This window comes from Winogradskyella undariae, assembly GCF_013285155.1.
GTDB lineage: Bacteria > Bacteroidota > Bacteroidia > Flavobacteriales > Flavobacteriaceae > Winogradskyella > Winogradskyella undariae.
On record NZ_JABTEL010000002.1, the window covers coordinates 401,094 to 458,764 of the forward strand.

Here is a 57,671-nt window from a genome sequence, read left to right on the forward strand (position 1 = left end):
TCTACCTATGCAGGCGAAAAAGAACCTTTGCCGTTAGAAGTTAATTTTGGGATGTCTCAAACTTTAGAAAATGTACCAATACGTTGGCATCTTACTTTAGAGAATTTACAAAAATGGCCAATAGCAGTTTCAAATCCAGCAAGAGCTACAACAGATTTAGAAGGTAATCAAACCCAAGAGAAAGTTAGTTTTATTAGTGAAGGATTACGACATCTTATTTTAGGAGCAGAATTATTTCCTGAAGGAGGTTTTAATGTTAGATTAGGCTATAACTTTAGACGTGCAGAAGAATTACGAATTGTAGACCAAAGAAACTTCTCAGGTCTTTCAGTTGGTATAGGAATTAAATTAAACAAAATGCGATTTAGTTATACGCATGCGAGATATAGTGGCGCTTCAAATACAAGTTTCTTTGGGCTTCAAATAGATTTAGATAGTCGAAGACGATAAATTAAATGATACAATAATGAGTAAAATTATCATTGCTATAGATGGTTTTTCATCTACAGGAAAAAGTACAGTAGCTAAACAATTAGCAAAAAAACTGAACTATATTTATGTAGATACAGGTGCGATGTATAGAGCGGTAGCATATTTTGCTTTAGAAAACGAATATATCGGTGAAGGTTTCTTTAAAGAGGAAGCTTTAATAGGGAGTTTAGAACAGATAAATATTACTTTTAAGTTTAATGAAACCTTAGGCTTTGCTGAAGTTTATTTAAACGGAAAGAATATTGAATCAGATATTAGAACACTTAAAGTTTCAAAATATGTAAGTCCAGTAGCTACATTATCTGAAGTGAGAAGTAAGTTGGTAGAGCAACAACAAATCATGGGAAAAGATAAAGGTATTGTAATGGATGGTCGTGATATTGGAACTGTTGTTTTTCCTGAAGCCGAATTAAAAATATTTATGACTGCATCAGCAGAAACCAGAGCAACACGTCGTTATAAAGAATTATTAGAGCGTGGTCATGATTTAAGTTATGAAGATGTGCTTGAAAATGTAACAACAAGAGATCATATAGATTCTACAAGAGAAGATTCTCCTTTGGTAAAAGCGGAAGATGCTATTGAAATTGATAATTCATATTTAACAATAGAAGAACAATTAGCTTCTATTAGTGAAATGGCTAATCAATTAATTTTAAAATAAAAAAAAGCAACTTATCTCATTACATTTAGTAATTGATAAGTCGCTTTTCTTTTTAGAATGCTTTATTCCTATTATAAATTAGGAATAATTAATTCTTGACCAGGATGAATTACATCAGGATTCTTTAAAATATCAGTATTTGCCTCAAATATTTTTTGATATTTAGCTGGCTGACCATAATATTGCTTAGCAATTTTCCCTAAAGTTTCACCAGAAGTTACAGTATGTCTTGCGAAAACTGATTCATCTTCAACTTTAATATCTGCTACGATATCTGCTGGGTTATCACCACCAATTTCTTTAATCTTATCCCAAATTAAGTTTTTGTCATAAGGCGTTGCTGCTGTTCCCCAAACTTTTAATTTTCCGTCAGCTTCTTCAACTTTACCTTCTTTAATGTTTAATTTTTCTCCTAAGTCAAGAACATCTTGATATTTTGCTTTTACCATAATAGTATGTAGTTTAAATTGTTATAATGTTTATATGTAAATATACCAATTATTAATGAATTAAAATTTAGAACTATAAGTCATAAACAGGTATCTTATTAATTAAGACACACTAATTAAAATAAAGTCACATAATTTAGTGTTTGGTTTTCAGAATAATAAGTAGTACTTTTGCACTCCTTTTTAGCGAATACAAGAAAGTAAGGAAAGGGATAAAACAAATTTAATAATAACTTCTGTAAATTTTTCGCAAATCTTTCAAAAGATACAGAATACAAATTTTTATTCAGAACAAATGTCTGAAAAAGAAACAAACCAAGCTGAAGTTGAAGCAACTGAAGCAGCAGCTCCAGTAATCTCTGAAGCACAAGCAAACCCAGAAAAATTCTTAAAAGAATTCGATTGGCACAATTACGAAGAAGGAATTGAGCAAGTAGCGGATACTAAATTAGAAGAATTTGAAAAATTAGTATCAGAAAATTTCGTTGACACTTTAGATGACGAAGTAGTAGAAGGTACTGTAATTACTATCACTGACCGTGATGCTATTATTGATATTAACGCAAAATCTGAAGGTGTAATTTCACTTAACGAATTCCGTTACAATCCTAACTTAGCTGTAGGTGATAAAGTAGAAGTATTAATTGATGTGCGTGAAGATGCAACTGGTCAATTAGTATTATCGCACAGAAAAGCGCGTGTTATTAAAGCATGGGAACGTGTAAATAACGCACATGATACTGGCGAAATCGTAAACGGTTTTGTGAAATGCAGAACTAAAGGTGGTATGATCGTTGACGTATTTGGTATTGAAGCATTCTTACCAGGTTCTCAAATTGATGTGAAGCCTATTAGAGATTACGATCAGTATGTAAACAAAACTATGGAATTTAAAGTTGTGAAAATCAACCACGAATTCAAGAATATAGTTGTTTCTCATAAAGCGTTAATCGAAGCTGATATCGAAGAACAAAAGAAAGAAATCATTGGTCAACTAGAAAAAGGACAAGTATTAGAAGGTATTGTAAAAAATATTACTTCTTATGGTGTGTTTATCGATCTTGGTGGTGTAGATGGTTTAGTTCACATTACAGATTTATCTTGGTCTCGTATCAACCATCCAAATGAGATTGTTGAGTTAGATCAGAAATTAAATGTTGTAATCCTTGATTTTGATGAAAACAAATCAAGAATCCAATTAGGTCTTAAACAATTATCTAAACATCCTTGGGAAGCTTTAGGAGAAACTGTAAAAGTTGGAGATAAAGTAAAAGGTAAAGTTGTTGTAATCGCTGATTACGGTGCTTTTGTTGAAGTAGAAGAAGGTGTAGAAGGATTAGTTCACGTAAGTGAAATGTCTTGGTCAACGCATTTACGTTCAGCTCAAGATTTCGTATCTGTAGGAGATGAAATCGATGCTGTTATCTTAACTTTAGATAGAGAAGACAGAAAAATGTCTCTTGGTATTAAGCAATTAACACCAGATCCATGGACTGATATCACTACTAAGTATCCTGTAGGTTCTAAGCATTCAGGTATTGTACGTAACTTTACAAACTTTGGTGTTTTTGTTGAATTAGAAGAAGGAATTGACGGGTTAATTTATATCTCTGATTTATCTTGGACTAAGAAAATTAAGCATCCATCAGAATTCTGTAATGTAGGTGATACTTTAGATGTTGTTGTATTAGAATTAGATGTTGAAGGTCGTAAATTATCTTTAGGTCATAAACAAACTGAGGAAAACCCTTGGGATAAATATGAAACTGAATATGCTTTAGGTACAACTCACAAAGCTGCGATCACTGAGATGGTAGATAAAGGAGCAACAATTGATTTTAACGAAGATATCGTTGCATTTGTACCAGCACGTCATTTAGAGAAAGAAGACGGTTCTAAACTTGTTAAAGGTGAAGAAACTGAATTCAAGATCATTGAATTTAATAAAGAATTCAAACGTGTTGTAGCATCTCATACTGCTCTATTTAGAGAAGAAGAAGCTAAGATTGTTAAGCAAGCTGTAAGAAAAGCAGAAGCTCAAGCAGCTGAATCTAAACCAACTTTAGGTGATGCAAATGATGCTTTACAAGCTCTTAAAGATAAAATGGACGGGAAAAAATAATCCCAAATTCTTATAACATAAGAATTTCATTAATCTATTATATTAAGCCTCTCGATTTTCGAGAGGCTTTTTTTTGTTTAAATTCTAACTTTTCAAATAATTCTTTGTGAATCTTTCAGTACATCTTTGTTACTCAGGGTAACAGTAATAAACAACGAAACACATTAAAATAACTATTGTAAATAATTTTTTTTAGCTTAACTTTGTTAACCAACAATGCTTGGAAATTATATGAGTCAGAAAGTACTACTTAACTCTAAAGAAGTCAATATTACCCTTCACAGATTGGCTTGTCAACTCATTGAAAATCATGATGATTTTTCTGAAACAGTATTAATTGGTATTCAACCAAGAGGGAAGTTTTTAGCCGATCGTTTAGCAAAAATGCTAACCGAAGAGTACAAGATTAAGAATATTCAACTTGGACATTTAGATATTACATTTTTTAGAGACGACTTTAGAAGAGGGGATAAACCTTTAGAAGCTAATACCACTATCATTAATTTTATAGTAGAAGATAAAAATGTAGTCTTTATTGATGATGTTTTATATACCGGTAGAAGTATAAGGTCTGCACTGACAGCCATTCAGTCTTTTGGAAGACCTAAGGATATTGAGTTATTAACTCTTATAGATAGACGTTTTAGTAGACATTTACCTATTCAACCTAATTATAAAGGACAACAAGTAGATGCCATTGATAATCAGAAAGTGATTGTTAAATGGGCAGAAAACGAAGGAGAAGATGCTGTTTATTTAGTAGATAAATAGATCACATTGAACTCGAAAATAAAAATATAAACAATTAGGTAGTGATTTCAGGGTGAATACTGAATACTGCCAACTGAAGACTTAAAAAGATGAGCGAATTAAGTGTGAATCACTTATTAGGAATTAAATATCTTAAGAAACAAGATATCGACCTTATTTTTGAAACTGCAGATCAGTTTAAAGAAGTGATTAATAGACCTATTAAAAAGGTACCTTCACTTAGAGATATAACGATTGCAAATCTGTTTTTTGAAAATTCTACACGTACAAAGTTATCATTTGAACTTGCTGAAAAAAGATTATCAGCAGATGTTATTAATTTTTCGGCATCTCAATCTTCAGTTAAAAAAGGTGAAACTTTAATCGATACTGTAAATAATATTTTATCAATGAAGGTAGATATGGTTGTGATGCGTCACCCAAATCCTGGTGCAGGAGTCTTTCTTTCAAAACATGTAAATGCAAGTATTATTAATGCCGGTGATGGAGCACATGAACATCCTACACAAGCCTTGTTAGATTCTTACTCAATAAGAGAAACATTAGGAAGTGTTAAAGGTAAAAATGTAGTAATTGTCGGAGATATATTACATAGTAGAGTTGCGCTTTCAAATATATATGCATTGCAATTACAAGGTGCTAATGTTATGGTTTGTGGACCAAAAACGTTAATTCCTAAGTACATTAAAGATTTAGGTGTTAAGGTAGAAACCAATCTAAGAAAAGCTTTACAGTGGTGCGATGTTGCTAATATGCTTAGAGTTCAGAACGAGCGAATGGATATTAGTTATTTTCCTTCTACTAGAGAATATACACAACAATTTGGCGTTAATAAACAGCTATTAGATAGTTTAGATAAAGAGATTGTGATTATGCACCCAGGACCCATAAATAGAGGTGTAGAAATAACAAGTGATGTAGCAGATTCTAAGCAAGCCATTATTTTAAATCAAGTAGAAAATGGAGTAGCGGTTAGGATGGCAGCTATTTATCTTTTAGCATCTAAAATAAAACAATAGAATATGATTATAGGAAGAGACGGAAATACAACAATAATTACTCAAGAAATAACATCAGTAAAGGCTTTAGTTAATAAGATTGAAGGTATTTATGATGCACATAAAAATTACCACCTTATTATTAAACTTTCTAGTTTAGAAAAAATACCAAAAGAAGATATATTAGAATTTTTACGTTTAAGCAACAATCATAGGGCATCTAAAAAGAGCTTTGTTATTGTATCTGAGAAAGTTGATTTAGATCAAGTCCCAGATGAACTCGCTGTTGTTCCAACCCTGCAAGAAGCTTATGATCTTATTGAAATGGAAGATATAGAGCGCGATTTAGGATTCTAAAAGTAGCTTTGAGTTTGTTTTTAAGTTTATAAACTCTAAACATAAACGCATAAACTATTTAATGAAATTAACTATTCTAGGTTGTCATAGTGCAACACCTCGTACCAATACCAACCCTACGTCACAGGTTTTAGAAATTAAAAACCATATATTTCTTATTGATTGTGGAGAAGGTACTCAGGTAGAGTTAAGACGCAATAAGGTTAAGTTTTCTAGAATTAAGCACATTTTTATTTCACATTTACACGGTGATCATTATTTTGGATTGATTGGTTTAGTTAATACGTTTAGTCTTTTAACTAGAGAAACAGAACTTCATATTTATGCACCAAAAGGTTTAAAAGAACTTATTACACTTCAAATGAAGTTGTCTGGTAGTTGGACAAATTATCCTTTAATTTTTCATGAATTAGAATCTAAATCTTCAGAATTAATTTACGAAGATGATAAAGTTGAAGTACACACAATTCCTTTAAAACATCGTATTTATACTAATGGATTTTTTTTTAAAGAAAAAGAGAATGAACGTAAATTAGATATTAATTTAGTTAATGAAGCTAATATTGATATGGCTTATTACAGAAAATTAAAACAAGGGTTTGATGTTGTTAATGAAGACGGAGTTTTAATTAGCAATGAAAAAGTTACAAAAGATGCAATACCAGCAAAGAGTTATGCCTTTTGTAGTGATACTGCTTATCATGAAGAAATAATTCCAATAATTAAGAATTGTACAGTATTATATCATGAATCTACATTTTTAGAGAAGAATGAAAACCTTTGCAAGCCAACAAGGCACAGTACGGCAAAACAAGCAGCTACAATCGCTAAAAAAGCAAATGTTGGCACATTAGTACTCGGACATTATTCTACGCGTTATAATGACTATAATGAGTTTAAAACAGAAGCTCAAACTGTTTTTAACAATGTAGATTTAGCAAAAGATGGTAAAGCGTTTAATTTTGATTAAGTTCTTCTAAACTCATTACCCATTCTATAGCTTCATCTAAACTTTTACAACGCTTGAGACTTTTATTAAAAAATTGTTTTTCTAAAGAAGCGTTGAGATAACTGAAATCTGTATAGGTTACAATAGCAGACGCAATAAAAGTATCATATTCATTATTAAACTCAGCCCAAATTTGTGGTTTAATAGAATAAGAATTGATACGATTTGAGATATAACAAATCTTAATTCCTTTGTCTATATAGTCACTAAACCTTGAAACTATTTGTCCGGCAATATCATAATCTACATGTATACCTTCATTTAATTCAGATAATAAAAAATATTTAGTGGCATAAAAAATACCAAAAGAAAATTCGACTTTTTCATAAGCTACATGCTTAGAATATTTACTGTATTCAAACTTCATTTATATATTTTAATCCTTAAATTTATCATGAATAAAGCAATTGTAGAAATTATTTCAGTAGAAAATCATAAAATAAAATGTAATGAATACAGACCTAGGTAATTATAGAAAGTCTTACGAAAAGCAAGAACTACTAGAAGAGAACATTAATGATAATCCAATGGAGTTATTTCAAAAATGGTTTTATGAAGTAGATAATAATTTTGATGTTGAAGAAGCTAATGCAATGACGGTATCAACAATAGGTTTAGATGGATATCCAAAGAGTAGAGTAGTGCTACTTAAAAAATATACTTATGAAGGTTTCATCTTTTATACCAATTATAATAGTGAAAAAGGAAAGGCTATTATAGAAAACCCTAATGTTTGTTTATCATTTTTTTGGCCATCTGCAGAACGACAAATTATTATAAAAGGTAAAGCCGAAAAGATTTCAGAGAATTTAAGTGATGGTTATTTTGAATCACGACCTAGAGGAAGTCAAATAGGAGCCATTGTTTCTAATCAAAGTGATGTCGTAAAAGATAGAGCTGAATTAGAAAATAAGCTTAAAGTTTTAGAGACAAAGTTTAAAGGTCAAGAAATTGAACGTCCTAAGCATTGGGGTGGATTTATTATTAAACCTGTTGAAATTGAATTTTGGCAAGGAAGACCAAACAGGCTTCACGATAGAATTCGATACCAATTACAAGAAGATTTTAATTGGAAAATTGAACGTTTAGCACCTTGATTATAACTAAAACGAGATGTTTTATATTTTTTTATTAAAATTTTCTACAATTTTAAAATGTGAAATAGTTTCAATTTGTCTAATCTTTATGAATAGTTTCTCTGTAGAATATAATTATCTAAAACCGATGAAATACTTTTTTTTACGCTGTAATTCATGTTTTTGTTTATAAAAAAGGTATTTCATCGATTATTCGCATTAAAAATCGATGAAATACATGTTGTTTGTCGATTTTAACATTTTATTAACAGTTTACCACAGTTATGAGGTTAATTTAGCAGTCCCAAACCTAATTAACCTAACATTATGAAAATTACTAAACTACTACCTATACTGGTTGTTTTAGCCCTACTTAGTATTACATCATGCGCAACAGATAGCATGGATGAAGATGTTGTTAACTCTATAGAAATTCCGACGCCACCTGATGCAAAAGAAATTGAAATAGAAATAATGGAACTTATTAATGCCTATAGAATTAATGAAGGCTTAAGTTTGTTAGAGCAACACACAACGGTTAAAGCTGTAGCTTCTACACATACGGATTATATGATTGAAGTAAATAATGTGTCTCATGATAATTTCTTTTTGAGAAAACAGAGTTTAGAAGAGAATGCAAGTGCAAATCACGTTTCAGAAAATGTAGCTTATGGTTTTAATTCTGCAGAATCAGTTGTAAATGCTTGGATAGCTAGTCCTAGTCATTTAGAAAATATTGTTGGTGATTTTACTCATTTTGATGTGTCAGCAGAACAAAACAGTAATGGAAAATGGTATTTTACAAATATGTTTATCAATAAATAAATTTCTGTTTACTTTATTCTTAATTTGATTAATCTTTGTCTTTTCCTACACTACTTTGATCTCAATAAAAGTAACAGCGTACAACTTTTTTTAAAAACAGATTTTCGTGTTTTCTTGTTCCAATTATTAGAACGATAACGTGAATATTCTAAATTTTGTTTTGAATGCGTATAAAGAATATTTGGAGTTGTTAGATACATTGATGTCTCTAGTTTAACACTATTTGGCTTTACTGTCTCAATGCCTATAAATATTCCTTTTTCTGTAAAAGGAATTGTTTTATCTTCAAAATTTAGTTTGTGATTTCTTGTATTTATATCTGGTTTTATAATGATATTTTCATAATATAAAATCTCTCCAGGATATCCATTATCTTTTATAGCATAAAAAGCTAATCTGTAATAGGTTTGATATGTCTTATAATCTTCATTACTTATATAATTCAATTTTAAATGAAGTTCAGTTAATTTTCCTTTTTTATGTTTTGGGTTTTTAATTAATGTTGCTGTTTCTGAACCATCCGTTACTGAAGCAGGAAATGTTTGTTTTCTTGTTCCAGTTGAAAGATTTACTTTTTTATTTTCATATTTCTTTTTTTTATTAAAAATCAAAACTTCATCTAAAGCTTCTGTCATAGGTTCAAGTTCTATGTTATATATCGAATCTACTATATTAATAAAGCTTTTTAAGCTTCGTTTTATTGTTTGGTAAGATAAGTGATATTACTAGTGTTTCTTTAATAAATGCTTTAGAAACAGAAATATCATGCTTACCATTTTCATTACTATAAGTGCCTATATTCTTATCTTTAATAACAAAATTAGCATAGGTTAGGTGTTCTTTAGTTTCTTTGTATAAAATGCTTCCTTTTAAGTTTTGAGAATGAATATTTAGATTTATGAAAAGCAAGATTAATAATAATATATGTTTCATCATTTTAATTGCTTTTACTTTTTTTAATACCAAACTCAGATTGCCCTTTATTAATATCTGTTTTTTTGATATTAAAATTGTAACAAATAAAAAAAGCAAGCCTATATAGGCTTGCTTTTTTTATTGTATTAAAGTTTTGTGATTTTATTCTTGAACACTATCAATAATATAAAAATAAGAACGTCTATTTAATTGATGTTCTTCTTTAGTACATTTAGAACCATTTCCACAGTCATTAAGAAGTTGTGTTTCACCATAACCTATAGCGCTTTCAATTCTATCAGAACTAATATCTCTAGATAAAATATAATCTCTAGTTGATTTTGCACGTCTATCAGATAATTTTAAGTTGTATTTATCACGACCTCTACTATCTGTATGAGATTCAATTTTAATAATCATTTCTGGGTGTTTACGAAGTACATCTACTATGTTTTCTAATTCGTATTCAGCATCCGTTCTTATATCTGATTTATCAAAGTCAAAGAATATAGGATTAATAACAATTTGATTTTCCATTATTAATGGTCTCAATGATAAATCTAAAGTGTTTACTTTTTCATTTTCATTACCTGTAGTAATAGAAGCTTTATCATCCGCATAATCAGATTTTGTACCTAATAGCGTATATGATTTGTCACATTCAACATCAAATGTATAAGCTCCATCTTCTGTTGTAATAACTTCTTCAATAATTTTACCAGTTTCGTCAATAAGTTGAATAGTAACACCACTTAAAATAATATCTGTTCTTTGTTCTCTTGCAACACCTGTTATTTGTTGGTTACATTCAGTTATAGAATAACTATAGATATCATCACTTCCTTTACCTTCTGGTCTATTAGAAGAGAAGTAACCTTTTTGAGTTTCACTATCTATAAAATATGCGAAATCATCATAACCACTATTAAAAGGTGCTCCAATATTTACAGGGCTTGAAGGTATTTCAACTTGTAATATATCAGACTTAAAAATGTCTAATAATCCTAAGTTTAGATGTCCATCAGAAGAAAAGTAAAATGTGTTATCATCACTTACAAAAGGAAACATTTCTCTTCCTTCAGTATTAACATCTTCTCCTAGATTTGTAGGTTCTCCATAAGTCCCATCCTCATTAATTGTAACGGAATATATATCTGTTTGACCAAAACCACCTTCACGATCAGAAACAAAAAATAATGTTTTGTTATCAGTACTTAAAGCTGGGTGACCTGTAGAATATAAATCATTGTTAAAAGGAAGTTCTTCTACATTAGACCATTGTTCATCAACTAACGTTGCTTTAAAAATCTTAAGGTGAGTCGTTCCTTCCTTATCGTATTTTAAGCGATTTCTTTTACTAGTATTATCTCTAGTAAAATACATAGTTTGACCATCATTTGTAATCGCTATAGAAGCTTCATGATAATCTGTATTTATTCCTTTTGCATTAATTTCGCTAGAAGTACCATAAGTTTGAGTTCCATCTTCTTCGATAGTAACTTCAGTTTGAAATATATCTAAGAAAGGTTCCTTATTCCAATTATATACTTTTTTATCATTACTATTTGCAGAAGCAAAGTAAAGAGTGTTATTAAACATATAAGGTCCAAAATCAGAATTTTCAGTATTGAAATCTAAATTTTCAATTTCTACTACAACATCATTATTCTTAGATGTTAATTTATCAAAGATATCAACTTCATCAGGGTTATAACCTGTAAGTCTACTGTCTCCATGTTGTGCTTCGCTAAGTTTTTTAAACCATACATCTGCTTCTTTGTAGTTTCCTACACTTCTAAGCGATTGTATATATTTATAAATATACTCAGTTTCAATATCGTCATGTTCTTCTAATGCTTTCTGATACCAGTAAACGGCTTTTTCAGAATTAGAATTATTGTAATATGCATCACCCAAACGTGTTAATACGTGGGCACTATTACTTCCTTTTTCAACTGCTTTTTCGTATAATTCTATGGCCTTTACATAACCATAGTTCTCAAAAAATTTATCTGCCAATTTTGTTTGGGCAAAAGAGAAAGAACTACTTAAAACTATAACGAGCGCTAATATTTTGGTCTTCATAATTGGGGTCTTTTTAGAAATATCTAGGCGATTTAATACGTTTACTTTTAAAGACTTCAAACATTAGTAATACTTCATGTGTACCACTAGTGTATGGTCTTAAATCTGATATTGGGTATTCATATGCATAACCAATTCTTAATTGTTTTGATATTTGAAAATCTGCAATACCACCAAAAGCAGCTGCATTTTCATTAACTCTATAGGCACCGCCTAACCAAAGTTTATCATTGAACAGAAAGTTTGCTGAAATATCAAAAGATAAAGGAGCTCCGTTTGTAGCTTTTAACAATGCTGAAGGTTTTAGCTTTACGTTTTTACTTAAATCAAAAACATAACCACCAGTAAAGTAATAACTATTACGTTCTGTAGCAACATAATCAACAGAACCATTTTCTCCTTTATTGTAATCTGTGCTTAGTATTCTTGGAGAAGAAAGTCCAAGGTACCAACGCGATGAATGCAAATACAAACCTGCACCAAAATTTGGACTCCAACGATTAGATACATCATTGAAAAATTGGTCATTTACTACAGATGGATCAGTTAACAACTCTTCGTCTAAACTGTAATGTGTTAGACCTCCTTTTACTCCAAATGCTAATTTTACATTTTCACTAGCTTTAATGGTGTATGAATAATCTGCATATAGGTATGAAAAATTTTCATAACCTAGTTTATCATTGATAAAGGATAAACCTACACCCATGTTTTCATTTCTTAAAGGAGAATGAACTGATAATGTTTGTGTTTCGGGGCCGCCTTCTAAACCGACCCATTGGCTTCTATGTAAACCTACAACACTTAGCGTTTCTCTACTTCCTGCATATGCCGGATTTATAGAAATAGTGTTAAACATATACTGCGTAAATTGAGGTAACTGCTGAGCAAAGGCAGTAGAAACACTCAAAAATAGTATCGCAATACTTATAATTTTTGATAACTTCATTGGTTAAGTTTTTTATTAATTTGTAGCTACGTAAATTGGACCAGCAAAAGGTTTCAATCCACTATTTTTTAGGTTAATAATATAATAATAAGTACCAGTTGGAACTTTTCCAGAACTTCCAATAGAAGAACTATGAGATTGTCCATTCCAATCGTTTAAGTAATTGTTTGATTTATATATTTCGGCACCCCAACGATTAAATATTTGAAGTTCAATTACAAATCCACAATCTTCTACTCCTGTAACAGTGAAGAATTCATTATGAACATCTCCGTTAGCTGTAACTGTTTTAGATATTACTAAGTCGTCTTCACCACATGCTAATACAACACAATCATCATCTAATGTTACATTAACTTCAATATCTGCAGGACAAACATCGTCAGTAATAGAGTACATAAAAGTATACTCACCAACTACTGCTGTAGAAGGATCAAATAAACTTCCATCTATAGTAGCATCGCCAGAAACAACACTCCAAGTTCCGCTCATGTCAAAGTCACCAGATAATAAATCGAATAAATCAAATTCAGAATCAAGAATACAACGACTAGCGTCTGTAGTTTGAATTGTATTTGTTAGTTCAACATTAATATTCTGCGTAAATAAAGCTTGATTTCCACAATCGTCTGTAACAGTCCATGTTCTAGTAATTGTATAGTTTTCAGCATTATTAGTTTGAGTTGATTCTTCATTAAAACTAATATCTACATTATCAGAACAAGAATCTTCAAATTCTAAAGCTGGTACATCAGGAATATCATTACATAATACATTGATGTTTTCTTCAAAATCAGTTATAGCTGTTGGAGCCGTGTTATCTTGAACATTAATAATCTGTGTATGTATAGCTTCATTACCACAACTATCTGTTGCAGTCCATGTACGTTCAATAATATAATCTCCTATACATGAGCCATCAGTTATTTCTTCAACAAAAGTAACATCTGCTGTTCCACAGTTATCAGTAGCAGTTAATGTTTCTGCTGTTGGTACAGTATCACACTCAGCAACTAAATCAGCTGGTAAAGTTTCATTAAAAGCAGGTGCTGTTGTATCTTGAACAGTAATTGTTTGAACAAACATTGTAGTATTGTCACAGTTGTCAGTTAAAGACCAAGTTCTAGTGATAATAGAAGCACTAGGACAAGTCCCTTCTTCAACGCTATCCGTATAAGTAGCTTCAAGACCTGTTGTACAGTTATCATTTTCATCAGTAACATCACCTGTAAGTGTTAAGTCAGTTACATCAATATCACATTCTATCGTGATATCTGCAGGAACTGAGAAAGTTGGTGCTGTTGTATCTTGAACAGTGATTGTTTGTACAAACTCTGTTGTATTTTCACAGCTATCAGTTAATGACCATGTTCTTGAAATAATTGATAAGCTAGGACAATCTCCTTCTTCAACGCTATCTGTATAAGTAGCCTCAAGATCTGTTGTACAGTTATCATTTTCATCAGTAACATCACCAATAAGTGTTAAGTCAGTTACATCAACATCACACTCTATTGTGATATCTGCTGGCACTGTGAAAGTTGGTGCTATATTATCGTTTACAATAATTGATTGTAAACATTCTTGGCTATTTAAAACTGTCGTTTCATCTTCGTCACGTACACCGTTAGCATTTGTATCTTCATAAGATGTAACAGTATAAGTACGTGTAATAGTCTGTTCGCATGTTCCTTGATCACTGCTATTTTGAGCAGTAATTTCAATAATTCCACAAGCATTATTTCCTACAATACCATCTCCATTACCTAAAGCTTCAAACGCTTCAATAGTATATGATGTTTCTGTTGGTATATCTCCGTAACAAGCTACAGTTGTTTCTTCAAATGTTGGGCAAGTCACTTCAAATTCACAGCATATTGCTGCTTCACCAGATAAGGTAATAATGTTACATGAATTAGCATCTTGTATTTCAACATTATAAGGCTGATCACCAGAAATTGCTTCAGATGTCCAAGTATATGTATCATTATCATTTGTAACCCAAGTTCCAGGTTGTCCAACTCCATTTGCTGTAAAAGGAGCAGTTCCGGTAAATGTAGCAACTACAGTGTAAGTAGTACCATCTTCAGAACATTCTAATTCTTCTGTTGCTACTAAAGTAATATCATCTGTAAAGTTAACTGTAACCGCTAATCTTTCTAAACTCTCACATCCTTGTAATGTCGTTTGAGTTCCATAATAAGTTTCTTCATCTATTAAAGCTTCAGAAGAATCAATAGGTGTTGTATCTGTTTCACTTGCGTACCATTGAATGTTTTCTCCGGTTGCATTTAAGTCAGCTATAGTAGGCTCACTAGATTCACAAAACTCCTGAACATCTTCTCCTGTAGGTGTAGCTGTTTCATTTAAACTCACCGTAATAGTTGCAGGCGATGATATGGATCCAATGATATCTGCAATTGTATATTCTACAGAAGCTCCTGTAAAGCTTGGTAAAACTTCAAAGACTACAATGCCGTTGCTACCTACTGTAAATGTTCCTTGTCCAGAAATAGTTACTGTATTAGTCGCTGTTAATGTAATTGGATCTATAAGTAGAACAGAGTTAGGATCTATACTGTAAGTACCTTCAGTGTCATTTTCTAAAACATTGATTTCAATTTCTGTATTTTCTTCAATAAAGCAAATAGAATCATCATCAGCCATCGGAGTTACTATCTGAGAAGGGCATCGAGCACCATCTCCAGGTTGTACATCAATTAGACTACTAAATAGTGTTGCAGCCAAATTTCCTGTGTGTGGTGTAGCAATCCTATAAATATTTCCAGAACTGTTGTTTGCAATAAACATGTTTCCAAGAATATCCATGTAAGCGGTTCCAAAAGAATTATTAGTTTCTGAACTTAAACCAGTTACTAAACCAAGGTCGTCTACTGTATTAGTATTGGTATTAAAACGCAATAACTTTCTGTTAGTTGTACTTGTAACCATGTAGAAATTACCATCTACAGGATTGTGCGTTAAATCATTTATATTTACTGTGTAGTTTAATAATGTTGTAGCTGTTAAGTAATTAGGGCTTGACGGGTTTAAGTCAATAGAAACAAATTTGTTTTCTCCATATAAAACCAAGATTCCATTATCGTCTATATCTCCAGAACTGTAATCACCGATAGTAAATGAACCAGTAATAGGAAGAAGCTCAACATTAGCAGAGGCATCAATTTTTACAACATTATTGGTTGATTGTTGTAAACCATAAATATTATTATCTAAAGTGTTGTAACCTATACCGTTAACAAATTGAGATACTGAGGTGTCTTCAATTAATGGCGCTTTTATTAAGGTTTGAGTATGTGTTGCTAAATCATAAGAATATAATCCTGAAACATAATTATTTTGACTGTCTCTTTCATTAACAATAATATAAGCAAAACCATCGTCACAATCAAAAGGTGTATTTAAACATTCAGAAGGTGATGAACCTGTTAAATCAAGTGATCCACATTCATCAGATATAGTAACATTATAAGTTTCAACAGTACTTTCAATTTCACTAGAAATCCAAGTTGTTGTTCCATCATTGTTATCTGTAAAAGTACCTGGTTGCCCATCTCCAGAAGCTGTAAATGGTGCAGTTCCGTTAAATGTAGCTTCAATAGTATAAATAGTTCCTAAATATGTAACACAACTTGTTTCTACAGTACCAACTAAAGAAATTTCATCGTTATAATTAACTGTAACAGCTAATCTTTCTATACTTTCACATCCTGCAGTACTAGTTTGAGAAGCGTAATAAGTAGCTCCTTCACTTATAGTGGTATCAGAACTTAAAGGATTATCACTATCTGCATTAGCATACCAAATTATATCGTTTCCGGAAGCTTGTAAATCAGCTACAGTAGGATTTTGGCTTTCACAAAATTCTTGAGTAGCTAAACCTGTTGGTGCTTCAGTATCGTTTAAGTTGATAGTAATAACTCCTGGTGTAGAAGTAAACCCTATAACATCTAGAATTGTATATTCAATAGAAGTCCCTGTAAAACTAGCTAAAGGTTGAAATGTAACCTCTCCATTTGAACCTAAAGTAAATGTACCTTGGCCAGAAATTGTTACAGAGCTAGAAGGTAGCGAAGTAATAGGATCTATAAGTTGTACAGAGTTTGCATCAATTGCGTAAGTTCCTTCAGAATCATTGTTAACGACATTAATGGTAACCTCTGTAGTCTCAGAAGTTATACAAACATCATCAGCAATAGCCATTGGTTTAGTAGGTTGCGAAGGGCAACGTGCACCATCACCAGGGCTAACACCTGGTAAATTACTGTAATAAGTCGCTGATAAACCACCTAAATGAGGTGTTGCTATTTTATAAGTATTACCCGATACGTTATTTGCAACATACATATTACCTAGACCATCCATGTAAGCTGTACCAAATGAATTAGACAACGTCTCAGATTCTAAACCAGATACAATACCTAAGTTAACAATTGTATTAGTTACAGGGTCAAATTCATATAAGAACCTTGTTGTAGAACTCGTTAACATATACAATTTATTATTAACGGGGTTAAATGCTACATCATTAACGCTAATAGAATTTTGTAATTGTAATACTGTGTTGGCAATTAGGTAGTTTGAACTAGAAGGGTTTAAGTCAATAGAGACAAATTTGTTGCCTCCGAATAAATAAAGGATACCGTTTTCATCGATGTCTCCAGCGGCATAAGTATTGCCATTGTAATTCGTTAAACCTGTAACTTGTAATAATTCTAGATCTCCGTTACTATCAATTTTAACAACCTTATCAGTTTGTTGTAATAAACCATATAAATAATTATCCACAACATTGTAACCAATTGCGTTTACAAACTGAGAGGTTGTAGTATTCGGGATAAGTGGATCTTTAATTAAACTAAGTGTGTTTGAAGATAAATCAAATGCATATAAACCCGTAACGTACACATTAGAAGTTATTACGTTTGTTAGAATATATCCAGAACCATCTGTACAACTAAAAGGAACATTTGCTTCTCCGCTTAAGGTTTGTTTTAAATCATCGTAGTTAGATTCAGGAAAGTCTCTATAAAATAAGGAAGTTTCATTCATGTCCTCTAAGGGGACTTGGTTTAGTATGGAAGAGTTTTGATTCATTGGATTCAAAACTTGACCAAAAGAGTTAAAACTTATCATAACTAATGTCATGACAAACACTAAAGACATCAGAGGTCTTGAGAGTGTTTTTGATTTGGGTTTGTATAAGTGTTTCATTTTAAGCTTTTTAGATTAATCGGGCTATGATTGCTTTAAAAATTGTTTATATATTAAAAATTAGGATAATATTTGATTAAAGTAAGTATATGGTTTAGATGGGGTAATAACTTTATTAGGTCTTATATCTGTATAATCTATATTATTTGTTTTCAAATAGTGAAGATTATATACATGTTTTTTTTGATCTTTAAAAATTTTAAACAAAAGATTAAAAGTCTTAAAAGCTTGCTTATGTAGCTCAATGTTTTTTTCTAATTCCATTACATTTATATTAAAATTAATATGTCGCTATTTTGTTGTTAGGTTATTAGAGTGTCTAATTTTAAAATTTATCATTTCATTTTTAAACAGATCTATGACCTAATTTGCGTAACTATAATATTTTAGAGGGAGGGAGTTTGATATTTTTTATCCTAAATACCAAAAATGGATTTATTAATATATTTTTTGTTTTGAGGTCTTTTACATTAATTTTACAATACAAAATAACTTATATCTAAAAGGATACACAAATATTTGTGTTGAAGTGACAATATACTCGTCAAAACGGATATACGCAACCTTTTGTCGAAAAAAAAAGCACTTAATCGATACATTATGAAGTCAATTATACTTGTTAGGCATGGTAAATCATCTTGGGAATTTGATGTTATAGATCATGATAGGCCATTAAAACAGAGGGGTGAGAGCGATTCTGAATTGGTTGCAAAAGCCTTAAAACTAAAAGATTGCACACCTGATGTTTGGTTGTCTAGTCCAGCAAAAAGAGCATTAAGTACATGTGAAATTTTTGAAAAAACCTTGAATTTTACTAAAAATCAAACAATTGTTGATGAAGAATTGTATGATTTTGATGGAGAAAGTGTAATTCGCTATATAAAAAGGTTATCAAATGAATTAAATGAGGTCATGATTTTTGGTCATAATCATTCTTTCACGTCAATTTCTAATATATTTGGAGATGTATTAATAGACAATCTTCCTACAAGTGGTTTAGTGAAAATTAATTTTGATATTGAAGATTGGAAAGATTTAAAAAAGGGGGCTACAGAATTTATTATAATTCCAAAGGATTTAAAATAATGACAAAAGATAAAAATATTTATATTAATAGAGAGTTAAGTTGGTTAAAATTTAATGAACGTGTTTTACAAGAAGCAGCAGATAAAGATGTGCCGCTTATTGAGCGTTTACGTTTTTTAGGTATTTTTTCTAATAATTTAGATGAATTTTTTAAGGTACGTTATGCGACTGTAAAACGTATTTATGAAGCGGGTAAAGGTGGTAAATCTGAATTAGGTGGTATCAGAGCAGGTGATCTTTTAGAAGAAATAACCCAAATTGTTATTGAGCAACAAACCTATAGTTTAGAGATTTTAGATGAGATTGATTTAGAACTTCAGAAAGAAAATATCTATGTTATAAATGAAACAGAAATAAGCGAGAGTCAACATGAATTTATCAAAAATTATTTCTACCAAGAGCTAAGTCCGGCTTTAGTTGTTATAATGTTAAATGAGGATATTGCTTTGCCAGAACTCATGGATATTTCAGCTTATTTAACAGTTAAAATGTCTAGAGAGGGTGTTAAAGATCAAGTTGCTTTAATTGAAATTTCATCAGCGATGGATCGTTTTGTCGTTTTGCCTAGTGATGGTGATGCTGACTATATTATTATGGTAGATGATATTCTAAGATATTGCTTAGACGATATTTTTAATATTTTTGAATACGATAGTATAAGTGCTCACATGATAAAGATTACAAGAGATGGTGAGCTCGATTTTGATAGTGATTTAAGTAAGAGTTTTATAGATAAGCTTTCAGAAAGTGTTAAAGATAGACAAAGCGGAGCTCCTGTACGTTTTATCTATGATATGAGTATTGACCAGCGCACTTTAGATTTTCTATTAAAGCACATGGCTATTGATGAAAAAGAAAGTATTATTCCTGGTGGACGCTATCATAATCGTAGAGATTACATGAGTTTTCCAAGTTTAGGTAGAACAGACTTGCTCTACGATAAAATTAAGCCACTTCCGGTAAAAGGGCTTAGTTTAGAAGAAAGTATATTTAAAACGATTGCGACTAAAGATTATATGGTTTATACGCCTTATCATACTTTTTCTTATATCGTTAAGTTTCTAAGAGAAGCTGCTTTAGATCCAAAAGTAAAAACGATAAAAATAACTATATATAGGTTAGCTCAGATATCGCATGTGGCCAGTTCTTTAATTAATGCTGCTAAAAATGGAAAAAAAGTAACTGTTTCTATTGAGCTTAGAGCACGTTTTGATGAAGAAGCAAATATTAATTATGCTGAGCAAATGCAAGATGAAGGTATAAAGATGCTTTTTGGTGTGCCAGGATTAAAGGTGCACAGTAAAATGTGTGTTATAGAGCGTGAGGAGAATGAAAAATTAGTGAGATATGGATTTATAAGTACCGGTAACTTTAACGAGTCTACAGCTAAAATCTATACAGACTTTACATTAATGACTTCAGATGCAAAGATTTTAAAAGATGTAAATAAAGTATTCAATTTCTTTGAGGTCAATTATATTGTTAATCGATATAAGCACATCATCGCATCACCTCATTATACAAAAACTAAGATATTTTCTTTAATAGATAAAGAAATAGAATGTGCTAAAAAAGGAAAACCAGCTTATATAAAACTAAAATTGAATAGCATTAGTAGCTATAAAATGATAGATAAATTATATGAAGCGAGTAGAGCAGGTGTAAAAATTCAGATGATAGTTAGAGGTATTTGTTGTTTAGTGCCAGGTGTAAAAGGCATGAGTGAAAATATCGAAATCATAAGTATTATCGATAAATTTTTAGAACATACTAGATTGTATATCTTTTCTAATCATAATGACCCTAAAATTTATATTTCTTCAGCAGATTGGATGACAAGAAATATTGATAATAGAGTAGAGGTTAGCTGTCCTATATACGATGAAGATATAAAGCAAGAACTTCTAGATTTATATAAAATTTGCTGGAATGATAATGTTAAAGCAAGAATAATTGACGAAACCCAAAATAATACTTATCTTAGAAACGACAACCCAAAAATAAGGGCTCAATTTGAAACATATAAGTATTATTTAAATAAATTAGAAGTGTAAGAGGATGTTGAAAATACAAAAATATGCAGCTATCGATATAGGTTCTAATGCTGTACGATTATTAATATCAAACATAATAGAACAAGGTGACGCCCCAGTAGTATTTAAGAAAAATTCATTAGTTCGTGTTCCTATTAGATTAGGAGCAGATGTATTTCTAAAAGGTGAAATATCAGAATATAACCAAGAAAGAATGTTAGATACCATGAAAGCGTTTAGTCTATTAATAAAATCACATGGTGTTGTGCGTTATAAAGCATGTGCAACTTCTGCAATGAGAGAAGCAAATAACAGTTCTCCATTAATTGAAAAAATATTAAAGACATCTGGTATTAGTATTGATGTTATTGAAGGAGAGGAAGAAGCTGCTATAATTGCTGCAACAGATTTGCAATCTTTTATAGACCCAGATAAAACGTATCTTTATGTAGATGTTGGTGGTGGTAGTACAGAATTTTCGGTGATACATAATGGAGATAAAAAAATATCTAGATCATTTAAAATAGGAACTGTAAGACTCTTAAATGATATTGTTAAAAATGAAACATGGCAAGAATTAGAAAGATGGATTAAAGGAAACACCGGTCAGTATGATAAAATAGAATTAATTGGTTCTGGTGGTAACATTAATAAAATCTTTAAAATTTCAGGAAAAGCGATAGGTAAACCATTGACCTATTTTTATTTAACGAGCTATTATAAAATGCTTCAAAATTATTCTTATGAAGAACGTATAACTGAGCTAAACTTAAATCAAGATAGAGCAGATGTTATTATTCCGGCGACAAGAATTTATTTGTCAGCCATGAAATGGAGTGGAGCAAAAGATATATATGTTCCAAAAATTGGACTTTCAGATGGGATAATAAAAAGTATGTATTTTGAAACAGTTTCTAGTGTTACAGTCTAATTTTTAGCACAAAACGTTCCATTTACCCGATTTTTTTAATTGTATATCTATTAATTAATTAAGAGGCTCATTATTTATATATATTAGTCCTCTCAAATTGAAAATTATGAAAAAATATTTTATTGCCTTGTTATTTGTGTCTGTGACTTCTTTCGGAATGTCTCAAGAGATTTTTTATGGAGTTAGAGGTGCTTTAAATGTGTCGAATCTAGATTTTGACCCTGATGCTAGTTTTGAAAACCAACACCGTAACGGTTTTGCTTTTGCTGGTTTTGTTGATTTTGGAATTACAGAAAATGTATCTTTATTAACAGAGTTACAATGGTCTGCAGAAGGAGGAAAGGATTCTGAATTAAGAGCAGATTATCTTAAGTTACCTATTCAATTAAGATTTTCACTTTCAGATAATCTTAAGGTTGGATTTGGTCCTCAGATAGCTTTAAAGACTTGGGAATATGAAGATAGTTTTTCTACATTCGTTTTTTCTGGTGTTGCCGGAGCAGAATATATGATTACTGATGAGTTATTCTTAGATGTTAGATATTATTACGGAATTACTAATATTTTAGATGAAGACTTAACGAGTGTTGAAGCTAAAAATCATGTTTTACAATTTGGTTTTGGTATCAAAATTTAAAACTCTACTAAACACTATAAAAAAAAAGCCTTAACTTTTAAAGTTAAGGCTTTTTTTTATGTTGTAAAATGATAGACTATAATATTGGTTTTATCCATGTATAGTTTCCTTATTACCTAAATTTTTCATTATTTCAGCTTCAAAATCTAGTAAGTCCTCCCATTTTTGATCAACTTCAGCTCTATCACCGTATTTACGAGCAAAATTTAAAAACATTGTATAATGTCCGGCTTCGCTAATCATTAATTTTCTATAAAATTTAGCTAGTTTTTTGTCTTCTAATGCTTCCGATAGTAATCTGAAACGTTCGCAACTGCGAGCTTCTATTAATGCTGCATACAATAGTCTATGTACTAACTGGGTTGTTCTACTGCCTCCTTTAGGAAAGAATTGAATTAAAGCAATAACATAATCGTCTTTACGATCTCTACCAAGTGTCCAACCGTTTTCTAATATAAGATCATGCACCATTTTAAAATGGCTCATTTCTTCATTGACCAATTCTATCATTTCTTGTACGAGTTCTGTATATTCAGGGAAACCTACAATTAATGAAATAGCTGTACTCGCAGCTTTTTGCTCGCAATAGGCATGATCGATTAAAATATCTTCGATGTTTTTTTCAACAATATTAACCCATCTTGGATCCGTTGGTAATTTTAGTCCTAGCATAATCATTTTACTTCAATTTGAACAATATTTGACTTTCCTTTACTATTTATAAATAGAGTGTGAGAGGCCGACTTATCTGACTCAGGAATAGCATATAAAATATCTATAACGACCATGTTTTTATAAGTGGGATCATCATTAACCTGAATAAATTTTAAAATAGCTAATTTATCAAAATTATATAAATCTGATCCCTCAACTAAATTAGGGTTATAGTTAAAGGCTTTATTTACTTTTTCTTTATTAAAATTCTCTTGGTAAATTACCTTTTCATTTTTGGAGACGGTAATATCAAATTTGAAATTTCTATAGTATGTTTGGTAGTTAATAGTGTCTTTTATTTTAGAGAATAAAACGCTATTAGACATATCTGTATAGGTTTTGATTTTTACGCGGTAACCGTTGCTTATTAAGGTATCTACTTCGTGTTCAAAATAAGTATCAGGGATAAAGACGTTAGTTTCTAGATTAACGGTTTTTTTAAATTCTTTTACACTTTCAGATAAAGCTTGAGATTTAGATTTTCTGTTTTCACAACTTGTAAAACCAATAACTATAATTATTAAGAAGATTAAATAGTTTTTCATAGTATTAAATGTCTAACCCAAATGTCTGTCTCAATATCTCAATATTTGGATTTTTTTCTTTTAGTTTTTCATACTTTTCCTGAGGTGTGTATGCGAATTTTTTTGCAATTTCCTCATTAACTGTAATGTCTAATTTAAGATCGTAGTTAAGTAGTTTTTTCTTTATAAAAGACATTAAAGGAGATTCAGCTCGTTCTAATTCAATCTTATTTGTAGTATTAGAATACGTTAAATGAATGGTAGTGCCTTCTAATTTTGGATGATCCATTTGTAAAATGGATGCCATAATTTTTTCGCCTTTTTTATCCAATTGGTCCGTGTACTCTTTCCAAGCTACTGATAAGGCTTCTTGTGTTACGGGTTCTTTTGGTAAGTTATCTTCATCAATAACCACATCCATTTGACGTAGTTGGTGTTCTTTTTTTTCTCTTATACTTTTTAAAGAAAAACCTGAAGTACGTTTACTCGGTTGATCTAGTGATATTTTAGGCGTAGGAGTTGGTGTAGCAACCGTTTCTTTTTTTTTAGCTGAAACTGCTGGTATCGTTTTTTGAGATTCAGAATGTTTAACTTCTGTAGGTTTTGGTTTTGAAACAGAAATAGGTGTAATACCCTTTGCTCTGAAATACGAAGGTGGAATTATGAAATGCTTAGAATTTTTTTTTTCTCCATCAAAAGTGATAGAGGCAAGTTGCATAAGTGTTAACTCAACGAGTAAGCGTTGATTTTTACTGGTCTTATATTTGAGATCGCAGTCATTGGCGAGCCGTATACCTTCCATTAAAAACTCATGTGATGTTTTCTGAGATTGTTCCTGATATTTAAGACTGGTGTCTTCTCCAACTTCAAGTAAAGGAATCGTCACTGGGTTTTTGCAGACCATTAAGTCTCTAAAATGAGAAGCTAAACCAGCAATGTAATGATGCCCGTCAAATCCTTTAGAAAGAATAGTGTTGAATTGCACTAGTAATTCAGGAATCTTATTCTCTAAAATAAAATCCGTACTTGTAAAGTATGTTTCGTAATCTAATACGTTTAAGTTTTCTGTAACAGCTTGTCTGGTTAAATGTTTACCAGAGAAACTTACAACACGATCAAAAATAGATAAAGCATCACGCATGGCACCATCTGCTTTTTGAGCAATAATATGCAATGCATCATCTTCAGCTTCAATACCTTGTTCTTTTGCTATATATTTAAGATATTCTTTAGCGTCAGAAACCGTAATACGTTTAAAATCAAAAATCTGACAACGCGATAATATTGTTGGAATGATTTTATGCTTTTCCGTTGTTGCTAAAATAAAAATACAATGTTTAGGAGGCTCTTCTAATGTCTTTAAAAAAGCATTAAAAGCTGCTTGAGACAACATGTGTACCTCATCAATAATATAAACTTTATATTTTCCTACTTGTGGAGGAATACGAACTTGGTCGGTTAAGCTTCTAATATCATCTACAGAGTTATTAGAGGCGGCATCGAGTTCAAATATATTAAAAGCAAAATCTTCATCTTCACTTGTATTGCCATCACTATTTATCATTTTAGACAAAATACGAGCACATGTTGTTTTACCAACTCCTCTTGGTCCTGTAAATAATAAAGCTTGTGCTAAGTGATTGTTTTCAATAGCATTCAGTAAAGTATTAGTAATAGCTTGTTGGCCTACAACATCCTTAAAGGTTTGTGGTCTGTATTTACGAGCCGATACTACAAAGTGTTCCAATGCTTACTGAACTTATTTTACACCTTTCGGTGCTGTGAGATTAATTATTTTTGAATACTGAATTACAAATTTAAGAATAAGGAATTAAATGGTCTTTATAAGTCGTGAAATTTAATATGAGTTATTAACAATTTATGTATTTTTGCAGGCTAGTAGATCGCCTTATCGATTCTAAATTTATTTAGGGTAGGAAAGTCCGAACACCATAGTGCAATCATAGTGGCTAACAGCCATCCATCGAAAGGTGAGGAAAAGTGCAGCAGAAAGTATGTACAGGTAATGCTGTAGTGAAACCAGGTAAACTCTATGTGGTGCAATGTCATGTATACTAACGTTTGAGCGTACACGCGCGATTGTTAGAGGGTGGGCAGCTAAAGTTTGCTGGTAACAGTAAGCGTAGATAAATGATAAGGGCTTTTTTTTATTTTGAAATTTATTTCTTAAAAAGAAAAAGTACAGAATTCGGCTTATAGATTTACTTAAACAAACAAGCTTCATGTTTTTTTACATGAAGCTTTGTTTTTTATATGTTATAAAGGTTAAGATTTATATTCAAAAAAACTGAACATATTACCACCGTAACTTTTTGAATAAGCATAATTTTCTAAATGACTTATGTCGGTATGTTTAGAATGTTCTACAACTAATATACCCTCGTCTTCTAGTAATTCATTTTTGAACACTAATTCTGGAATCTTAGAAAAAGCTTCAACATCAAAATCATAAGGAGGATCTGCAAATATAATGGTATGCTTTAGTTTCGATTTTTCAAGAAACTTAAAGACATCACTTTTTATAGTGGTGATATTCATTTCAAAATCTTCTGCAGTTTCGTTAATAAATTTAATACAACCAAAATGAGCATCAACAGCTGTGACTGTTTCTGTACCTCTTGAAGCAAACTCGTAACTAATATTACCAGTACCAGAGAAAAGATCTAAAACAGAAATGTCATCAAAATAATATTGATTATTTAGAATATTAAATAAGGCTTCTTTCGCCATATCTGTAGTTGGTCTTACAGGTAATTTTTTAGGAGCCGATATACGTCTGCCTTTAAATAATCCAGAAATTATTCGCATTCAAAGGAATTTAAAATTAAAAAATATTGATATAAGTTGTTTTTGTCTATGCTGTCTGCTATTGAAAACGGATACTCTTTATTAATGAAGTTAACATATCTTACATAGTTATATAGTAAGTTATAAAGTTCATCTTCTAATTCTATATTACCAGATAATTCAATAGGTGTTGTCTCTGTATCTAGTTTTAATTGTTCAAAAACAAATAAGATATAATAAAGAAAATCTTCTTTACTATGATATTCAAAAACATTAAAGAGTTGAAGTTTATTGTTTTCTACAACAAGTAATTCAACTGTAGTTTTATTAATGTTAATGAAAACTATCGGTGTTTCTTCAGCTTTTACATTTTGTAAAATAGAATCTATTAGTATGCTTGAAGAATGTTTGTATTCAAATTCTCCAAAGGTGTCAAAAATATAATTATTGATATTTACGTAAGGTACATAAACATTTACGCTTTTATTAAAAGGAATTTCGTCTTCTGTAATAAAATCGTTTCGTAATATTTTTGAATTAAATTTTAAATAATCGGCTTTATGGCTAGCGTCGTATAATTCTTCAGGAACTAATGTAGATAATTCATTTTGATGTATAACATATACAGCATTGAAGTCGTCTGAAAAAACAATGTTACTACTTAGTTCTGTTTTTAAATGACAGAGAACCTCGTCTGGAGTCTGTTTTTGCTCAAACGGAATCATTTTGAGAAACTCAATAGTATTTTGAGTTTTGTTTAGTATACAAAAAGAAAGCCCATTCAAATTAATTTGAATGGACAGCTCTTTAATATTATTTATTTTCAAACTTATTCTTTATTTGTGTAACTTTTTGGCCAGTTTCCTTTAGTGAATACTTCATCCATAGAACCTACTTTTAAAGAAGTTCCGTTAACACCATCTACAGATATTACTTGATTTTCTTTTTCTATTAAGTATGATTCTTGGCCATCTAAGATAACCGATTTTTCTATACTTGCTTCAAAAACAGGGAATTCATCAATTTTGCCTGCTTTTAATGTAAATTTAGCACCTTCTTTACCAATACCAACATTCATCATTTTTTTGTAACGATCACTTCCCTTAAATAAAGAATCTTTAACAGAGTAGTAACTTAAGGTATCAATAAGTGTAAGTGTCTTCATTGTTTCAACACCTCCAAAAGCAGCAGTACGCTCTTCATCTAATACTAAAGTATCACGTCTTTGTGTAATTGGAACTTTACCAGTTTCAACAAATTTAATTAGAGTATCAAAGTTATCAGTGTAAGTTCCTTTAACATCTTTATATGCTAATTCAGAATCTCTAATATCAATAAGACGATCAATAACTACAGCAAAACGCTTTTCTTTCAATTGGTTAAATGCAATTTCTCTGTAAACAGACATGTAGGTGATATAACCTAGAAAAATAATTAAACACCATAATAATATGTTTAATACAGGTTTTATTTTCTTAGGAACAAATTTGTCAATTAACCATACAATTCCTACGGTTAAAATTATAATAACTACAATTGCTATAATTACTTTCATACTAGTTTTATTTATTAGGTCTATCGCAAATCTACAATTTTTTTTTGGTGCTAAAAACTATCTAAAAAAAAAAAAATAATAATTTTGAACTTAATTGATTTTGAGCTTAAAAAATAGAGAATAATATTACCTTGCTCTCTATATATATTATCTATGATTTCTAATGCCTCAGCATTCTATTCTTTATTAAAATCTAAATTCCCATTTACGCCAACATCTAAGCAAGATATGGTGTTAATGCAATTATCTCAGTTTATTTTTGATACTAATAAAAGCTCTATATATTTATTAAAAGGTTATGCCGGTACAGGTAAAACAAGTATAATTGGTACTGTGGTTTCTAATCTATGGCAAGCTAAAAAAAGTGCTGTATTATTAGCACCAACTGGTCGTGCTGCCAAGGTGATTTCTAACTACTCTAAGAAAGAGGCATTTACCATTCATAAGAAAATATATTTCCCTAAAAAAGATAAAGGTGGTGGTGTCAATTTTGTCATTCAACCTAATAAACATGTTAATACTATTTTCATTGTAGATGAAGCTTCAATGATTCCAGATACACCTTCAGATTCACAATCATTTGATAGTAATTCGTTACTAGATGATTTAATGTCTTATGTATATTCTGGTCAAAACTGTAAATTACTTTTAATAGGTGATAAAGCACAGTTACCACCTGTAAAATCTGATTTAAGTCCTGCATTAGATGAAAATAAACTTAGTTTAAATTATAATAAGGATGTTATAGGTCTTGAGCTAGACGAAGTGGTAAGACAAGAGCAAGGTTCTGGTATTTTGAGTAATGCAACAGAATTAAGGGCTGTTTTAGATTCTAATTTCTACGAAAGTTTTAAATTTGACTTAAATGGTTTCACAGATAGTGTGCGTTTAATTGATGGTTACGAAATCATGGACGCCATTAATGATGCTTATAGTGAAGATGGTTACGAAGAAACCGCCATTATTGTTAGAAGTAACAAACGTGCAAATATGTACAACCAGCAAATTCGCCAGCGTATTTTGTTTAATGAAACAGAACTTTCTTCGGGCGATTATTTAATGGTCGTTAAGAATAACTATTTTTGGATTAAACCAAATACGGAAGCAGGGTTTATTGCCAACGGTGATATTATTGAAGTTCTTGAAATATTCAGTATCAAAGAATTATATGGGTTTCGATTTGCTGAAGTAAAAATAAGAATGGTAGATTACCCTAATATGAAACCTTTTGAAACTGTATTGATTTTAGATACTATTGAAGTTGAAAGTGCTTCATTAAGTTATGAGGAATCTAATAGGTTATATCAAGAAGTTTCAAAGGATTATGAAGATGAAACAAAATATAAACGCTTCTTAGGCGTAAAGAATAATAAGTTCTTTAATGCTTTGCAGGTTAAGTTTTCATATGCTATAACCTGTCATAAATCACAAGGTGGGCAGTGGAATACCATTTTTGTAGAACAACCGTATTTACCAAATGGAATGGATAGAGATTATATTCGTTGGTTGTATACCGCAATTACAAGAGCAAAAGGAAAACTTTATTTAATTGGTTTTAAGGATGAAATGTTTGTAGAAAAAGAAGAATATTAGAAACATCTCTTTTTGCATTTATGAGCTGATTATAAAAATAAGAAATCATGATAGAAACAATTTTAAGTATCTTTTTGGGTATCGGACTTTCGGCTTCAGTAGGTTTTAGAGTGTTTTTACCTTTATTTGCTTTGAGTTTAGCCGCCTATTTTAATATTTGGGAGTTAAATGAATCTTGGATGTGGATTGGTAGTACAACTGCTGTAATCACACTCGGAATTGCCACTATAGTAGAAATTGTGGCTTATTATATACCTGTAGTAGATAATTTATTAGATACCATTGCTATTCCCTTAGCTACAGTTGCGGGGACAGCAATTATGGTTTCTACAGTTGCAGATTTAAGTCCTGTAATAACTTGGGCTTTAGCTATTATTGCCGGTGGAGGAACTGCTGCTGCCGTAAAAAGTTCTGCAAGTGCTACACGATTGGGTTCTACCGTATCGACAGCTGGTTTTGGTAATCCTATTGTTTCAACCCTAGAAACAGGATCCTCCGTCGTAATGTCTATTGTGTCAATCTTTTTACCAATTTTAGCGATTATTTTAGTTGTCTTTTTATTTTATATCGTTCATAGACTCTATAAAAAGATACGGAGAAATTGAATGATATTAGCTTTAAAATCTTACTTTTGAAGTTGAATACTTTCATGACACAAATTACATAGATGAAAATTATATCCATGATTCCTGCACGTTATAGTGCGTCGCGTTTTCCAGGTAAATTAATGCAAAACCTAGCTGGGAAATCTGTTATCCTTAGAACTTATGAAGCTACCGTAGCCACTAAATTATTTAGTGAAGTCTATGTTGTTACAGATAGTGATATTATTTATAATGAGATTGTAAATAACGGAGGAAAAGCTATTATGAGTAAAACAGAGCATGAGTCCGGCAGTGATAGAATAGCAGAAGCTGTAGCAGATGTAGATTGTGATATTGTAGTTAATGTACAAGGTGATGAACCTTTTACGGAAGGCGAAAGCTTAGCTAAAGTACTCGATGTTTTTAGAGACGATGAAAAGAAGGAAATTGATTTAGCTTCTTTAATGGTAGAAATAAAAGATTGGGACGAAATTAATAATCCTAACTCCGTAAAGGTAATTGTAGATCAAGAGAATTTTGCTTTATATTTTTCACGTAGTCCAATTCCATATCCTAGAGATAAAGAAGTAGGAGCACGTTATTTTAAACATAAAGGAATTTATGCTTTTAGAAAAGAAGCTTTATTAGATTTTACTGTTTTACCTATGAAGTTTCTTGAGGCTTCAGAAAAAATTGAATGTATACGTTATTTAGAATATGGTAAACGCATTAAAATGGTTGAAACCGAGATTCAAGGTGTAGAAATTGATACACCAGAAGATTTGGAAAAAGCAAAGCGTTTGTGGAAGTAGATTATAAAAACATAAAAGTTATAGGTTTCGATGCCGATGATACGCTTTGGGTTAATGAAACCTATTTTAGAGAAGCTGAAGAGGAAGTTGGTGCCTTGTTATCTCATTTTGAAACACCCAATAAAATAGATCAAGAACTTTTTAAAATTGAAATTAAAAACCTACCAACTTACGGTTACGGTGTAAAAGGTTTTATACTTTCAATGATTGAATTAGCTCTAGAATTATCTAATAATACGGTTTCTAACGGCATTATTGGCAAAATTTTAGAGATAGGAAAAAGTATGATTAATAAGCCTATTGAATTACTTGAAGGTGTAGAAGAAGTTCTTATTGAGCTTTCTAAAGATTACAAGTTAATCGTGGTTACAAAAGGAGATTTATTAGATCAAGAACGAAAGTTAGAGAAATCTGGACTTTTAAAACATTTCCACCATATTGAGGTGTTAAGTGAAAAACACGATACCAATTACAGACAATTATTAAAACGTTTAGATATAGAACCCAAATCATTTTTAATGATAGGGAATTCATTAAAATCAGATGTTTTACCATTAGTAAAAGTAGGAGCACAGGCAATTCATATGCCGTTTCATACCACATGGCAACATGAAAAAGTTACAAAAAAAGAAGCTAATGGTTCAGAGTATACAACCGTTGAGAAGTTAACTGAAATTTTAGATTTATTTAATTAAGATTTGAAAATAATCAATAAGCATACCTGGAATAGACGTCCTCATTTTGAGTTTTTTAACACATTTGTAGATCCTTTTTTTAGTGTCAGTTTTAAGGTAGACGTAACTAAAGCTTATCAGTTTTCAAAGGTTAATAATGTGTCTTTTTTTGTTACATATTTACATGCAACCATGAAAGCTATAAACGAAGTTGAAAATTTTAGATATAGAATAAATGAGGCTAATGATGTTGTTGTATTTGATACAATTCATGCGGCTCCAACAATATTAAGGCCTAATAAAACATTTGGATTTTCGTTTGTTAATTATGAAGAAGATATTTTTAAGTTTCAAGCTAATTTTTTAAAAGAGAAAGAAAGAGTATTTAATACAAATGGTTTGTTTTCAACCGTGAACTCTATGGATTGTGTGCACTGTTCATCTTTACCATGGATAGATTTCACTGGACATAAAGAACCGTTTAAGGGAGATAAAGATTCCATACCTAAATTAGCCTTTAGTAAAATGAAAAATTTAAGCTCAAAAAAAGAAATACAAGTAGCTATCAGTGTTAACCATGCATTGGTAGATGGCTACCATGTTGGACTTTTTAATGAAAGGTTACAATTTCATTTAAATTGTCAATAAATAGAAACTAAGTTATTATTTTTGTTAAAGATATAAAGTAAATGAAATTCAAAAATTATCCAATGGTGTCCAGCGTTGTCTTTGGGCGAGGAAGTTTTAATCAACTTGATGAAATTCTAGCAACAAAACGAAAAGGACAAAATGCACCATTTATATTTTATGTTGATGATGTTTTTAAAGGCAATCATTGGCTAACTTCTAGAATAACACTATCCTATAAAGATAAAATAGTGTATGTGCCAACTTTACATGAGCCTTCTACAGATCAAATAGATCAATTGGTTGAAGATGTTATTTTAGAGCACAGTGAATTACCATCGGGAATTATTGGTATTGGTGGAGGTATTGTTTTAGATACTTCAAAAGCGGTGTCTTTAATGCTTACCAACAAGGGAGAATCTAAAGATTATCAAGGTTGGGATTTAATTAAGCAACCTTCAATATACCATGTTGGTATTCCTACACTATCAGGAACAGGAGCTGAAGTTTCTAGAACAACGATTTTAACAGGGCCTGTAAGGAAATTAGGGATAAATAGTGATTACACACCTTTTGATCAGGTTATTTTAGATCCTGAATTAACTAAAGACGTGCCAAGAGATCAATGGTTTTTTACAGGGATGGACTGTTATATACATTGTATAGAGTCTTTAACCGGTACTTACTTAAATGCATTTAGTCAAAGTTATGGTGAAAAAGCATTAGAATTATGTAAAGAGATCTTTTTAGAAGATACGCTTAGTAAAGAAGAAGCACAAGATAAGTTAATGATGGCATCTTGGCACGGAGGTATGAGTATTGCTTACTCTCAAGTAGGTGTTGCACATGCAATGAGTTATGGTTTAGGTTACCTTTTAGGGATTAAGCACGGTGTAGGTAACTGTATTGTTTTTGATCATTTAGAAGATTATTACCCTGAAGGTGTTGCCATCTTTAAGCAGATGAAAGCCAAGCATAATATTCAATTACCTCAAGGTATTTGTGCCGATTTAAGCCAAGATCAATTTGATAAAATGATTGATGTTGCTTTGAGTTTAGAGCCACTTTGGGAAAATGCAATTGGAAAAAATTGGAAAACAATTATAACAAGACAAAAACTACTAGATCTGTATAAAAAGATGTAATTCTTAAAAAGTATTACCCTTAATTAGGGCTTAATAAATTAATTTAATACATAGTTCTAGATGCGCTGGTTAGCAAAATTTATATACTTCAAATTATTAGGGTGGAAAGTAGTAGGTAATACTAACTTTTCAAAAGATAACCTAAAAAAATCTATTATAATTGCGGTGCCGCATACCAGTTGGCACGATTTCTATATTGGTGTACTACTTAGAAAAATAGCAGATGTTAAAACTAATTTTGTTGGTAAGAAAGAATTATTTGTTTGGCCTTTAGGCTATTATTTCAGAGCTGTTGGTGGACGATCACTAGATAGAACTTCTGGGCAGAATAAGGTAGATGCAATAGCGAAATTATTTGAGTCAACAGATGAGTTTAGACTAACATTAGCGCCAGAAGGAACAAGAAAAAAAGTTAAAGAGTGGAAAACAGGATTCTATTACATTGCTAAAAAAGCAAATGTGCCCATTATTATGTTTACTATGGATTTTAAGAATAAGCAAAATAAGATTTCAGAACCTTTTTATCCAACCGATGATATTGATGCGGATTTTAAAGCCATGAAAACCTTTTTTAAAGGTGTGGAAGGAAAGGTTAAGGAATATAGTTACGATTAATATAACGAGATTAAATATTAGCTTATTTTGAGCCAAACAATAAAAAGCTGTCTAATTAGACAGCTTTTTCTTTACGATATAAGCATCTAAGGCAGAATTTGTCTGAACCTGAACTTTGTTTTTAAAGAATTTCATTCCTCCAAATAAAAGTCCCTTAATTCCCATAGCTTGTTTTGCCCATTTGTGTAAGTTAAATTCATCCGTATGCTTTATGATTAACCCATCTTTAAATTCAAATGAGGCATCAACTTTATTATGAACTTTTCGTCCTGTTTTGCTAAAAACGTATTTAGCTTCCCAGTGTGCAGAACCGTTATTTTCTGTAGTTTCTATTTTTGAAAATTCAACACTAAAGTTATCTCCATTTTGTGATCCACATAACATTAACCACATTGCTTTGGCACGTTCTCCTTCTAAAATACCAAAAGTAGGATCTTTAAATACTACATCGTCATGGTAGCAAGAAGCCATTGTTGGACCATCACAATTATTTAAAGCAGTATAAAATGTTTCTAAGATGTTTTTCATGAAATAATGATAATTAATTATAAAACCAGCTATTATAAATATACGTAGGTATAGTGTTGTTATTTCTAATTCTCTTATCGAATGGGATCTAATTGCTATGAAAAGGAAATGGTCGTCTAAATATAAGATGACCTTTTTTATTCAATAATAATTTTATTTCTAAAACCTATATCTGTACGTTCGTCAAATATAAAATCAAAATAACTAGCGCTTCTTTGTGCTCCAATAATAACTGTTGTAGCTCTACCAATTTCAAATCCAGATTTATTATATACTTTGGCAGTTACATTGTCTTTAAAATTTTCCTGAAAAATAAGATATAAAGTAAGTTTGTTTTTCTTGTTATTAGATTGGCTATCTATGCTATAAGTTCCGGTTTTTAAGCCTTTATTTTTTAGGCTTTCAGAGAGCTCAATTTTACAATCTAAAGTATTATCTACTCCTTTAGAAATACCATCAAAAAATTCTGTAGCAGTTTCTCCAACAACTTCTCCACCTCTGTTAATACCTTCTTTGGTTTTGTCAGCAAGGCGGTTACAAGAGAAAAAAATTAAGAGCAAAGTAATTGATAGGTATGTTTTCAAAATTGCGTTTTTTATTTAAAAATGATTTTATCAGACTATTTATTTATTCGGTCCATTAGTTTCTGTATGTTAAAATACAAAAAAGCATTTGTTTTAACATAGTAAAAGGAAATGAAGCAGACAACAGCAAGAAAAATTATAGCTCCTATAATAGCTTGTAAAGGATCTAGTGATCGTCCAATAATTGTGTTTAAGCCAAGTCCTGTAAAACTACCATAAATGATAATAAAGTGAATTACATAAATTGATAATGTCTTTTGACCAATTCTTAGAACTAGCGGTTGTTTAACATAGTTTTCAGCTAAATAAAATATAGAGAATATCACTAAGACATTTCCTAGCCTAATAAATAAATAATTGTAGATAGCAATTTCTGTAAATAAAGGGATATTAAAAATTGAATCAATAAGCAGAAATAAATCAGACGATAAATGAATTAAGATTATCCCTACAATAAAAAAGCTAGATACAATAGTTGTCTTAAATTTAGGATGCTCTATATATTTATAAAATAAAGTTGAAATAAAAGCTCCAAAAGCAACATAGCCAAACCAAGGAATAATATTAAACACAGAACCATTTGCTTTAATAAAATAGTTTGAAATAAATAAAGGGATTCCAGGTAATTCTAAGGTTCTATAAAGCGGTTCTGTTATAAAAATAGAGAAGCCTAATACAAACATTGTGATAGAGAATAGTAATGTTTTTTTCAAGACTAGCTTATAGATAAATACAATTAAAATTAAAGATAATCCAATACATTGTAAGACATCAACAACAAGGAAGTAATCGTTGAATATCCCTAAAAACCATTCAAAAATAGGAGCTCGTAATAAATAGCCTATGCCAATAAGCATCAAACCTCTACTTAGCCCTTTGTGAATGCGCTCTTTAATTTTTCCTTTTTGTTTCGCTTTAATTAATAAAAAAGAAAAGATAAGACCAGAAATAGTGAAAAAAGTAGGAGCTGTAATTCCTCTAAAATACTCCCAAATTCTATATGCTGTATAGCTATGATCTCTGTAGGTCGTTTCTAAAAGTGTATCTATGAAGTGACCTTGTAACATCATTAGGATAGCAAATGCTCTTACAGCATCAATAAAGTATAGTCGATTGGTACTCAAAAATTAGTTTTTGGAGTGTAAAGGTAGTTTTTTGTGTTGAAATTAAAATTTTTTGTGTTTCAAAATTAAATAAGATATGAGATGATATGAAAACACAGATTTATTATAAGGTTTTTAAGAGTAATAAAATTATAAAATGTTACCTTAGTAGATGTAAAAAAATAGCGTTTTTACTTACAAATAAAGAACTAATAAATCAACAACAAAATATTTACTTATCATGAAAAAACTTATCAATAAAGTAGAAGATGTAATTACCGAACAAATGGAAGGTATGGCAGCTGCACATGCAAATATTCAAATAAATTTAGAGCCCAAATATGTTTGGCGTACTAAAGAAACTAAAAAAGGAAAAGTTGCTATTATTTCAGGAGGAGGTAGTGGTCATGAACCTATGCATGCTGGCTTTGTAGGTGTTGGTATGTTAGATGCAGCTTGCCCAGGAGAAGTTTTTACGTCGCCTACGCCAGATCAAATGTACGAATGTGCTAAAAAAGTAGAAAATGGTGGTGGTGTGTTATTTCTTGTGAAAAATTATACAGGAGATGTTATGAATTTTGAAATGGCTGCAGAAATGCTAAATGGAGAAGGAATTAAAACACAAAATATTTTAATTGATGATGATGTAGCGGTAAAAGATAGTCTTTATACAGCAGGAAGACGTGGTGTTGGTACAACAGTAATTATGGAAAAGATTGTTGGTGCAGCAGCAGAAGCAGGTTATGATTTAGAACAATGTGCAGAGTTAGCTAAAAAAGTAAACTCAAGAGGACGATCTATGGGTATGGCACTTACTTCTTGTATCGTACCAGCAGCAGGAAAACCAAATTTTGATATCGCTGAAGATGAAATAGAAATAGGAGTTGGTATCCACGGAGAACCGGGAAGAAGAAGAATACCAATTACAACAGCCGATGAGATTACAACGATTTTAACGGAAGCCATTTTTGAAGATAAAGATTACTCTAGACTATTAAGAGATTGGAATTTTGCAACAAATGATTGGGAAGAAAAAGAACTTGTAAGCAAAGCTTTTACTTCAGGAGATAAAATGATAGCTTTAGTAAATGGGTTAGGAGGTACACCTTTATCTGAACTGTATTGTGTTTACCGTAAACTAGATGAAATTTGTAAAGCAAAAAATGTAGAACTGTCTAGGAACCTTGTTGGTTCTTACATTACAGCATTAGATATGCAAGGATGTTCTATTACACTTGTACGTGCAGACGAAGAAATACTTAAGTTTTGGGATGCAGCTGTAGATACACCAGCATTACATTGGGCTTAAAAACATTTTAGAAATAATATTGACAAATTAATAGCAGAATGGAAACAATAAAACTATCACAACTAATCACTTGGTTAGAGAAAATTGCAGCATATATGCAGGAAAATAAAACATATTTAACAGAACTAGACTCTGCAATTGGAGATGCCGATCATGGTTTTAATATGGAGAGAGGCTTTCAGAAAGTTATAGGTAAAATAGAAGAATTAAAGCAGAGTAAAGATGCTTCTGTATTACTTAAAAATACAGGAATGACTTTAATCTCGAGTATTGGAGGTGCATCAGGTCCACTTTATGGAACTTTTTTCTTACAGGCTAGTATGGTGTTAAAGGATAAAAATGAATTAACGTTAGAAGATTTAAAGTCTAGCTTCGAAAATGGTTTAAAAGGAATAAAGTCTAGAGGTAGAGCAACTACAGGAGAAAAAACGATGATAGATGTTTTAGAACCTGTGGTAACAACTTTAATAACAGCAGTAGAACAGAATTTAACGATTAGTGATGCACTAACAAATATGTTGGCGGCTGCAGAAAAAGGGATGAAATCAACAATTGATATGCTTGCCACTAAAGGACGCGCTAGTTATTTAGGAGAGCGTAGTGTAGGGCATCAGGATCCTGGAGCAACCTCAAGCTATTTTATCGTTAAAGCATTAAAGGAAAGCATCAATTAAAGTTTCTAAAAACAAATATGGTAAGCATTGTTATTGTATCACATAGTAAAAAATTAGCAGAAGGTGTTAAAGAATTAGCCGAACAAATGTCTCAGAATAAGGTTAAGATTGCTGCTGCTGGTGGTCTTGATGACGAATCTAGTCCTATAGGAACAGATGCTTTTAAAATTATGGAAGCGATTGAACTTGTAGATTCTGAAGATGGTATTCTTGTTTTAATGGATATTGGTAGCGCCGTAATGAATGCCGAGTTGGCAACAGAAATGCTTCCAGAAGAAATTATGAAAAGAGTACTGCTTTGTGAAGCTCCTTTAGTTGAAGGTGCTATTGCTGCAGCAGCACAATCTATGGTTGGTGCTAATTTAGAAGCTGTGGTTAAAGAGGCTAGGAGAGGTCTACAGGGAAAGCAAAGCTTAATTGGTCCTCAGGAAGTAGAAACGGAATTAGAGACACCAATACTTACTAATGGTAAAGAAATTAGCATAACGGTCCCAAATAAACTGGGGCTTCATGCTAGACCAGCAGTTAGACTTGTAGAAATCACCAATAAGTTTAATAACGAGGTTAGCGTAAGTGTTAATAATAAACCATTTGTTTCTGCAACTAGTATTAGTCAAGTAGGTACACTTGGAGCAAAAAAAGGAGATATTCTTGTTTTTAAAGTTAAGGGAGATGAGTTTTTAGAGTTTGAAAAAGCATTAAAACAATTTGAATTTGACAATTTTGGAGATACAAAAGAAGATGTTTTTAAGAAGGAAGAAACTAAAAAAACTTTAAAAGTTAGTGCTTCTAATGACGATTGCATTCAAGGAATTTCTGCTTCTAAGGGAGTTGCTATCGGTAAAGCAAAAGTGTTTTTAAATACATCTATTTCTGTAGATGAAGAGATTGTAGAAAATAGCTTAGATGAGATTAGTAAATTTCAAAAGGCTATAAAAAATATAATTTCGGAAACGGAAGCTATAAAGGAGAAAACTTTACGTTTACATGGTAAAGAGAATGCTGAAATTTTCAATTTTCATTTGTTATTATTAAATGATAATGAAAAATTAAAAGAAGTAGAAAAATTAATAACAGAGAATCATTTTAGTGCATCTTATGCTTGGTTTAAAGTCTTTACCAATTTAGAAGATATGTATAAAAACATGTCGGATCAATATCTAAGAGAGCGTGCTTCCGATATTGTAGAGATAAGGAATAAAGTAATTGCTGAAATTTCGGGTTCTCAGGAAATGGAAATTACGCTCAGTGAACCTTCCATATTAGTTGTAAATGAAATCGGACCAGCGCAAACCTTAAGTTTAGATATTGATAACGTGTTAGGGATAATTTCTCAAAAAGGAGGAGAAACATCACACGCTACTATTTTGGCAAGATCATTAGGTATACCGTCTATAACAGGTTTAGAAAATAGAATAGATGGTATTAGTAATGGAGATATTATTGGAGTTGATGGCACTAATGGAATCATTTATTTAGAAAAAAATCATCCTGAAAAAATTAAAGCACTACGAGAAGAGAAGAAGGTTGAGGAAGATCTATTTAAAGAAAGTTTATCAAAAGCTAAGCTTCCTGCATTAAGTAGTGATGGTATAGAATTTCAAATTTTAGCAAATATAAGTAGTCCAAAAGAAGCAGAAAAAGCATTCGCTAATGGTGCAGATGGTATAGGATTATATAGAACTGAGTTTCTATATATGAATAGAGAAATACCACCAAAAGAGGACGAGCAATATGAGATTTATAAGCAGGTTTGCGAGAATATGCAAGGGTTGCCTATAACCATTAGAACTTTAGATGTTGGAGGAGACAAACCTATTCCGTATTTAGGTATTCCAGAAGAAACAAATCCATTTCTTGGTTTAAGAGGTATTCGTTACTGTCTAAAAAATAAAGTTATTTTTAAAGCACAACTTAGAGCTTTATATAGAATATCAGCAGATTATAACATACGTGTTATGTTTCCAATGGTTGGTATGTTAGAAGAAGTTATTGAGGCTAAAGAAATACTAGCAGAAGTTAGAAAAGAATTAGACGCAGAGCATATTGCTTACTCTAAAGAAATGAAAATAGGTATAATGGTTGAGGTTCCTTCGGTAATTTTTATTTTACCTCAGTTAGCTAAACACCTAGATTTTTTAAGCATTGGTACCAATGACTTAACGCAATACCTTTTAGCAATGGATAGAGAGAGTACTTTTTTATCCAAACACTACAGTGCTTTACATCCAGCAGTCTTAAATGCATTATTAAAAATAATAGCTACAGCAAATAAAGAACAAATAGATGTTAGTTTATGTGGAGAGTTAGCTAGTAATCCTAAAGCTACAGCTTTATTAAGTGCATTAGGTTTACGTAAATTTAGTGTGTCAGGTCCTGTAATTCCAAGGGTTAAAGAAGCTATAAGAGTTATGGATGTTTCAAATAATAATAAAATATTTAAGGATATTATAGCATGTAATACTTTAAACGAAGTAGAAAAGATGATCCATATATAATTTGTGAGGATTTAAAATAGTCAAATAGAATATAATTGACTTGTTAGAGGATTAACTTTTAAGTTTTACAACTAATTTAAATAAGAAATTGAATGATTTTTTTGCTGTTTACTTTGTGTAGATATTAAAATTAGTATGACTGTTTTAGATATTTAAAATCAGAACAACCTTTTTTATCTATAATTCCCAAAAAAATGTTTCACATCATATAAAAATAATTTTAATGACGTTTAATTATTTTTATATGATGTGATTTTTTGAGAAACAATAAGCTTCTAAGATAAGTTCTCTAAGGCCTTAATAATTTCATCAGGTTCAGAGCGTGTTCTGTAATCTACATTAACATAGCTCCATTTTACTATTCCGTCACTTCCTAATATAAAAGTTGCCGGAATCGGTAATATAGTATCATTTCCGTTATTGATCTTTTTTAAATCAAGATTACGATCTACTCGCATATGTTCCATTAAAAATTCTGGAACTTCCCAAGCAACACCATATTGAGAGGCTACTTTAGCATTTTGGTCAGATAATATAATAAACTCCATTTTACTTATTTCATCATTTGTCAATGTGCCATCTGGTGTTTCTGGGCTAATAGCAACCAATGTGGCTCCTAATGCTTTAATTTCACTTAGTTTTGCTTGAAGTGCTCTAAGTTGTAAGTTACAATATGGACACCAGCTACCACGATAAAATGTAACAACAACTGGGCCTTTGTCAATAAGATTAGATAATGAAATTAAATTTCCTTGAGGATTGGGAAGCTTGAAATCAGTAGCTTTTTCTCCGGTTTTAATGGCGTTTTTGCCTTGTTGAAATTCTTTTGCTTTAGTAATAATATCATCAACACCTTTCATGAAGTTAGGATTGTTTTTTCTTCCCATTTCAATTTTAGCATCAGTTTGTTCTCTTAGTTTTTTCATTCTTTTCCTTTAGTTATGTTGTGTCTTAAAGTTTTTAGTTAAGCTTTATTTTTAATAAAGAATAGCCTGATTAAATCAAAAAAAAACAATAGCAGTCTAAGCTTATAATAAGCTAGACTACCATTGTTCTCTGTAGATATATCCTTTAATTTATTCAGTTATAGGAAATCCACGATCTCTCATTAAAGCTTCAATATTAGCATCACGTCCTCTAAATTTTCTGTAAGCTTCAGCAGGATCCATAGCATTACGTGGAGCAAATAAATATTTCAATAATTTATCTGCAACGGCTTTATCATAAAATCCACCTTCTGCTTCTTTAAATGCTTCAGCAGCATCACTTGTTAAAACATCTGCCCACATATAACCGTAATACGCGGTAGCATAACCTTCACCAGAAAATACATGTCCAAATTGTGGTGTTCTATGACGCATTGGCAATTCTTTAGGCATCCCTAATTCGTCTAAAGTTTCGCGCTCAAAAGTATCAATGTCAATATTTGATGGATCTGCTAAGTGTAATTTCATATCCATTAATGCAGAAGCTAAATATTCTGTAGTTCCAAATCCTTGATTAAAAGTTGAAGCTTTCTTTATTTTTTCAACTAAAGAAGCCGGAATCGGTTCGCCTGTTTTGTAATGCACTAAATATTTACTAATTACTTTATCTGTAGATAACCAGCGTTCTAATAATTGCGATTGAAATTCCGTATAATCTCTAACACCACCGTTTAAAGTTGGGTATTTTACATCTGCAGAAAAGAAATGTAAGGCGTGGCCAAACTCATGAAAAAACGTGGTAGCATCATCCCAAGATACTAAAACAGCTTCTCCTGGTGCAGGTTTTACAAAGTTAGAATTATTAGAGGCTAAAACATTTTTTTCGCCTTCAAATGAATCTGAACTTCTGTAGGTCGTTGCCCAAGCTCCAGAACGTTTACCTTGACGTGCATAAGGGTCTAAATACCATAAGCCAATATGTTTACCCGATTCTTTATTGGTAACTTCCCAAACCTTTACATCTTCATTAAATACAGGAACAGAACCTTCTGCAACAGGTGTAAATTTGTAATCAAACAATTCGCCTGCAACAAAAAACATGGCTTCTCTTAATTTATCTAATTGTAAGTATTGTTTCACTTCATCGCTGTCTAAATCATATTTCTTTTTACGTACTTTTTCAGCATAATATCTGTAATCCCATGGTTCTATAGTAATATTGTCACCAAGTTCATTAGCTACGGTTTGCATATCTACAACTTCTTCTTTTACGCGTGCAGTTGCAGCTGGCCAAACAGCCATCATTAAATCCATAGCATTTTCTGGTGTTTTTGCCATTCTGTCTTGTAAACGCCATTCTGCATAATTAGCGTACCCCATTAAGCCTACACGTTCTTTTCGTAATCTTAATATTTTTGCGATGATTTCGTTATTATCAAATTCGTCACCGTTATCACCTCTAGAATAGTAGTTTTCCCAAACTTTTTGTCTCAATTGGCGTTCGGTAGAATAGGTAAGGAACGGATCCATTGAAGATCGTGTATTTGTAATAGCATATTTTCCTTCTTCACTTTTATCTGTCGCTATTTTTGCAGCAGATTTTATAAAACCATCAGATAAACCTCCTAATTGATCTTCGTTTAAATAGGTGATGTAGTTTTCTTCGTCGTGCAAAACATTATTTGCAAAATCCGTATAAAGCGATGATAGCTCTTTGTTGATTTCTGCATAGCGTTTTTTCTTTTCTGCATCAAGATTAGCGCCATTCATCTCAAACTGTTTGTAGGTCAAATCTACAACACGCTGTGCTTGTGATTCTAAAGGTGTTTTTTGAGAGACGTCATAAACGGTTTTTATACGTTGAAATAGTTTTTCGTTTTGAGAAATCTGAGATCTAAAATCAGATAGTTTAGGTGCTAATTCTACTTGTACAGCTCTAAGTTCTGGAGAAGATATATTACTCCCCATAACACCGTAATAGGTATTTACACGGTCTAAAGCTTTACCAGCACTTTCCATGGCAACAATAGTGTTTTCAAAAGTTGCAGGTTCTGTGTTGTTAGCAATAGCATCAATTTCTGCTAGATTAAGCTTCATGGCTTCTTCCATGGCTGGTTTAATGGCTTCAACAGAAATTTTATCAAATGCAGGAACACCATCATAAGGTCCTGTCCATTCTTGGATAAGTACATTATCGCTCATAGCTTTTTCAGTTGTTTTAGGACTACTATCTTCTTTGCAGCTTGCTAAAAGAATCATACTGCAAATAATAGTAGATGTAATGGATTTATTTATCATGGGTAATCATTTTGGTTTATTGAATAGAGGTTGAATTATATCAAGGAAACAAGATACTGAAATTACAGATGATGTTTCTCAATTTTTTGATAATTTATGTGTATTTTTAGTTAATCAATTCTACTTTTCTAATATATACATTACTCAAAGGCCAATCGCCTTCATCTGTTTTTACATTAGCAATTTTATCTACAACGTCCATACCCGAAGTAACTTCACCAAAAACAGTATAATCTCTGTCTAAATAGTTTGCACCTCCCTCTCGTTGAATAATAAAAAACTGAAAAGGTGAGGCTAATTTGTAAGCATTTTCAATTTCACTACTTGGCATAGATATCGCACCTCTTTTGTGTGTGTAACCTCTCTTGGTGTCCGGTGGTAACAAGTAATGTCCTATTTTTTTTCGTCTTTTAGCAATATTATAATCATCACTACTACCGCCTTGAATTACAAAGTTTTTTACCACTCTGTAAAATTGGGTGTTGTTAAAATAATTGCGTTTAGTGAGGTAAACAAAATTAGCTCTGTGAAATTTGGTTTTATTGTATAATTGAATTTCAATAATGCCAAAATCGGTAGTGATTCTAACTTTATCTTCAGGATTTTCTTTTTCATATTCTAAAAAGAATTCCATAGCATTGTTATCAGTAAGCACTGGGAATTCTGGCTCTGTTTTTAATTTTGGTTTACTTTTAATTTTAGAAATGATAGAATCTTTTGCAATGGACGTGTTTTTATCTTTTGAAGTTTGTTTATCTTCACAACTCATAAGTAATAAACCAATGCCGATAACCATCGGGAATAATAATTGAAATTTCATAAATGCTATTTAGTCGATTTTTAGAATCCGTAGTAAAAATAAAACATCTTGAGCTTCTTGGCGAAGAGTCTCATGCTAAAATGTCTCCACCTTACCGGTTAGAATTGGCAGATAAAATGAGAGAAAAGTCAGAAACAACTAGGAGAGCAGGTGTTATGGCATTGTTTTATCCTAAAACGAACGACGAAACTTATCTGGTTCTTATTCTTCGTAAAACTTATAAAGGCGTTCATTCTGGGCAAGTTGGGTTTCCTGGCGGGAAATATGAAGATGAAGATGAAAATGACTTAAAGGAAACGGCTATACGAGAAACGGAAGAGGAAGTTGGAGTTTCTCGTACACACATTAATGTTTTAAAAGCGATGTCTCCTATATATGTACCACCGAGTAATTTTATGGTTTATCCTTTTGTGGGGATTTCTGAAGAATATTTAATTTTTACAAAACAAGACGAAGAAGTAGAAGCTGTGATTGAAGTGAAGTTGAGTGATTTTTTAAGTGAAAGTAATACGTTAACTACATTGGTGCCAACATCTCTAGGTGTTAGAGTCGATGTGCCTGCGTTTAAATTTAACGGTCATATTGTTTGGGGGGCAACAGCAATGATGCTTGGTGAGATTAAAGACTTGTTAAAAATCGCCCTATAATTTAACATTATGTTTACATTTGTGATTAAGATAAACTAGAATTATTATTATGGGATTATTTAAAAGAAATCCTTTTGGACATATACTTTGGGTTAAAAAATGGTTAATTAGAATCTTGGGTGCTTTAACGCATCGTCGTTTTAGAGGTTTTAATGAACTACAAATTGAAGGCTCTGAGATTATTAAAGATTTACCAGAAACGAATGTTTTGTTCATTTCTAATCATCAAACTTATTTTGCAGATGTAATCTCTATGTTTCATGTATTCAACGCAAGTTTGAGTAATCGTGAAGATTCTATTAAAAACATCGGTTATTTATGGAACCCGAAGCTTAATATATATTATGTAGCGGCTAAGGAGACTATGAGATCAGGACTTTTACCTAAAATTTTGGCTTATGTAGGCTCTATTAGTATTGAGCGTACTTGGAGATCACAAGGTAAAGATGTTAATAGACAGGTGAAAATGAGCGATATTTCTAGTATCGGAAAAGCGCTAAATGATGGTTGGGTTATTACATTTCCACAAGGAACAACAACTCCTTTTAAACCTATTAGAAAAGGAACTGCGCATATTATAAAACGTTATAAACCTGTAGTTGTACCAATAGTAATTGATGGTTTTAGACGTTCTTTTGATAAGAAAGGACTTAGAATTAAAAAGAAAAATATCTTTCAGTCTTTTGAAATTAAACAACCGTTAGAAATAGATTACGAAAATGAATCTATTGATAGTATTGTAGAAAAAATAGAATATGCTATTGAACAACATCCTTCATTCTTAAAAGTTATTCCACAAGATATCCTTGAAGAAAATGAGCGTTTAAATAGAGAATTACGTGATATGTAATTAAAAAGATTAAGTTTTAATTTACACAAAAAAAGTCAGCAATTTAATTGCTGACTTTTTTGTTTTGATACATAGTGTTATTTTTAAACTTCTAGCTTCTTTAGTTCTTTATAATTTCTGTTTAAACGCTTAATTAAAATTCCATATATTAATTTGTAAAACAACCATATAACAGTTAAGAAAACAGCAGTAAAAATTATTACTATTAAAAGCATTATGGCTAATTGGGCAGAAGAAGCTGTACTTATTTGTTTAGAAAGTTCAGGATGTTCGCTTATGGAGAAAGAAAGCGAAATAGGAATACTTATTAGCGCTAATAACAGGTTATAAATCACATAGTATTTGATTATTTTTCTCGTTTTTAAAATGCTTTCCATTAATTTTTTAGCATTATCTGTTACAGAGATTGCTTTGTGTGCTTTCCATAAAAGATAGATAAATAAAATAATAACAGAATAACTTATTATGTTTAGCCCAATATAAACCCAACTATGACTCATTTCTTCAAGTTGCCCTTTCAAGCTATCTGAAAGTACAAATGGGAGAAAGTTTATCAATATCCAAAAGACCAATTCTGCCATACTAATGTAAAATAATGTTTTTACAATGGTAGACGATTTTTTGTGGCTCATTTTATAGATATCACTATCTGAAAATGACTTATATTGATTGTCGGATTTTTTCCAATCCTTTTTTAATAATTCTAATTCATCCATAATGTTACGGATTTAGTATGGTTCTTAATTTCTTTTTTACGCGATTCATCTTCACTCTTGCATTAACTTCCGTTATACCTAATGTTGCGCTTATTTCTCTGTAGTCTTTGTCTTCTAAATACAAGAAAACTAATGCCTTTTCAATATCATTTAATTGATGTACTGCTTGATACAAGAGTTTTAATTGTTGCTCTTCTGTATCATCATATTCTTCAGCCTTTATTTTGAACTCTACAGCATCAAATTCTTGTGTGTTAATACGTCTTTTCGATTTCCTGTATAACGTAATTGCTGTATTTAATCCCACACGATACATCCATGTACTAAACTTTGCCTCACCTCTAAATTTAGGATAAGCACGCCATAATTGTATGGTAATTTCTTGAAACAAATCGTTATGAGCATCTGCATTGTTAGTGTATAAACGACACACTTTATGTACAATGTTTTGATGCTTTTGCAATTGTTCTACAAAACTATGTTCTAGTTCTTTGTTCAATTATTGAAATGGTTGGTTAACTTATTAGTAGTAAGAGTAACAGTTTTGTTACAAAAATATTTAATTATTATGCTAGGAGAATTTAGAGATTTACTTTTTATATTAAATTTAACTTCTAAATATTGGTGTTATAATTACCCTTTTGTGAATTTAGAGACATAAATATTATTAAATTTTTAAAAATATCCATAAAAATAAGCATCATTGTTTTTTTTACAGATTTTATGATTTTTTGTTAAATTATTAGGTGCTTTTCTGATGTGATAAGTTGTATTTTTGGGGTATAATTTCAATACTTATTTAATGAATATTCCTCAGTCTAACCTACCGAGAATCGTCATAATAGGCGGTGGCTTTGCAGGTGTGAATCTAGTAAAAACATTAGCGAATAAAAATGTTCAAGTTGTGCTTATAGACAGGCATAATTATCACACATTTCAACCTTTATTGTATCAGGTCTCTAGTTCTGGTTTAGAACCAGGGTCTATTGCTTATCCCTTGAGGAAGATAATTAAAAAGCACGATACTACTTTTTTTCGTTTAGCAGAAGTTGAACAAATTTTACCCGAAAGTAATGAGGTTATTACTTCAATAGGAAATTTATCTTACGATTTTCTGGTGGTTGCTACTGGGACAAAAACAAATTATTTTGGTAATAAAGCTATTGAAACCAATAGCATGCCAATGAAATCTGTTCCGCAAGCACTAGATATAAGAAGTCTTATTTTAGAGAATTTTGAAAATGCAGCCATTGCAAAAACTAAAGAAGAACGTGAAGCTTTTTTAAATTTTGTTATCGTAGGTGCTGGACCAACAGGAGCAGAGCTTGCGGGAGCAATTGCTGAATTAAAGAATAATATATTACCTAGAGATTATCACGATTTAAACCCTGATGATATGCACATTCATTTACTTGAAGGAGCAAGCCGTGTTTTGCCTCCAATGAGTGAGCATGCCTCTAAAAAAGCATCAAAATTTTTAAATAAATTAGGGGTTAAAGTACATTGTAATACTTTTGTTAAGCATTATGATGGAAAAACGGTAACAACGAATTCTGATTTGGTATTAGAGTCAGAAACTTTAATTTGGGCAGCCGGAGTTACAGGAGCGCCAGTTCAGGGATTAAAAGCAGATGTTATTTTAGAAAGGCTTAACCGCTATAGTGTAAATCAATTTAATCAAATAGAAGGTTATACTAATATTTTTGCTCTTGGTGATATCGCTTTAATGACTACGGATGCTTATCCAAAAGGACATCCACAAGTTGCTCAACCAGCTATTCAGCAAGGAAAGTTATTAGGTAAAAACTTGTTGAGGTTATTAGAAAATAAACCCATGAAACCTTTTGTTTATAGAGACAAAGGTTCAATGGCAACTATTGGTAGAAATAAAGCTGTTGTAGATTTAAAACACTACAGATTTGGTGGTTTCTTTGCGTGGTTTATTTGGATGTTTGTACATTTAATGTCACTAGTAGGTTTTAGAAACCGTATTATGGTACTCTTCAGTTGGACATATAGTTATATTAACTTTGATAAAGCTGCAAGACTTATTATTAGACCTTATAAGAAGTAGTTTTATTTAAAAACATAAACCAGTAAAACAAATAGTTTTACTGATTATAAATTAGAGTGAAGCCGTTATTAAATAATATTAATAACGGCTTTGGTTTTAATATACTTTAGTGAATTAAATATTGATTTCAAAATAGGTATTGGTATCATCAATTCATTTCGTCATCGATAATTAACAGTTCAGTAAAATAGAATTCATGTTGGCTTAAATATGATTCATGTTTGCATTATCAATTAATTCTGAGTTTAATTCAGGATTTATAATCAATCAAAACATGAACAAGTTAATCACTATATTTATTTTACTTCTAGCAGCTTTAGGGAACTCGCAAACTACAGTTTCAGGAAAAGTATTAAATACTAAAAATGAACCTATTATTGGGGCTAATGTTTATTTAGACGGGACCTATGATGGAGCAACGACAGATGAGGAAGGTGCTTTTATATTTTCAACCGATATAAAGGGGACACAAACCTTAGTTATTTCATATTTATCATTTGAAACCAAAAGAATGATTAATGACGTATCAAAATTAAAAAACCTTCACATTAAACTAAGAGAAGATATGGAAGCTTTAGATGTGGTGCATATTAATGCAGGTACGTTTGAAGCGAATGATAATAGTAAGGTTTCTGTGCTAAAACCATTAGATGTGGTTACTACGGCAAGTGCATTGGGCGATTTTGTAGGAGCTTTACAAACCTTGCCAGGTACGTCTAATGTCTCTGAAGATGGACGTTTGTTTGTGAGAGGGGGGAATGCAGACGAAACGCAGATATTTATAGATGGCGTTCGTGTATTTACACCTTATTCTCCATCAGCGAGCAATACACCAACACGAGGTCGTTATTCCCCTTTTTTGTTTGATGGTATTACGTTTTCTACAGGAGGTTATTCTTCAGAATATGGACAGGCTTTATCTAGTGTTTTGCTTTTAAATACGATAGATGAACCTAGCCAGGAAAAAACAGATATAGGGATTATGAGCCTAGGTGCTAGCTTGGGGAATACTCAAAAACGGAAAAAATCGTCTTTAAGTTTTAATGCTTCTTATGTGAATCTTTCTCCTTATTTATCGGTTTTTAAGGATAAAAATGATTGGAAGACTCCTTTTGTAACGACTCAAGGTGAAACTGTTTTTAGGCGAAAATTAAATAATGGAATGCTAAAGTTTTATGCTGCATTTGATGCGACTAAATTTGAATTAAATCAAGAAGATATTAATTATGATGACGGTATTAATTTTAAATTGAACAATAATAATTTCTACTTAAACACTTCATATAAAGGGGTTTTAGGAAGTGGTTGGAGTGTGCTTTCTGGAATGAGTTATACTTATGCGAAGGATAAAATAGGAATTGAGTCTCAGAAGATCCAAGACACCGAAAACTCAGCACATTTAAAGCTGAAATTAAAAAAACGTTTCAGTAGTCAGTTAAAATTAAGTTTTGGTGCCGAGCAATTTGTAACAGATTTTAAGGAGAACTTTGTAGAAGACGCTCTAAATGAAACTTATGGCTTCAATAATAATATTATAGCCGGTTTTGTTGAAGCAGATGTGGTGTTTTCTAAAAACCTAGCTTTAAAAGTTGGATGGCGTGCAGATTACAGTTCAATATTTAAAACAACAGATATAGCACCAAGAGCAGCAATTGCATATAAGAGTTCAGAAAATGAGCAGTTTTCTTTAGCTTATGGTAACTTTTATCAGAACCCAAACAGTTCAATTTTAAAATTTGAACAAGATTTAAAAGCACAAAAAACAGCACACTATATTTTTAATTATCAATACATTAATAACGGAAAAATATTTAGAGCTGAAGCGTATAGGAAAGATTACAATCATTTGGTAAAGTTTGATACCGATTTTGCAGCTTATGATAGTAATTTTAATTCATCAGGTGAAGGTTATGCACAAGGTATTGACTTATTTTGGAGAGATAATAGCAGTATTAAAACTATAGATTATTGGGTTAGTTATTCATATTTAGACACAAAGCGTAATGATCAAAATTTTGAAACGTCTGTACAACCAAATTATGCTACCAATCATAATCTATCTATAGTTGGTAAATATTGGATAGATAAGTTAAGAAGTCAGGTTGGTTTATCTTATGGGTTTTCTTCTGGCAGACCTTATAATAATCCAAATACAGATCGTTTTTTTAGTGAACGTACAAAAGCATTTAATAGTCTTAGCTTAAACTGGTCTTATTTATTAGATCAGCAGAAAATTTTATACTTCTCGGTAAACAATGTTTTAGGGTTTAATAATGTAAATGGTTATCAGTATGCAGACACTCTAAATCTTGATGGTCAATTTAGTAGAAGAGCACTAACTCCGGCTTCAGATCAGTTCTTTTTTGTAGGATTTTTTTGGACGATTAGTCAGGATGGTAATGATAATCAATTAGATAATCTGTGATCTTGTAAGTATTTGGTTTTTAGGGGGAAAATGATTTATATCATGATTTGAGATTAGTATATCTGTTACCTTTATAGTACTAAATTAAACGTCATGGAACTCAAAAAAAACCCAAAAGCCAATGTAGGTAGAAACAGCAGTTTATATTTTGCTGTTGGCTTAAATGTAATGTTGCTCTTAACATATTTAGGGCTTGAACATAAGACTTACGAAAAAGAAGAGATAAAGATTGATTTATTAATGTTAGATGATCAGTTTGATGAGGATATACCGATCACTAACATTAATATTCCACCACCACCTCCACCTCCAAAACAGGTTGTTACTGAAGCAATAACTATAGTTGAAGATACTGAAGAAGTAGAAGAGACTGTTGTAGAGAGTACTGAAGTAGGACAAGATGATGTTATTGAAGAAGTAGCTGAAGTTGAAGATGTTGTTGTAGATGAAGTAGAAGAGGATTTAGAGGTGCCATTTGCATTGATTGAGAAAGTTCCTCAATTTCCAGGTTGTAAAGGAAATAATGCTGAATTAAAAGCCTGTTTTGAAGAAAAAATGCAAGCGCATTTACAGAAAAATTTTAGATACCCTGAGGCTGCGGCAGATTTGAATATACAGGGAAAAGTTTATGTCTTCTTTTTAATAGATAAAACAGGGAAGGTGACTAAAATAAAATCTAGAGGACCAGATAAGCTTTTAGAAACTGAAGCGGAACGTATTATAAGTCTTTTACCAAAAATGATTCCTGGGCAACAGAGAGATATGCCTGTGAGTATGCCTTATAGTGTTCCAATTAATTTTAAATTAATGCAGTAGCAATATACCCTAATATTATAACCTTAAAATTTTCCTTAATTGAAAACAGAATCCCTGAAAAGGGATTTTGTTTTTTAAATTATTTTAGACATAATTTGTTATAAATTTATTTAAGTAAATTTAAGTCCCTATCTTTTATGTCTCTAAACTTTGAGATAAATAAACTAATAATTTTAAGAGAAATAAATATATTCATATGGAACAAATTATAACATTTGGAGAAGTTTTAATGCGTATTTCACCAAGAGGGAATAAAAAGTTTATGCAGTCTAATATTGCAGAATTTTATTTTGGAGGTACGGAGTTAAATGTAGGTATTTCTATTGCTAATTTTGGTGGTAAAGTAAAACATATAAGTGTTGTTTCTGATGATTTTATTGGCGAAACAGCATTGTCTTATATTAGAAAGTTTGGGGTTAGCACATCTTCAATAGAGTTTTCTAAGCGTCCTTTAGGGGTTTATTTTTTAGAGGTAGGAGCTGTTATGAGACCGAGTAAAATTTCTTACAATAGATCACATTCTTCTTTTTCAGAAATAGTCCCTTCAATGGTAGATTGGGAAAAAGCTTTAAGAAAAGGGAATTGGTTGCATTGGACAGGTATAACACCAGCTTTAAGTGAAGGTGCTTTTGCTACGTTAAAGGCGGGACTTATATTGGCAAAAGAAAAGGGGATTACTGTTTCTGCTGATCCAACTTATCGTAGTGGTTTATGGAAATACGGAAAAGATGCAAAATCATCTTTGATTGAGTTATTGCATTATTCAAATATTTTTATCGGAGGTGTTAATGAAATTAATGAAGTTTTAGGGACTAATTATAGTTATTCAAACGAAGATTTTCTTAAGGCTAGTAAAGAATTAATGGAAGCGTTTCCTTCAATTGAAAAAGTATTTGATAAAATTAGAACTTCCTTAAATTCTTCATGGCACAAAATTAGAGCTAGAATGTGGAATGGTACTGAATTTAAAGAATCTGAAGATTTAGATATTACACATGTTGTAGATAGAATTGGTACAGGAGATGCGTTTGCAGCTGGTTTAATCCATGCTTTACAGCAATACGATGATTTTAAGGCTATGCAATTTGCTAGTGCAGCTTGTGCATTAAAACATACTTATGAAGGTGATGTTAATTATGCAAATGGAGATGATGTGATGTCTATCTTAGAGGGTAATATCTCAGGGCGTTTTGTACGCTAAAAGATGTCATTCATTATAAATTAAAATAGTAATAGCTTGCTTGTTCTTTATACAGGCAAGCTATTTTATTTATTGCTATTATTTAGTGTATGCACCAGATGAATAGGTTAACTCATAGCTGTGTGTGTAAATTTCGAAAACAATTCCGAAAGGATCTTCTACATAACACATTTTAAAAGGTTTTTCTCCAGGGTAATATTCTCTAATTGGCATACGTTGTTTTCCGCCATATGCTACAATTTTATCAATTAATTCTTCAATGTTAGGGTCTTGTATGCTAAAGTGAAATAATCTAGTATTAAACAAACTAAATTCAGGAGCTTCTTTAAGGCCATGAGGGAAAGAGAATATCTCTACACCAACACCATCAGAAGTTGATAAATGTGCGATTTTAAATTCGTCCCAATCTTCACAAAACCCATCAATACATATAATACCAATGGCTGTTTCTTTTTCTTTTTTAATGGTAGAAGGTTCCATAATGGTGTAATACAGTTTGTTTTTTTGTTGCAAGAGTTGAATTTAAGGCTCTAAGTATATTTCATTCGATTTTCTGTATTCCGAAGGTCGTTTTCCCATAACCTTACTAAATGTGTTGCTAAAGGTTGGTAAACTACTGTAGCCAACCATATTTGCTATTTCTGAAATATTATAATCCGAATTCATTAAATATTCTAAGGATTTAAATATCCGTAATTGGGTGTAGTATTTAATGAAAGACATGCCTACGTCCTTTTTAAAAAGTCTATAAAGTGATTTATCCGTCATGCTAAATTTTGAAGCAAGCTGAGGTAGTAAGTGTTCTTGATGTATTTGGTCTGTTAGGTAATTTATAATATTTGTTAATCGACCATCTGTTGGCTGTGGTAACTCTAAATGTAATGATTTATAGACTGTTTGTTCTAAAAGAGCTTTAAAAGCATAGACAATAGCATATTTTTTTTTTTGAGACTTCATAATGTCTCCTTTCCAGTTTTTAGTAAATAATAAGAGTTCCATTAATAAATTATTAATAGGGTAAATTCCTTCTTTGTTATAAAATTTTGAAGAATTAGTAGGCATAGGGAAGTATAAGTTTCTCATAATTACCTTTGGTGTGCTGGGGTAAATGGCATGCTTTACTCGTGAAGGAATCCACATATAGTGTCTAGCAGGTAAATAATATATTCTATTCTTTGTTTTAACGTGTACAACACCGCCTTCAGTATATAAAAATTGACCTTTATCATGCTTATGAGATTCAATGAATGTTTCGCCCATTAAATTGTGGTAACAAAAGATGCTTTTAGGATTCTTATCTACTTCGGTTAAGTAATACTTTGTATTCATAATGTTACAATACAGTCTTATTTGCACTAAATTAATAAAATATTGTCTTATATCAATAAATAGACATTAAATATCTTGTATAAATTGCATCTTAGTTTTGTGAAAAACATAATCAAACTAAAAATAATAATCAAAAAGGTAATTTTTTACCTTAAAAATCTCTAAATACTTAATAATATGCAACGAATTAAATATCCTGATTATTTGGATAAAATACAGACTGCAGAAAAGGCTGCTTTACTAATTAAAAATCGTCACGTGTTGGGGGTTAGTGGTTTTACAAAAGCAGGAGACAGTAAAACAGTTTTGCCGCAAGTTGCAAAAAGAGCGCTTCATGAAGATTTGAAAGTAACTGTGTTGAGTGGTGCTTCATTAGGGTACGATACAGATGCCGATTTAGCAAAAAATGGTGCATTGTATAAAAGATTACCGTTTCAGGCAGATCCGACGCTTAGAAAAAGTATAAACAGTCATGAGGTTCTTTATGTAGATCAGCATTTGGGACAAACAGCAGATATGCTTCAGAAAATTGACAAATTTAAAATTGATATTGCTATTATTGAAGCGGTATCTATTACTGAAGATGGTTATATTGTACCAACAACATCCGTTGGTAACTCTCCGATTTTTGCAGAAAATGCAGATCAAATTATTATAGAAATAAATACAACGTTTCCTGAGTCTCTAGCAGGAATTCATGATGTTAAGATTTTAAAAAAACAACCCAATCGAGAGGTGATTCCTATAACAGAATCAGATACAAGAATCGGAGATCCATATATTAAGATTGATCCTAAAAAAGTAGCTGCTATTGTTTATACAGAAGTTCCAGATAGTCCGGCGGTAATAGCTGATCCAGATGAAAAAACAAAAGCGATTTCTGGTCATATACTTAAATTTTTAGAAAATGAAGTAGAAGAAGGAAGGTTAACGGAATCATTATTGCCTTTACAGGCAGGTATAGGTAAAACGGCTAATGCTATTTTATCAGGGTTTACGAATAGTAAATTCAAAAATTTAACGATGTATTCTGAAGTGCTTCAGGATAGTACTTTTGAGCTTATCGATTCAGGTAAATTGCTGTTCGCATCTGCGTCTTCAATTACGGTAACTGAAGCGTGTTCTAATAAAGTGTTTAATAATTTTGAACAGTATAAAGACAAACTTCTATTAAGACCGCAAAACATTAGTAATGCAGCTGAGGTGATTAGTCGTTTAGGTATTATTGGAATTAATACAGCAATCGAAGTAGATATCTATGGAAATGTAAATTCTACACATATTGGAGGGACTAAAATGATGAATGGAATAGGAGGTTCTGGGGATTTTGCTAGAAATGGATATCTAAGCATTTTTGCTTGTCCATCAATATCAAAAGAAGGACGGATTTCTCATGTAGTTCCTATGGTGTCTCATACAGATCATACCGAGCATGATGTAGATATTTTGGTAACAGAACAAGGTTTAGCTGATTTAAGAGGTTTGGCACCTGTAGAAAGAGCACGACTTATTATTGAAAACTGTGTACATCCAGAGTATAAAGATCAAATGTTAGATTATTTTGAAGAAGCTCATAATATTGGTGGACAAACACCACATATTTTAGAAAAAGCCTTTAGTTGGCATACGCAACTTAAAACTAAAGGGACAATGAAAATAGAAATACTTGTTAATCATTAGGCTTAATTATTTAGTTTATAAATGCTACTATTTTTAATTATCTATTACCAATAGCCTGTATTTTTCAGTTTGCTTTAATGACATCAGTTTTTAATATGTGCTAACATTACTATTAAACAAGTTAAGTAATTTTAGTTGTTAATGCTAATTTTGTGGAGAACCAAAAAATAAAAACTATGTCATTACTTACTATAATCTTATCCATTTTATTACCTCCGTTAGCTGTGTTCTTAAAACATGGACTAGGAACTGAATTTTTAATCAGTGTTGTCTTAACAATTATTGGTTGGTTACCAGGTGTGATTTATGCATTTTATGTAAATAGTAAATAAAAAAAGTAAAAAAATAATGGAAAATATATTAGTTGCTGGTGCTAACGGTACCACAGGAAAACAAGTCGTTAACTTATTAAAATCATCACAGTATTTTAATCCAATTGCAATGGTGCGTAAAGAAGAGCAGCAGAAGCAATTTAAGGCTGATGGTGTAAAAACTGTCTTAGCAGATTTAACGGGTGATCTTACAGATGCTGTAAAAGGTGTAGATAAAGTAGTTTTTGCGGCAGGATCTGGCGGAAAAAATGTAATAGAAGTAGACCAAGAGGGTGCAAAGCGCTTAATGGATGCCTCAAAAGAGGCTAATATTAATCGTTTTGTAATGCTGAGTTCAATGGGAGCAGATCATCCTGAGGCTTCAGACGATTTAAGAGATTATTTAAAAGCAAAACAAAATGCTGATAAACATCTTAAGGAAAGTGGGCTTAAATATGTAATTGTAAGACCAGGAGCTTTAAATAATAATATAGGAAAAGGAGAAATAGAATTAAGTGAGAAGTTGAGTAAGCGAGGTGAAATTAGTAGAGCCGATGTCGCTAAAACTTTAGTAAGTACATTAAGTGATGATGCGCC

55 protein-coding genes and 1 other RNA gene (2 of these 56 cut by a window edge) are annotated in these 57,671 nt (G+C 31.2%); 33 read left to right on the forward strand and 23 right to left on the reverse strand.

The features are described 5' to 3' along the window. Both porQ and cmk read left to right on the forward strand, forming a co-directional pair. Positions 1 to 450, forward strand: the end of a protein-coding gene (gene porQ / locus HSX10_RS04180; RefSeq protein ID WP_173586949.1) for a type IX secretion system protein PorQ. The gene continues 582 nt to the left of window position 1, outside the view; only the last 450 of its 1,032 coding nucleotides appear in the window; its start codon lies off the left edge, out of view; the stop codon is at positions 448 to 450. A 16-nt stretch (positions 451 to 466) separates the two neighbouring features. Beyond that, entirely contained in the window at positions 467 to 1,156 is a 690-nt protein-coding gene (gene cmk, locus HSX10_RS04185) for a (d)CMP kinase (protein WP_173586950.1), read from the forward strand. Between the two features lie 71 nt (positions 1,157 to 1,227). Here cmk and HSX10_RS04190 read toward each other — a convergent pair whose 3' ends face one another. Next, on the reverse strand, positions 1,228 to 1,605 hold the full coding sequence (locus HSX10_RS04190; protein WP_173586951.1) for a LysM peptidoglycan-binding domain-containing protein: 378 nt from the start codon (positions 1,603 to 1,605) through the stop codon (positions 1,228 to 1,230). A gap of 295 nt (positions 1,606 to 1,900) precedes the next feature. On the opposite strand from HSX10_RS04190, the gene rpsA reads away from it, so the two are divergent. The 5 genes from rpsA to HSX10_RS04215 all read left to right on the forward strand — a co-directional run bounded on the left by rpsA (position 1,901) and on the right by HSX10_RS04215 (position 6,823). Continuing rightward, positions 1,901 to 3,727 carry a 30S ribosomal protein S1 gene (rpsA, locus tag HSX10_RS04195; protein ID WP_173586952.1) on the forward strand — a complete coding sequence of 609 codons (1,827 nt, stop codon included), beginning with the start codon at positions 1,901 to 1,903 and terminating at the stop codon, positions 3,725 to 3,727. A 231-nt stretch (positions 3,728 to 3,958) separates the two neighbouring features. Beyond that, positions 3,959 to 4,498: a bifunctional pyr operon transcriptional regulator/uracil phosphoribosyltransferase PyrR gene (gene pyrR, locus HSX10_RS04200; protein ID WP_173586953.1), complete on the forward strand. Its 540-nt coding sequence runs from the start codon at positions 3,959 to 3,961 to the stop codon at positions 4,496 to 4,498. 89 nt (positions 4,499 to 4,587) lie between these two features. Beyond that, complete coding sequence (locus HSX10_RS04205; protein ID WP_173586954.1) at positions 4,588 to 5,517, forward strand: aspartate carbamoyltransferase catalytic subunit; 930 nt, start codon at positions 4,588 to 4,590, stop codon at positions 5,515 to 5,517. Positions 5,518 to 5,520: 3 nt separating this feature from the next. Beyond that, complete coding sequence (locus HSX10_RS04210) at positions 5,521 to 5,853, forward strand: ribonuclease Z (RefSeq protein WP_173586955.1); 333 nt, start codon at positions 5,521 to 5,523, stop codon at positions 5,851 to 5,853. A gap of 61 nt (positions 5,854 to 5,914) precedes the next feature. After that, a complete protein-coding gene (locus tag HSX10_RS04215; protein WP_173586956.1) occupies positions 5,915 to 6,823 on the forward strand; it encodes a ribonuclease Z in 909 nt (302 codons plus the stop codon). Here HSX10_RS04215 and HSX10_RS04220 read toward each other — a convergent pair. Then, positions 6,810 to 7,229, reverse strand: a complete 420-nt coding sequence (locus HSX10_RS04220; RefSeq protein WP_173586957.1) for a hypothetical protein — start codon at positions 7,227 to 7,229, stop codon at positions 6,810 to 6,812. The two genes, HSX10_RS04215 and HSX10_RS04220, sit on opposite strands and share 14 nt — an antisense overlap. A gap of 82 nt (positions 7,230 to 7,311) precedes the next feature. Between HSX10_RS04220 and pdxH the strand changes: the two genes are divergently transcribed. Together pdxH and HSX10_RS04230 are read left to right on the forward strand one after the other, a co-directional pair. After that, positions 7,312 to 7,959 (forward strand): pyridoxamine 5'-phosphate oxidase, encoded by a 648-nt coding sequence (gene pdxH, locus HSX10_RS04225; protein WP_173586958.1) that lies wholly within the window; start codon positions 7,312 to 7,314, stop codon positions 7,957 to 7,959. A gap of 306 nt (positions 7,960 to 8,265) precedes the next feature. Then, a complete protein-coding gene (locus HSX10_RS04230; protein ID WP_173586959.1) occupies positions 8,266 to 8,763 on the forward strand; it encodes a CAP domain-containing protein in 498 nt (165 codons plus the stop codon). 50 nt (positions 8,764 to 8,813) lie between these two features. Here HSX10_RS04230 and HSX10_RS04235 read toward each other — a convergent pair whose 3' ends face one another. The 5 genes from HSX10_RS04235 to HSX10_RS04255 all read right to left on the reverse strand — a co-directional run bounded on the left by HSX10_RS04235 (position 8,814) and on the right by HSX10_RS04255 (position 17,947). Further along, a complete protein-coding gene (locus tag HSX10_RS04235) occupies positions 8,814 to 9,398 on the reverse strand; it encodes a hypothetical protein (RefSeq protein WP_173586960.1) in 585 nt (194 codons plus the stop codon). A 37-nt stretch (positions 9,399 to 9,435) separates the two neighbouring features. Next, the gene (locus HSX10_RS04240; RefSeq protein WP_173586961.1) at positions 9,436 to 9,699 is read right to left on the reverse strand and encodes a peptidase associated/transthyretin-like domain-containing protein; all 264 of its coding nucleotides are present in this window, start codon (positions 9,697 to 9,699) and stop codon (positions 9,436 to 9,438) included. A gap of 141 nt (positions 9,700 to 9,840) precedes the next feature. Next, a complete protein-coding gene (locus tag HSX10_RS04245) occupies positions 9,841 to 11,763 on the reverse strand; it encodes an OmpA family protein (RefSeq protein ID WP_173586962.1) in 1,923 nt (640 codons plus the stop codon). Between the two features lie 13 nt (positions 11,764 to 11,776). Further along, on the reverse strand, positions 11,777 to 12,712 hold the full coding sequence (locus HSX10_RS04250; protein ID WP_173586963.1) for a PorP/SprF family type IX secretion system membrane protein: 936 nt from the start codon (positions 12,710 to 12,712) through the stop codon (positions 11,777 to 11,779). 15 nt (positions 12,713 to 12,727) lie between these two features. Beyond that, positions 12,728 to 17,947 (reverse strand): DUF6923 family protein, encoded by a 5,220-nt coding sequence (locus HSX10_RS04255; protein ID WP_173586964.1) that lies wholly within the window; start codon positions 17,945 to 17,947, stop codon positions 12,728 to 12,730. Positions 17,948 to 18,547: 600 nt separating this feature from the next. Between HSX10_RS04255 and HSX10_RS04260 the strand changes: the two genes are divergently transcribed. From HSX10_RS04260 to HSX10_RS04275, 4 genes are all read left to right on the forward strand, one after another. Beyond that, positions 18,548 to 19,033 (forward strand): SixA phosphatase family protein, encoded by a 486-nt coding sequence (locus HSX10_RS04260; protein WP_173586965.1) that lies wholly within the window; start codon positions 18,548 to 18,550, stop codon positions 19,031 to 19,033. Continuing rightward, positions 19,033 to 21,087 carry a polyphosphate kinase 1 gene (gene ppk1 / locus HSX10_RS04265; protein ID WP_173586966.1) on the forward strand — a complete coding sequence of 685 codons (2,055 nt, stop codon included), beginning with the start codon at positions 19,033 to 19,035 and terminating at the stop codon, positions 21,085 to 21,087. Before HSX10_RS04260 ends, ppk1 begins: the two co-directional genes overlap by 1 nt. Positions 21,088 to 21,091: 4 nt before the next feature. Then, positions 21,092 to 21,997 carry a Ppx/GppA phosphatase family protein gene (locus HSX10_RS04270; protein WP_173586967.1) on the forward strand — a complete coding sequence of 302 codons (906 nt, stop codon included), beginning with the start codon at positions 21,092 to 21,094 and terminating at the stop codon, positions 21,995 to 21,997. Between the two features lie 106 nt (positions 21,998 to 22,103). Further along, positions 22,104 to 22,634 (forward strand): porin family protein, encoded by a 531-nt coding sequence (locus HSX10_RS04275; RefSeq protein ID WP_173586968.1) that lies wholly within the window; start codon positions 22,104 to 22,106, stop codon positions 22,632 to 22,634. A 90-nt stretch (positions 22,635 to 22,724) separates the two neighbouring features. On the opposite strand, the gene HSX10_RS04280 is transcribed toward HSX10_RS04275, so the two are convergent. The 3 genes from HSX10_RS04280 to dnaX are packed head-to-tail and all read right to left on the reverse strand — an operon-like array spanning position 22,725 to position 25,619. Continuing rightward, positions 22,725 to 23,306: a MiaE family protein gene (locus HSX10_RS04280; protein WP_173586969.1), complete on the reverse strand. Its 582-nt coding sequence runs from the start codon at positions 23,304 to 23,306 to the stop codon at positions 22,725 to 22,727. Positions 23,307 to 23,308: 2 nt separating this feature from the next. Next, positions 23,309 to 23,893 carry a hypothetical protein gene (locus HSX10_RS04285; RefSeq protein ID WP_173586970.1) on the reverse strand — a complete coding sequence of 195 codons (585 nt, stop codon included), beginning with the start codon at positions 23,891 to 23,893 and terminating at the stop codon, positions 23,309 to 23,311. 4 nt (positions 23,894 to 23,897) lie between these two features. Continuing rightward, on the reverse strand, positions 23,898 to 25,619 hold the full coding sequence (gene dnaX, locus HSX10_RS04290) for a DNA polymerase III subunit gamma/tau (RefSeq protein WP_173586971.1): 1,722 nt from the start codon (positions 25,617 to 25,619) through the stop codon (positions 23,898 to 23,900). Positions 25,620 to 25,768: 149 nt separating this feature from the next. On the opposite strand from dnaX, the gene rnpB reads away from it, so the two are divergent. Further along, positions 25,769 to 26,105, forward strand: an RNA gene (gene rnpB, locus HSX10_RS04295) — RNase P RNA component class A. 53 nt (positions 26,106 to 26,158) lie between these two features. On the opposite strand, the gene HSX10_RS04300 is transcribed toward rnpB, so the two are convergent. From HSX10_RS04300 to HSX10_RS04310, 3 genes are read right to left on the reverse strand one after another with little or no spacing between them, the layout of a single operon-like run. Then, on the reverse strand, positions 26,159 to 26,701 hold the full coding sequence (locus tag HSX10_RS04300; protein WP_173586972.1) for an RsmD family RNA methyltransferase: 543 nt from the start codon (positions 26,699 to 26,701) through the stop codon (positions 26,159 to 26,161). Further along, positions 26,692 to 27,507 carry a DUF3822 family protein gene (locus HSX10_RS04305; protein WP_173586973.1) on the reverse strand — a complete coding sequence of 272 codons (816 nt, stop codon included), beginning with the start codon at positions 27,505 to 27,507 and terminating at the stop codon, positions 26,692 to 26,694. The genes HSX10_RS04300 and HSX10_RS04305 overlap by 10 nt, the downstream gene beginning before the upstream one ends. 2 nt (positions 27,508 to 27,509) lie before the next feature. After that, positions 27,510 to 28,235 carry a hypothetical protein gene (locus HSX10_RS04310; protein ID WP_173586974.1) on the reverse strand — a complete coding sequence of 242 codons (726 nt, stop codon included), beginning with the start codon at positions 28,233 to 28,235 and terminating at the stop codon, positions 27,510 to 27,512. Positions 28,236 to 28,388: 153 nt separating this feature from the next. Between HSX10_RS04310 and HSX10_RS04315 the strand changes: the two genes are divergently transcribed. From HSX10_RS04315 to HSX10_RS04345, 7 genes are all read left to right on the forward strand, one after another. Next, positions 28,389 to 29,828 (forward strand): ATP-dependent DNA helicase, encoded by a 1,440-nt coding sequence (locus HSX10_RS04315; RefSeq protein WP_173586975.1) that lies wholly within the window; start codon positions 28,389 to 28,391, stop codon positions 29,826 to 29,828. 44 nt (positions 29,829 to 29,872) lie between these two features. Beyond that, positions 29,873 to 30,433, forward strand: coding sequence for a DUF4126 domain-containing protein (locus HSX10_RS04320; RefSeq protein WP_173587031.1), 561 nt, complete (start codon positions 29,873 to 29,875; stop codon positions 30,431 to 30,433). A gap of 77 nt (positions 30,434 to 30,510) precedes the next feature. Then, positions 30,511 to 31,224 carry a 3-deoxy-manno-octulosonate cytidylyltransferase gene (gene kdsB, locus HSX10_RS04325; RefSeq protein WP_173587032.1) on the forward strand — a complete coding sequence of 238 codons (714 nt, stop codon included), beginning with the start codon at positions 30,511 to 30,513 and terminating at the stop codon, positions 31,222 to 31,224. Then, on the forward strand, positions 31,215 to 31,919 hold the full coding sequence (locus HSX10_RS04330) for an HAD family hydrolase (protein ID WP_173586976.1): 705 nt from the start codon (positions 31,215 to 31,217) through the stop codon (positions 31,917 to 31,919). Before kdsB ends, HSX10_RS04330 begins: the two co-directional genes overlap by 10 nt. A gap of 3 nt (positions 31,920 to 31,922) precedes the next feature. After that, positions 31,923 to 32,546, forward strand: a complete 624-nt coding sequence (locus HSX10_RS04335; RefSeq protein WP_173586977.1) for a CatA-like O-acetyltransferase — start codon at positions 31,923 to 31,925, stop codon at positions 32,544 to 32,546. Positions 32,547 to 32,587: 41 nt separating this feature from the next. Then, on the forward strand, positions 32,588 to 33,670 hold the full coding sequence (locus tag HSX10_RS04340; RefSeq protein ID WP_173586978.1) for an iron-containing alcohol dehydrogenase family protein: 1,083 nt from the start codon (positions 32,588 to 32,590) through the stop codon (positions 33,668 to 33,670). 60 nt (positions 33,671 to 33,730) lie between these two features. Further along, positions 33,731 to 34,285 carry a 1-acyl-sn-glycerol-3-phosphate acyltransferase gene (locus tag HSX10_RS04345; protein ID WP_173586979.1) on the forward strand — a complete coding sequence of 185 codons (555 nt, stop codon included), beginning with the start codon at positions 33,731 to 33,733 and terminating at the stop codon, positions 34,283 to 34,285. A 51-nt stretch (positions 34,286 to 34,336) separates the two neighbouring features. On the opposite strand, the gene HSX10_RS04350 is transcribed toward HSX10_RS04345, so the two are convergent. The 3 genes from HSX10_RS04350 to HSX10_RS04360 all read right to left on the reverse strand — a co-directional run bounded on the left by HSX10_RS04350 (position 34,337) and on the right by HSX10_RS04360 (position 36,521). Then, positions 34,337 to 34,813, reverse strand: coding sequence for a nuclear transport factor 2 family protein (locus tag HSX10_RS04350; protein ID WP_173586980.1), 477 nt, complete (start codon positions 34,811 to 34,813; stop codon positions 34,337 to 34,339). 137 nt (positions 34,814 to 34,950) lie between these two features. Next, a complete protein-coding gene (locus HSX10_RS04355) occupies positions 34,951 to 35,397 on the reverse strand; it encodes a hypothetical protein (protein ID WP_173586981.1) in 447 nt (148 codons plus the stop codon). A 35-nt stretch (positions 35,398 to 35,432) separates the two neighbouring features. Then, a complete protein-coding gene (locus tag HSX10_RS04360) occupies positions 35,433 to 36,521 on the reverse strand; it encodes a heparan-alpha-glucosaminide N-acetyltransferase domain-containing protein (RefSeq protein WP_173586982.1) in 1,089 nt (362 codons plus the stop codon). A 220-nt stretch (positions 36,522 to 36,741) separates the two neighbouring features. Here HSX10_RS04360 and dhaK point away from each other — a divergent pair, with 220 nt between their 5' ends. The 3 genes from dhaK to ptsP are packed head-to-tail and all read left to right on the forward strand — an operon-like array spanning position 36,742 to position 40,981. Further along, positions 36,742 to 37,809 (forward strand): dihydroxyacetone kinase subunit DhaK, encoded by a 1,068-nt coding sequence (gene dhaK, locus HSX10_RS04365; RefSeq protein ID WP_173586983.1) that lies wholly within the window; start codon positions 36,742 to 36,744, stop codon positions 37,807 to 37,809. A 38-nt stretch (positions 37,810 to 37,847) separates the two neighbouring features. Then, positions 37,848 to 38,483 carry a dihydroxyacetone kinase subunit DhaL gene (gene dhaL, locus HSX10_RS04370; protein WP_173586984.1) on the forward strand — a complete coding sequence of 212 codons (636 nt, stop codon included), beginning with the start codon at positions 37,848 to 37,850 and terminating at the stop codon, positions 38,481 to 38,483. A gap of 17 nt (positions 38,484 to 38,500) precedes the next feature. After that, positions 38,501 to 40,981 carry a phosphoenolpyruvate--protein phosphotransferase gene (gene ptsP / locus HSX10_RS04375; RefSeq protein WP_173586985.1) on the forward strand — a complete coding sequence of 827 codons (2,481 nt, stop codon included), beginning with the start codon at positions 38,501 to 38,503 and terminating at the stop codon, positions 40,979 to 40,981. 275 nt (positions 40,982 to 41,256) lie between these two features. Here the strand turns inward: ptsP and HSX10_RS04380 are convergent, their stop codons facing one another. From HSX10_RS04380 to HSX10_RS04390, 3 genes are all read right to left on the reverse strand, one after another. Continuing rightward, on the reverse strand, positions 41,257 to 41,907 hold the full coding sequence (locus HSX10_RS04380; RefSeq protein ID WP_173586986.1) for a peroxiredoxin-like family protein: 651 nt from the start codon (positions 41,905 to 41,907) through the stop codon (positions 41,257 to 41,259). Between the two features lie 150 nt (positions 41,908 to 42,057). After that, positions 42,058 to 44,205: a M3 family metallopeptidase gene (locus tag HSX10_RS04385; protein WP_173586987.1), complete on the reverse strand. Its 2,148-nt coding sequence runs from the start codon at positions 44,203 to 44,205 to the stop codon at positions 42,058 to 42,060. A gap of 106 nt (positions 44,206 to 44,311) precedes the next feature. Continuing rightward, entirely contained in the window at positions 44,312 to 45,025 is a 714-nt protein-coding gene (locus HSX10_RS04390) for a peptidylprolyl isomerase (RefSeq protein WP_173586988.1), read from the reverse strand. A gap of 2 nt (positions 45,026 to 45,027) precedes the next feature. Here HSX10_RS04390 and HSX10_RS04395 point away from each other — a divergent pair, with 2 nt between their 5' ends. Together HSX10_RS04395 and HSX10_RS04400 are read left to right on the forward strand one after the other, a co-directional pair. Beyond that, on the forward strand, positions 45,028 to 45,672 hold the full coding sequence (locus HSX10_RS04395) for an NUDIX hydrolase (protein ID WP_173586989.1): 645 nt from the start codon (positions 45,028 to 45,030) through the stop codon (positions 45,670 to 45,672). Between the two features lie 49 nt (positions 45,673 to 45,721). Then, on the forward strand, positions 45,722 to 46,522 hold the full coding sequence (locus tag HSX10_RS04400) for a lysophospholipid acyltransferase family protein (RefSeq protein WP_173586990.1): 801 nt from the start codon (positions 45,722 to 45,724) through the stop codon (positions 46,520 to 46,522). 83 nt (positions 46,523 to 46,605) lie between these two features. On the opposite strand, the gene HSX10_RS04405 is transcribed toward HSX10_RS04400, so the two are convergent. Further along, positions 46,606 to 47,238, reverse strand: coding sequence for a DUF8845 family protein (locus tag HSX10_RS04405; protein ID WP_173586991.1), 633 nt, complete (start codon positions 47,236 to 47,238; stop codon positions 46,606 to 46,608). Between the two features lie 4 nt (positions 47,239 to 47,242). Continuing rightward, the gene (locus HSX10_RS04410; RefSeq protein WP_173586992.1) at positions 47,243 to 47,737 is read right to left on the reverse strand and encodes an RNA polymerase sigma factor; all 495 of its coding nucleotides are present in this window, start codon (positions 47,735 to 47,737) and stop codon (positions 47,243 to 47,245) included. A gap of 303 nt (positions 47,738 to 48,040) precedes the next feature. Here HSX10_RS04410 and HSX10_RS04415 point away from each other — a divergent pair, with 303 nt between their 5' ends. The 4 genes from HSX10_RS04415 to HSX10_RS04430 all read left to right on the forward strand — a co-directional run bounded on the left by HSX10_RS04415 (position 48,041) and on the right by HSX10_RS04430 (position 53,754). Continuing rightward, positions 48,041 to 49,312, forward strand: coding sequence for an NAD(P)/FAD-dependent oxidoreductase (locus tag HSX10_RS04415; protein WP_173586993.1), 1,272 nt, complete (start codon positions 48,041 to 48,043; stop codon positions 49,310 to 49,312). 274 nt (positions 49,313 to 49,586) lie between these two features. Then, positions 49,587 to 51,737 carry a TonB-dependent receptor gene (locus tag HSX10_RS04420; protein WP_173587033.1) on the forward strand — a complete coding sequence of 717 codons (2,151 nt, stop codon included), beginning with the start codon at positions 49,587 to 49,589 and terminating at the stop codon, positions 51,735 to 51,737. 93 nt (positions 51,738 to 51,830) lie between these two features. Then, entirely contained in the window at positions 51,831 to 52,553 is a 723-nt protein-coding gene (locus tag HSX10_RS04425; RefSeq protein WP_173586994.1) for an energy transducer TonB, read from the forward strand. Positions 52,554 to 52,749: 196 nt separating this feature from the next. Then, on the forward strand, positions 52,750 to 53,754 hold the full coding sequence (locus HSX10_RS04430) for a sugar kinase (RefSeq protein ID WP_173586995.1): 1,005 nt from the start codon (positions 52,750 to 52,752) through the stop codon (positions 53,752 to 53,754). Between the two features lie 78 nt (positions 53,755 to 53,832). Here HSX10_RS04430 and HSX10_RS04435 read toward each other — a convergent pair whose 3' ends face one another. Continuing rightward, on the reverse strand, positions 53,833 to 54,234 hold the full coding sequence (locus HSX10_RS04435) for a VOC family protein (protein ID WP_254453197.1): 402 nt from the start codon (positions 54,232 to 54,234) through the stop codon (positions 53,833 to 53,835). 42 nt (positions 54,235 to 54,276) lie between these two features. Continuing rightward, positions 54,277 to 55,083: an AraC family transcriptional regulator gene (locus tag HSX10_RS04440; RefSeq protein ID WP_173586996.1), complete on the reverse strand. Its 807-nt coding sequence runs from the start codon at positions 55,081 to 55,083 to the stop codon at positions 54,277 to 54,279. Positions 55,084 to 55,260: 177 nt separating this feature from the next. Here HSX10_RS04440 and scpC point away from each other — a divergent pair, with 177 nt between their 5' ends. The 3 genes from scpC to HSX10_RS04455 all read left to right on the forward strand — a co-directional run. Continuing rightward, on the forward strand, positions 55,261 to 56,763 hold the full coding sequence (gene scpC, locus HSX10_RS04445) for a succinyl-CoA:acetate CoA-transferase ScpC (RefSeq protein WP_173586997.1): 1,503 nt from the start codon (positions 55,261 to 55,263) through the stop codon (positions 56,761 to 56,763). A 176-nt stretch (positions 56,764 to 56,939) separates the two neighbouring features. Then, positions 56,940 to 57,095, forward strand: a complete 156-nt coding sequence (locus HSX10_RS04450) for a YqaE/Pmp3 family membrane protein (protein ID WP_173586998.1) — start codon at positions 56,940 to 56,942, stop codon at positions 57,093 to 57,095. Positions 57,096 to 57,111: 16 nt separating this feature from the next. After that, a protein-coding gene (locus tag HSX10_RS04455; protein ID WP_173586999.1) for an SDR family oxidoreductase crosses the window boundary here: on the forward strand, positions 57,112 to 57,671 show its 5' portion. The gene runs 73 nt beyond the window's last position; 560 of the gene's 633 nt are visible here — the first part of the coding sequence; it begins with the start codon at positions 57,112 to 57,114; the stop codon falls past the right edge of the window.

What these genes read in the sequence shown, in the direction of transcription:
- cmk (WP_173586950.1), top strand. Translation starts at nt 467, where the DNA reads ATGAGTAAAATTATCATTGCTATAGATGGTTTTTCATCTACAGGAAAA.
- HSX10_RS04190 (WP_173586951.1), bottom strand. Translation starts at nt 1,605, where the DNA reads ATGGTAAAAGCAAAATATCAAGATGTTCTTGACTTAGGAGAAAAATTA.
- rpsA (WP_173586952.1), top strand. Translation starts at nt 1,901, where the DNA reads ATGTCTGAAAAAGAAACAAACCAAGCTGAAGTTGAAGCAACTGAAGCA.
- pyrR (WP_173586953.1), top strand. Translation starts at nt 3,959, where the DNA reads ATGAGTCAGAAAGTACTACTTAACTCTAAAGAAGTCAATATTACCCTT.
- HSX10_RS04205 (WP_173586954.1), top strand. Translation starts at nt 4,588, where the DNA reads ATGAGCGAATTAAGTGTGAATCACTTATTAGGAATTAAATATCTTAAG.
- HSX10_RS04210 (WP_173586955.1), top strand. Translation starts at nt 5,521, where the DNA reads ATGATTATAGGAAGAGACGGAAATACAACAATAATTACTCAAGAAATA.
- HSX10_RS04215 (WP_173586956.1), top strand. Translation starts at nt 5,915, where the DNA reads ATGAAATTAACTATTCTAGGTTGTCATAGTGCAACACCTCGTACCAAT.
- HSX10_RS04220 (WP_173586957.1), bottom strand. Translation starts at nt 7,229, where the DNA reads ATGAAGTTTGAATACAGTAAATATTCTAAGCATGTAGCTTATGAAAAA.
- pdxH (WP_173586958.1), top strand. Translation starts at nt 7,312, where the DNA reads ATGAATACAGACCTAGGTAATTATAGAAAGTCTTACGAAAAGCAAGAA.
- HSX10_RS04230 (WP_173586959.1), top strand. Translation starts at nt 8,266, where the DNA reads ATGAAAATTACTAAACTACTACCTATACTGGTTGTTTTAGCCCTACTT.
- HSX10_RS04235 (WP_173586960.1), bottom strand. Translation starts at nt 9,398, where the DNA reads ATGACAGAAGCTTTAGATGAAGTTTTGATTTTTAATAAAAAAAAGAAA.
- HSX10_RS04240 (WP_173586961.1), bottom strand. Translation starts at nt 9,699, where the DNA reads ATGATGAAACATATATTATTATTAATCTTGCTTTTCATAAATCTAAAT.
- HSX10_RS04245 (WP_173586962.1), bottom strand. Translation starts at nt 11,763, where the DNA reads ATGAAGACCAAAATATTAGCGCTCGTTATAGTTTTAAGTAGTTCTTTC.
- HSX10_RS04250 (WP_173586963.1), bottom strand. Translation starts at nt 12,712, where the DNA reads ATGAAGTTATCAAAAATTATAAGTATTGCGATACTATTTTTGAGTGTT.
- HSX10_RS04255 (WP_173586964.1), bottom strand. Translation starts at nt 17,947, where the DNA reads ATGAAACACTTATACAAACCCAAATCAAAAACACTCTCAAGACCTCTG.
- HSX10_RS04260 (WP_173586965.1), top strand. Translation starts at nt 18,548, where the DNA reads ATGAAGTCAATTATACTTGTTAGGCATGGTAAATCATCTTGGGAATTT.
- ppk1 (WP_173586966.1), top strand. Translation starts at nt 19,033, where the DNA reads ATGACAAAAGATAAAAATATTTATATTAATAGAGAGTTAAGTTGGTTA.
- HSX10_RS04270 (WP_173586967.1), top strand. Translation starts at nt 21,092, where the DNA reads ATGTTGAAAATACAAAAATATGCAGCTATCGATATAGGTTCTAATGCT.
- HSX10_RS04275 (WP_173586968.1), top strand. Translation starts at nt 22,104, where the DNA reads ATGAAAAAATATTTTATTGCCTTGTTATTTGTGTCTGTGACTTCTTTC.
- HSX10_RS04280 (WP_173586969.1), bottom strand. Translation starts at nt 23,306, where the DNA reads ATGCTAGGACTAAAATTACCAACGGATCCAAGATGGGTTAATATTGTT.
- HSX10_RS04285 (WP_173586970.1), bottom strand. Translation starts at nt 23,893, where the DNA reads ATGAAAAACTATTTAATCTTCTTAATAATTATAGTTATTGGTTTTACA.
- HSX10_RS04300 (WP_173586972.1), bottom strand. Translation starts at nt 26,701, where the DNA reads ATGCGAATAATTTCTGGATTATTTAAAGGCAGACGTATATCGGCTCCT.
- HSX10_RS04310 (WP_173586974.1), bottom strand. Translation starts at nt 28,235, where the DNA reads ATGAAAGTAATTATAGCAATTGTAGTTATTATAATTTTAACCGTAGGA.
- HSX10_RS04315 (WP_173586975.1), top strand. Translation starts at nt 28,389, where the DNA reads ATGATTTCTAATGCCTCAGCATTCTATTCTTTATTAAAATCTAAATTC.
- kdsB (WP_173587032.1), top strand. Translation starts at nt 30,511, where the DNA reads ATGATTCCTGCACGTTATAGTGCGTCGCGTTTTCCAGGTAAATTAATG.
- HSX10_RS04340 (WP_173586978.1), top strand. Translation starts at nt 32,588, where the DNA reads ATGAAATTCAAAAATTATCCAATGGTGTCCAGCGTTGTCTTTGGGCGA.
- HSX10_RS04345 (WP_173586979.1), top strand. Translation starts at nt 33,731, where the DNA reads ATGCGCTGGTTAGCAAAATTTATATACTTCAAATTATTAGGGTGGAAA.
- HSX10_RS04350 (WP_173586980.1), bottom strand. Translation starts at nt 34,813, where the DNA reads ATGAAAAACATCTTAGAAACATTTTATACTGCTTTAAATAATTGTGAT.
- dhaK (WP_173586983.1), top strand. Translation starts at nt 36,742, where the DNA reads ATGAAAAAACTTATCAATAAAGTAGAAGATGTAATTACCGAACAAATG.
- dhaL (WP_173586984.1), top strand. Translation starts at nt 37,848, where the DNA reads ATGGAAACAATAAAACTATCACAACTAATCACTTGGTTAGAGAAAATT.
- ptsP (WP_173586985.1), top strand. Translation starts at nt 38,501, where the DNA reads ATGGTAAGCATTGTTATTGTATCACATAGTAAAAAATTAGCAGAAGGT.
- HSX10_RS04380 (WP_173586986.1), bottom strand. Translation starts at nt 41,907, where the DNA reads ATGAAAAAACTAAGAGAACAAACTGATGCTAAAATTGAAATGGGAAGA.
- HSX10_RS04385 (WP_173586987.1), bottom strand. Translation starts at nt 44,205, where the DNA reads ATGATAAATAAATCCATTACATCTACTATTATTTGCAGTATGATTCTT.
- HSX10_RS04390 (WP_173586988.1), bottom strand. Translation starts at nt 45,025, where the DNA reads ATGAAATTTCAATTATTATTCCCGATGGTTATCGGCATTGGTTTATTA.
- HSX10_RS04395 (WP_173586989.1), top strand. Translation starts at nt 45,028, where the DNA reads ATGCTATTTAGTCGATTTTTAGAATCCGTAGTAAAAATAAAACATCTT.
- HSX10_RS04400 (WP_173586990.1), top strand. Translation starts at nt 45,722, where the DNA reads ATGGGATTATTTAAAAGAAATCCTTTTGGACATATACTTTGGGTTAAA.
- HSX10_RS04405 (WP_173586991.1), bottom strand. Translation starts at nt 47,238, where the DNA reads ATGGATGAATTAGAATTATTAAAAAAGGATTGGAAAAAATCCGACAAT.
- HSX10_RS04415 (WP_173586993.1), top strand. Translation starts at nt 48,041, where the DNA reads ATGAATATTCCTCAGTCTAACCTACCGAGAATCGTCATAATAGGCGGT.
- HSX10_RS04420 (WP_173587033.1), top strand. Translation starts at nt 49,587, where the DNA reads ATGAACAAGTTAATCACTATATTTATTTTACTTCTAGCAGCTTTAGGG.
- HSX10_RS04425 (WP_173586994.1), top strand. Translation starts at nt 51,831, where the DNA reads ATGGAACTCAAAAAAAACCCAAAAGCCAATGTAGGTAGAAACAGCAGT.
- HSX10_RS04430 (WP_173586995.1), top strand. Translation starts at nt 52,750, where the DNA reads ATGGAACAAATTATAACATTTGGAGAAGTTTTAATGCGTATTTCACCA.
- HSX10_RS04435 (WP_254453197.1), bottom strand. Translation starts at nt 54,234, where the DNA reads ATGGAACCTTCTACCATTAAAAAAGAAAAAGAAACAGCCATTGGTATT.
- HSX10_RS04440 (WP_173586996.1), bottom strand. Translation starts at nt 55,083, where the DNA reads ATGAATACAAAGTATTACTTAACCGAAGTAGATAAGAATCCTAAAAGC.
- scpC (WP_173586997.1), top strand. Translation starts at nt 55,261, where the DNA reads ATGCAACGAATTAAATATCCTGATTATTTGGATAAAATACAGACTGCA.
- HSX10_RS04450 (WP_173586998.1), top strand. Translation starts at nt 56,940, where the DNA reads ATGTCATTACTTACTATAATCTTATCCATTTTATTACCTCCGTTAGCT.